Below are 54,823 nucleotides of genomic sequence, written 5' to 3'. Positions count from 1 at the left end.
GCCCGTCCAAAAAGGACGGGCGGGACGCCCATCCCACAATAACAATTAAAATTGTAAGTTATTTAATTCGCGATCCTAAGTCCTGACCGAAAGCATCCAGGATACAAGCCTCCGCATTCATCCGTGGGGTCAATGCTTCAATTCTAAAATCTAAAATCTAAAATCTAAAATCTAAAATCGATTGACTCAGCCAGTGAGGGATCAAGGGTTCAGCGGGAAACAACCGACTCGAACTAAATTCCTTCCTTCAAAACTTGCACCACAAATCCGCTCAACCAGGCATATATTTGGTTAAGGTGGTTATTGTACGCCTAAAGTGAGATTTGTGGCGCAGATCCCGCCAATAATTAAAAACTTATGCTGGAAAACGCATTAACCGCCCATAGGCTGAATCTAGGGGCCATTTTGTCCTGGTTCGAGTCATTGTGTTTGATAAAATCAGAAGTTATCCTTGCTTTAGCTGAATAATTAATTAGATAGGGGGATATATAATGACAAGCAGCAAAATTATTTTGAGTTACTTAGGCCCGCGAGAAATTGAGGTCAATAGGGCCGCTGTGTTACTTGGCACTTTTGACACAAATCTAGTGGCAGCGATTTCAGCAACAGAAGGCTCAAATGCCCTGAATGTCGGGAGAAATCTCTCTAGAGGCATTTGGAACATCAGTTTAGATAAAGGATTCCCTAGCGCAGGAACTCGCACATTGCTGGTGAGGGCAAGTGATAAGACGGGCCAAGTTATCGGTCAACAAACAATTAACATCAAAGTTAATCCTGCTTCTGGATCACCCGCTCAATTTTTGACGTTAATTACTCTCAGAGATACCGCATTCAAAGTCGGAACACTGCCCGCCAGCAATCTTAACAACCTGCAAAAAGCGGAAATACCAGCAGGTAAAATTTATCAAATTAGGGACTACGAGTTAGAAGATGGACATCTGAATGTTCAACTAAATAATCCAATTACTCCGGTGGGAACCTCTGGCTTTTTCTACGAAAAACACGTATTTATAACCAAAGGCGCAAAAATTCTCATATTCGATCGCGCTGAGTTGCCGACCCCGCCGCGTGGAATGCAGTTACTGTGGGTGATCAAAAAGACCTGGTTAAAGTTAACCCCCGCAGATTCTGCAACTTTAGGAGCAACTCAGAAATTACAATTGAACGCAGGAGAAACTTTCAATCTTCTTGGCTACGCTTGCGTGGAAAACCATTTCCGAGTCGCTTTTGAGCGGGCAGTTCCTAACTTAGGAACTTCGGGATTTGTGTACTGGCTGCACGTCCAAATTTTGCGAGACGGGAGGGGAATTGAGTATGATAGAAATGCAGTTACGATGACAATCATCAAAACGACTGTGTTTAAAAAGCGCCCGATAGATGCGGCTAGCCTGCCACCCCAAGAAAAAATTACCTTGCCGGCGGGAATGATTTACGGAATTGCCGGATTCTCGATCGAACAAAGCCACATTAAAGTCTCGCTGACCGAGAATTTGCCGCAATTTGGCAATACGGGTTTCATTTATCCCGATTTTGTGCAATTCAGTCGCGGTGGCAAATCTTTCAATCCCGCTCCGAATTTAACTTATCAAGGGCCGTCAGAAGTTTTGGTAAATCAGCCGATCGTCCTTCGGGGTACTTTTGACCGAGAAAAAACAGCAAAAATTGAGGTGATAGCTGAGGATACATTTCCCCTAAGCGTCACGCTAAACCAAGAGACCAGCACTTGGCAAGTTAATTTGTCTAAAGGATTTAGCGTAGCCGGAGCTCGGTGGCTCAGGTTGCGGGCAACTGACAGCAAAGGCAACGTTACTGGCAGCCAAATAATTTACATTGCCGTAACTTCCGATCCGCTAACTGTCGGACGAGGTTTGACCTTAAAGATAGTTTCTGACACTTTGTTTAAGGTAGCTCCCCTTGATTCTTCCCGGCTCAACAATCAGCAAAAAGTTTTTGTCAAAGCAGGCCAGACTTTGGCGGTTAGCAAATACGGATTTATTGACGGGCATCTCAAGGTGGTTGTGGATTCAGCAATTTCACCGATCGGCAGTTTTGGCTATTTTTACGAACCCGATGTTCAGCTTGCCAAAGGTACTCAAATCCTAAGATTTGACCTGGCTGACGTACCGAATAGCAACGTCAGCGCTCAACTTTTGGTAACTCAAACAACTCAGATTAAAGCTAAACCCGAAGATTCATCGAAACTGCAGCCGGATCAAATGGCTGACCTACTTTTAGGCACTACCTATGCCATTACTGGTTATGCCTGCATTTTGGGGCATTTCCGAGTAACTCTCGCCGAATCTATTCCCGGTTTCGGCAATATCGGATTTATTTATTGGCAAGACGTAAAAATTAAAAAAGACGGCAAAGAAGTTCCCTTTGACCCCGATGCTTTGACGATGACAATCCTGCAAGCAACAGTCTTTAAAAAACGACCAGTAGATTCTGCTAGCCTGAGCAGTACCGAGAAAACTACGCTGCCTTTAGGTCGAGTTTACGGCGTGAACAGCTACGGTGCGGAAGGATCTCATCTGAAAGTTTCCCTGACTGAAGAACTGCCGAATTTTGGCAATACAGGTTATGTTTTTCCTAGTTTTGTTCAGTTTAAGCGGGGAGATAAAATTTTCGATCCGGTTCCGAACAATGTGGAATTGAACGTGCCGTATTTTTCGCAGCGGGACAATCCGCGTTTTGACTGGTCTACTTGCAACGTAACTTCGATCGCGATGGTATTTTATTACTACGGCGTTCGTTCTGAGTGGGGCGGACAGTTGGAGGATGAGTTGTTGCAGTGGTGTTTCGACTATGCCGGCCAGGGTTCTCAAACCGATCACAGCGTGCTTTCGGCGCTGATTCAGGCTTACGGGTTTAAGACGAGTTTTAGTACGACTCGCACGTGGGCCCAGGTGCGATCGGAATTGCTGAATCGGCGGCCGGTAGTTTTAGCGGGAGATTTTACTGCAGCCGGTCACATTCTCACTTTAATTGGCTACAATTCTCAGGGTTATATCGTGCAAGATCCTTGGGGAGATGCCCTCACTGGTTACAGCGATACTGAGGGGAGAAAGTTAATGTATCCCTACAATTACGTCAATCAAGTTGCTGGGCCAGATGGGAATGTTTGGGCGCATTTTATCTCTTAATAATCTTTTGAGGTGCGATCGAGATTGCGACAGTCGATCCGGCTAGGGTTGGCAGTGCATTTGTGTCAATTTACAGCAGATTGCAGGTTTATAGGTACTATCAATATCCCCGTAGGGACACGGCATTGCCGTGTCCCTACTTCTATTAGATATATGGTTTGTATCGCAGTCTCGCTCGCCCACAAGATTACTTAATAATTTTAACTATTTTCATTGCGTTACGCCTTGTCCCATCTGCACAAAAACCTAATTATGGGAGAGGTCTAATCAAAAGTCGATGAGAAGTCAATGAGAACTCACTCAAGTTCTCAAATAGCCACCTGATTTAATAAAAATACGGTAGAAAGTGCGATCGACCTGATTTGCATATCCCCCCATTCTTTGTAGGCAATCCCCCCGCGGTTGCCCTCGTGGGCGGGGGGGGAGGCACTCTTGGCACTCCCAAGGTCGATCGAGGGACTATTTATTTATCAATACATCTTTATCAAATCTTTACAGAGTTTTAGGCAATCAAGCCTTATGGTTGATACAACAAATTTTCAGTCTTTTTTAAACCAGGAATAGGTGGTGTGATGCCAAATTTTAATTGTCAAGTTTCAAGAAGTGCGATCGCCTTTATCGATTCTCAAGTTGAAGATTATCAAAGTTTGATTGCCGGAGTAACACCGGGTACGGAAGTAGTGGTTTTGGATGGGAACAGGGATGCGATCGACCAAATTACTGAAATTTTGGACGATCGCAGCAATATAGATAGCATTCACATCATTTCTCACGGAGCTCCCGGCAGCTTGCAACTGGGCAAAACCAGATTGTGTTCTGACAATCTGGAAACTTATTCCAAGCAATTTCAGCAGTGGCGAAGCGCTTTAAATCGGGGTGCGGACATTCTGATTTACGGTTGCAATGTCGCATTGACATCCTTCACCTTCATCCAGCGCATCGCCCAACTCACAAATACCAACGTTGCCGCCTCCAAAAACCTCACCGGAAGTGCAGCAAAAGGCGGCGACTGGGAACTGGAAGTCACAACCGGGAAAATAGCAGCCTCTTTAGCATTTCGGCCTGAAGTTCTAGCAGCATACAGCCACGTCCTCTCCACCTTCAGTGAGGCCAGAAACTATAGTGTCGGCAGGATTCCTATTGACATGGGTACGGGCGACTTGAACGGCGACGGTTTCCTAGACTTAGCCGTGGTCAACGGCGGGTCCCGGAATATTTCCATATTGTTGGGGACGGGTACTACGGGCAGCTTTGGTACTGCTACCACCTTATTGGACCCAGGTAACGAGAATCCCCATTCCATTGTAGTGCGCGACTTTAATGGAGACGGCAAACTCGATTTAGCTGTAGCGCATCCTTTATTTCCCCATAGAGGCGGTTTCGTTTCCATCCGGCTGGGGACAGGTACTGGCAGTTTTGGCAATCCTACCAACTTCTCTTCTTCCAAAGATCCACAGGATAAGCCGCTAGATCCTAGATCGATCGCAGCCGGCGACTTTAATGGAGATGGCGAGTTAGATTTAGCCACAACCCCTCGGGTGGGAAACTACATTTCAATACTTTCCGGATTGGGTACTGGTAGCTTTGCTAATCCCGTTCATATTAATACACAAAGCTCCAAATCTACTGTTGCCACAGCCGACTTTAACGGCGACGGCAAACTCGATTTAGTCACCACATCACATCAGCTAAGCACTGATAACATTTCCGTTTTCTTAGGAGATGGTAAGGGCAACTTTAACTCCCCCGTTAACCTTACCGCCGAAGGAGGGGCTCTCCTTGTCGTCACAGGCGACTTTAATGGCGACGGCAAACTCGACCTTGCTACCAATAGTTACAATCCAGTCACTTCACATGTCTCAGTTTTTTTGGGAGATGGTACGGGTAATTTTAGTATTGCTACCAAATTTGCTGTCAGTGAAGGTCCTCAATCTGTGGTTGCAGGCGACTTTAGCGGCGACGGCAAACTCGATTTAGCCACGGTTACCGAGGGGAGCAACGTTTCATTCTTGTTGGGGGATGGCACTGGTAAATTTGGTAATCTCACCAACTTTAGTATCGGGAATGCGGGAGGTGGGGCTGCTATGATTCCGGCAGATTTTAATGTTGACGGCAAGTTGGATTTAGCTACTACGAACCGCGGTTCTTACGATGTGTCGGTTCTGCTGAATACATCCAATACAGTTAATTTCGGTGCGGCTACTTACAGCGTTACCGAAGGAACAACAGACAAAGTAGTTAATATTCCCGTCAAGATCAGCGGTGGCACTCCCTTCAGCGATGTAGTTGTGCCAATTGTCCTCGACCCCAGTAGCACAGCCACCGAAAATTCAGACTACACCTTTTCCCCTACTTCGATTACATTCCCCGCAGGTTCAACAGGTGCCGCCCTCACCAAAAATATTGCAGTTACTATCAAGCCTGACAGTATCTCTGAAAACCCGGAAACCGCTATTTTCAACTTGGGCACAATTACCAATGGCATTGCGGGTTTCACAAAAACAACAACTCTAACTATTTCAGACCAGGTTTCTGTTGCTTATGCCATTGCCGCCGGTACTGCCAGCATTGACGAAGGCAATAGCGGCAAAAAACCTCTAACTTTCACTGTTACTCGCAGCAACGACACTAGCGGGGCAAGTAGCGTCAAATATGCAATAGCAGGAACAGCTACCAACGGCAGCGATTATAACAATATCGGCGGCACTTCTGGGGCAAAAACTGCTACTGGCACGATTAATTTTGTGACAGGTGAAACATCAAAAACCATCAGTCTAGATGTGTTAGGCGACACCACGGTTGAACCCGATGAAACTATTACCGTCACCCTGTCAAATCCCACAGGCGTCCCAGGGGTAACACCAATAATTACCGCTGATACTGCTACCACAACTATTATTAACCACACTGCACCGACACCGGCGCCACCCCCGACGCCGACACCGCCGCCACCAACACCGACTCCGACACCGCCGCCACCCCCGACTCCGACACCGACGCCACCCCCGACTCCGACACCAACGCCACCCCCAACTCCGACACCAACGCCACCCCCAACACTAGAACAGCCGACACTAGAACCGCCGACTCCGACGCCGACGCCAACTCCGACGCCGACACCGCCGGCACCCCCGACTCCGACGCCGACGCCACCCCCGACTCCGACACCGCCGACACCGCCAACTCCGACGCCGACACCACCAACACCGACTCCGACACCGACGCCACCCCCGACTCCGACACCGCCGGCACCCCCGACTCCGACGCCGACGCCACTCCCGACTCCGACACCGCCGGCACCCCCAACTCCGACACCGACGCCACCCCCGACGCCGACACCAACGCCCATACCACCAACGCAAACACCAACGCCCACACCACCAACGCCGACGCCAACGCCGCCGCCAACGGATAGCAACCGCCCGCCATTGGTAAATCGTTCTGTCTTGTCGCAAGGAAGTTCTAAAACTGCCAATGAGTTGACCTTCGCTGCAAATACCGATACTGACCCCGATCCGGGCGATCGCATTAACTATACGATCTGTCTGGCAGATTACAATACTTTGAATCGGTCTGCGTACCGTTCGGAAACCGATCTCAACGGCAGTCGCTATAATAAACTAATCGATAAGTCAAGTTTTCCTGAAATTCCTCTCCCTTCATGGTTAACTTTCAATCCCGAAACTCGCACTATTAAGATAGGCGAAACTCGCCCGAAGAAATTTAACTACTGGATGAAGATCACAGGAACGGATGCGTCTGGTGCCAGTGTTAGCGAGATCATCCCGTTCAAGAGTTACAATTTCGGCGGTTTTGTGATTGACGGTTACATTGCTGGTTCTACTATCTTCTTAGATGCGAACAAAAACGGCATACTCGATCCTAATGAACCGTCTGCCATCACTGGCCCTAATGGTGAATTCGATCTGAGTCTCGCCTCGGACATTTTCGACAAAAATCAAAATGGGGAAATCGATTCAGAAGAAGGCAATTTAGTTGCCACAGGAGGCACTGACACCGCCACAGGTTTACCTCTAGAAACACCAGTCACCGCACCACCAGATGCTACTGTTGTTACCCTCTTAACCACCTTAGTTGCCGACTTGATCGACAAAGGAGTTAGACCAGCAGAAGCACAATTTTTAGTCAAAACTGCCCTTTCCATCCCCACTAATATTGACCTGACTAGCTTAGACCCGATCGACGCCACCAACAACAACCAACCGGGCGGTATCGCAACTTTATCCGCAATGGTGAAAGTCCAAAACTTCATCACTCAAACTGCTGCTTTGATTGACGGTGCTTCCAGTGCAGCAACTAAGGATATTGTCAAGGCTGTTGTCAGTTCAATTACGAGTCAAGTTCAATCCGGTACAGCTTTAAACCTCAGCAATGCAACAGATTTAGAACCAATAATTCAGCAATCTGCCGCTAAAATCAAGCAAATTGACCCCAGTTTCAACAGTCAAAAATTCACTCAAATTACCTCGCAAGCCGCGACAGTAATGGCAACAGCCAATCAACGCATTGATGCCGCTGTCTCCAGTACAACAACATCAATTCCTGAAGCAGTCGCCCGTGTTCAAAAAGTAACTTTGGGCGCAACTACTCAAGACTTAAAGGAAGTAACTGCGGGAACTAAGACAATTTCCCTGGTAGTTACTGAGAATACTGGTGCTGCTTTAGATACCAAAATTCAAGCTGTGACATTACCTGGTGGGATTGCGACTCCTGTTGTCATCGGTGATGCGGATTTGGGCAGCAATTCCCCCGATCGCATTCTCGGTACAAACGGCGACGATATCCTGACTGGTGGCAGCGGGAATGATGCTTTGATGGGCATGAGGGGCAATGATTACCTCGATGGTACTCTCGGAAAAGACTCTCTTTTCGGCGGCAAAGGTAATGATATTATGCTGGGAGGTAGCGGTGATGATGCCTTGTTTGGCAGCCGCGGTGCTGACGTTTTGAATGGTGGGGAGGGTAATGATATTCTGCTGGGAGGTAAGGGTGATGATTTGCTGATTGGCGGTTTGGGAAGTGATGTTTTGACGGGAGGTGATGGCAATGATAAATTCTTGCTATCTGCTAATTCTGGCATCGATACTATCTTGGATTTTGAGGATGGCAAAGATTTGCTAATACTCGCCAACAATCTCACTTTCTCCCAACTGTCAATTACTCAAGAAAACAGTTCAACTTTCATCCGTTTGTCCGCAACAGGTGAAATTTTAGCCTCTCTGAATGGGGTGTCTGCCAGCCTGATTAATGCTGCCAATTTCAATCTAGCTTAGAGGAGTTTATGAAGTGCAGGACACGGCATTGCCGTGTCCCTACGGGGAGCGATCTAAAATCCATTTCAGCTAATCTTGTGCTGAATTTTGCGTTTTGCTGCGCCAATGCCTAGAATCCCAAATCCGGCTAAAGTACCGAAGATAGTAGCAGGTTCTGGTACTGGTTCAGCAGAACCTTGTTCAAAAGAGCCTGTAATGGCGATCGCATCGTTAGCGCACTCGGCAAAAAAGTTAGCAATATAGTTCCCCGAAGGCATTGATGATTTATTGAAACTGAATCCAATGGTTTGAGAACCTACGGCATTAAACTGAGCGAAATCAAGACCGAGGACGCTCAAAGTTGCTGGTGTTAAAAAATTGATTTCTCCTACTTTTGTACCCGTAGCTATTGAGTTGAGAATAGTCCAGTTTCCGGTTTGTTCAAAATAGGGGTCTGTGGCAGCTAAATCGCCCATTGATGGGGTTCCGCCTTGAGATGCCACTACCGTATTGAATTGATTTAAATTGGTAAAGCCAGAGTTAGTTTGGGTAACGCTTTTAGCGGTAACATCCTTGTAAACGCCTGTTGTCGCCACGCCGGAGTCATTTCCTTCGGCAAAGCGGATACCAAGCAAGCTGCCGTTGGCGTTAGCTGTATTGAAGTTTTGACCGGAAAAATTGAAGAATAAATCGCCGTAGTTGATGTTGCCTCTTTGAGCTAGTGGGTCGGCATATCCTGCTAAACTTAGATTAGAATTGATGGCGATGAAAGCTGTATCTGATGTTTCTTTGATGGCGATGCCGTAAAATTCAAATTCCCCGCCGCCGATTTGGGGCCCTGTCACGCCGTCGTTGAAGGAATCGATCGCATAATTCCAGCCATGAGATAGCGTTGCTGCTGTAGCTTTTTGTTGCTGTAGTGCGAAAAGGGCACAGAAAATAGCCAGTGAGTAAGTCCAGTGGATGCTGTTTTTAGCAATGGATTTCATAAAATGCTCCCTGGGAATCATTGTTAAATAGTCAAGTCTGCTCGCTCGACTGTTTTAAATTTTCAGTCAATCATATATTTCGCCTGAAAATATTAAAATATTGCTAAAAATTTGGTCGGGCGATCGCATTATATCAACTATATTGGTTAAAAAAACTAACCAATGGCAGTAACTAAATACAAGATTTATGCAGGCACAGTATAAAGTAGGGCTGCATAAGTCTTGTATAGGTGAAAATACACTGACTACCGGGTTTAGGCGGTTGAGTCCAGCCATAAACTGTCTGCAAGTCAATGTCCAGACTTGACGGGCCCCTACAAGATATTATTGTTTTTCTGGCAGATCGACTTAATTGATTTTTTATCAATTACCAATTAATTTTGACAAGAGGGGGCGTGATGTTGTAGAGGCCGAGGCCACATTCTATTAATAATTCGATTGTTTGATTAATAATTTTCATACATTGTCTTTCATCGCCAGCCCTGTTCAATATACCTCTCCAATAATTATTGTGGAACAGGCATCCTGCCTGTTCAAGACAGGCTTTGCTGGAGATGTCTAATAATTATAATTACGTTGGTTGGGATGACTTCATTCCTCCAACTCCTCAAATGCCGATCGCGCACAACAATTTTACTAAATTTACCATAAGCGTTCAACCCAACAGGCTCTCAATTGAGCGTCAAAACTGTGAATCAGCACTTTTTCTTTAAGTGCCGCACAAAGCGAGAATTGGAGAATCCAAAAAAATCATACGGCAAGAACGATCGCACGTTTTTAGAACACCCAAGCAACTTCCGGCCCTACATCCGCTGCAGGCATCGTGGCTTCCTTCTAACTCGGCCGGTGGTTTCTGCACTCTTATGCGCTGCATAAATCAATCAAATTTTTAAATCCTGTTAATATATCGCCGACAGTTCGTTGACTACCTTGACTCTTCCCTTGATCACAGAACGCAGCAGGCGGTTGATCGAATGTCTGTATTCATCGTCGAGAGAGTCGTCCAAAACAGCGGCCATCAAGCCGTAGCGATCGGCTAAAGTCAAACAACCCGTCTCCGTAACAGAGGCAAGCATTTCGGAAATAGCGCCGGGGATAAGTTGAACTAAAAACATGAGACGTTCCCTGAATTCGATACTTATATAATCTCTCGTTCTTGGAAAATCAAGAGTGACGCTGGCATAGCACACAATGTGATGTTTTGAGGCAAACTGTGTGACAGCGACCGCTCTAATGTTGTGACGATCTCGTTTTAAGTCTGCGATCGCAGTCACAAAATTAATCTTAGATATTCCAATATCCCCCTCTCCCCTCCTAAATCTAAAGATTTAGAGAGATTTTTCGGTGTTGGGGGTCTCTTTACCCATTCCCCATGTATAAAACGCATCGGCAGTATGCGAAATATTCATAAAACTCAATATTTTGTAAAAATAGCTACGAATATTTACAATCGGGGGCTTTACATTAGCTCATAACAAAGGTGCATCGAAACAGAGCGATCGACCGAATCATCGGTAGCAACTATAACCATAAATAGTTTTGCCACGTTCGAGCCAGCGCCCAGTCAAGCTCAAGTTTACAGAAGACCAACCATGCTTAAAAGAAATTCCATCTAGTAACTAAATATACAGTTTTAAATCCATACAGTCACTAAGGTTAGCAGGAAAGACACACTTTATGCTCCAAGTCAAGACCTCCCCACACAAGCCAGCAGCGAGGGTAAACCGATGACCCAAACAGTAGAACCCAAAGCCCAAGCGAGCCTGAACAAGTTTGAAAAACTCAAAGCCGAAAAAGATGGCTTAGCATTAAAAGGCGAACTCGACCACTTCGCCGAAATCGGCTGGGAAGCAATGAACGAAACAGATCGCGAGCACCGCCTCAAATGGCTCGGCATCTTCTTTCGGCCAGTAACTCCCGGCAAATTCATGATGCGGCTGCGCTTGCCCAACGGCATCATTACTAGCAATCAAACCAGAACGCTAGCAGAAATCGTCCAACGCTACGGCGACGACGGCAGCGCCGACATCACCACCAGACAAAACCTGCAATTGCGCGGAATTCGCATCGAAGACGTACCCGACATCTTCCGCCGCCTCAAAGAAGCGGGCATGACCAGCATCCAGTCTGGCATGGACAACGTGCGTAACATCACGGGTTCCCCAGTCGCAGGGCTCGACGCCGACGAACTGATTGATACGCGGGAACTGGCGAACGAAGTCCAAGACATGATTACGAACAGCGGCGAAGGCAACCCCGCGTTTTCAAATTTGCCGAGAAAGTTTAATATTGCGATCGCAGGCTGCCGCGACAACTCAGTCCACGCAGAAATCAACGACATCGCCTTCGTACCCGCTTACAAAGACGGCAACATCGGCTTTAACGTTTTAGTCGGCGGTTTCTTCTCCGCCAAACGCTGCGAAGCTGCAATTCCTCTCAACGCATGGGCAAGTCCCAGCGACGTTGTAGATTTGTGCAAAGCAATTTTAACTGTGTTTCGCGATCAAGGCCCAAGAGCAAACCGCCAAAAATCGCGGCTGATGTGGCTGATTGACGAACTCGGAATCGCACAATTCCGAGCCGAAGTCGAACAAGAATTAGGGCGCACTTTGCCCGCCGCCGCGCCCAAAGATGAAATCACCTGGGACAAACGCGACCACATCGGCATCTACCCCCAAAAACAATCAGGACTCAACTATGTAGGGCTGCACGTTCCCGTCGGACGGCTGCAGGCATCGGATTTGTTCGATTTGGCCAGAATTGCCGAGGTTTACGGCAGCGGCGAGCTCAGGCTCACTGTGGAAGAAAACGTGATTATTCCCAACGTTCCCGACTCGCGGATTGAATCGCTGGTCAAAGAACCGCTGTTGCAGCGTTTTTCCATCGAGCCCGCACCGCTGATGCGAGCCTTGGTTTCCTGCACCGGCGCCAAGTTTTGCAACTTCGCCCTCATCGAAACCAAAAGCCGCGCCGTGGCAATGATTGAGGAACTCGATGTCGAACTGTCACTTCCCAAACCGATCAGAATTCACTGGACAGGTTGCCCCAATTCCTGCGGTCAACCCCAGGTAGCAGACATTGGTTTGATGGGAACAAAAGTTCGCAAGAACGGCAAAACCCTCGAAGGTGTAGACATTTACATGGGAGGCACAGTTGGCAAAGACGCTCATTTGGGTGCTTGCGTCCAAAAAGGCATCGCTTGCGAAGACCTCAAACCGCTGCTGTATCAACTGTTAGTCGAGCAGTTTGGGGCAGCTCCCAAAGAGATCACAGGGGATGTAGCTGTGCTGCAGCGGCAACTGCAATTGACGGTTGAGGAGGGCGAAGCGGCAGCCCAAGCACCCAAACCTCAGACATCTACTGTCATTTTCGCTCGATCGGGCAAAGAAGTTGCTTGCAGCGAAGATGAGTACATTCTCGATGTTGCCGAACGGGCGGGAGTCGAACTTGACAGCGATTGCCGAAAGGGAGTTTGTGGCACTTGCAAGCAGAAACTCCTAGAAGGTAATATTGCCGCCTACGACAGCCACCCCGAAGCGGCCGCAGGCTTAGAACCAGGGTTCATTTTAACTTGCAGCGCACGGGCGATCGGCAGAGTGACGATCGACGCCTAATCTCATAATGTGAGATGCGATGCGAAGGTCGCGAATCAATCTCACATCTCACATTTCCACCATCTCAAAGTACAACAACAATTCAAGACAAATGAGCAACCTTTCCAGAAGAAAATTCATCATCACCGCTGGAGCAACAGCAGCCGGCACCCTCCTAGCCCACGGTTGCAGTTCCGGCCCCACCACATCTAACGCCACTCCCGGCGGCGCTTCGCCCACCGCCGCTCCAGCAGTCAACATCAACCCTGCCGACGCCCCAGAAGTTACCGCAGCCAAACTCGGATTCATCGCCCTCACCGACGCAGCACCCTTAATCATCGCCCAAGAAAAAGGGTTATTTGCCAAGTACGGCATGAAAGATGTACAAGTTACCAAACAAGCATCTTGGCCAGTTACTCGCGACAACTTAGAACTCGGTTCCGACAAAGGCGGCATTGACGGGGCTCACATTTTATCCCCGATGCCTTACCACATGACATTAGGCACTATTACCAAAGGCAATCAGCCAGTGCCGATGAACCTTGTGGCGCGGTTAAATACTAACGGTCAGGCAATTTCGCTCAGCAAAAAATACCTAGATTTAAAAGTAGGTACAGACAGCGCACCCCTGAAAGCAGCTTTTGGCCAAAACCTTCCTGTTGCTATAACTTTTCCCGGTGGCACCCACGACTTGTGGATGCGCTACTGGCTAGCAGCCGGCGGCATCAATCCAGATACAGATGTTTCCGTGATTCCCATACCGCCGCCCCAAATGGTAGCGAACATGAAATCTGGCAGCATGGAAGCCTTTTGCGTCGGCGAACCTTGGAATGCTCAGCTAGTTACTCAAAAGGTAGGATACACCGCCTTAGTAACCGGAGAACTTTGGAAAGACCACCCAGAAAAAGCTTTAGCTTTAAGAGGAGATTGGGTTGAGAAAAACCCCAAAGCTGCTAAAGCAATAACAATGGCTGTACTGGAAGCCCAGCAGTGGTGCGACAAGGCAGAAAATCAGGATGAGATGTGCCAAATCATCTCTCAAGATAAGTGGTTAAAAGTTCCAGTAGCAGATATTATCAGTCGCTCTAAAGGTCAAATTGACTACGGTACCGGCCGCATTGAAGCTGCCAGCCCAGTGGCGATGAAATTCTGGGCGGATAATGCTTCTTATCCCTACAAGAGTCACGATGCTTGGTTCTTAACTGAAAATATTCGCTGGGGTTATATCCCGGCAACTACCGACATCAAAGCGACTGTTGATAAAGTTAACCGCGAAGATATTTGGAAAGCAGCAGCGACAGCACTTGGCGTTCCCGCAGCCCAAATTCCTACTACCACTTCTCGCGGTGTCGAAACCTTCTTTGACGGCGTGAAGTTTGACCCAGAAAAACCAGAAGAATATCTCAAGGGTCTGGCAATCAAAAAAGCATAATTAGTTTGTTGACTGTTGACTGTTGACTGTTAACAGTTGACTGCTGACAGTTGACAAACCCCTAAAAGTGATGGTGTTGGACAGAGTGAAACGGAGGGTGCGATCGACGGGTCAAAACTGGTGAACTCTGTTCAAAGTATCTACAAATAATCGATTATTCACAATACTGCAAAAAGAAAAATGGCAACAAACCTCGCTGTTACTAAAAGCAAAAATCCAGTAAATTTCGTTCTGGATCATGTTCAAAAAAACCGCCGAAAAATCATCCGCCCGCTGGTAGCAATTACAGTTCTGCTCATAATCTGGCAAATCCTCTGCAACAGTCCAGAGTCCAGCTTGCCGGGGCCAATCAAAGCTGTCCAAGAAAGCTGGAATCTGATTATTAATCCTTTCTTCGACAACGGCGGTACAGACAAAGGCTTGTTCTGGCAAATTTTGGCTAGCTTGCAGCGGGTGGCGATCGGCTTTACTTTGGCAGCAGTTCTCGGCATCAGTTTGGGAATCCTGATCGGCACAAACTCCCTAATGTTCGATGCTTTAGATCCGCTGTTTCAAGTATTCAGAACTATCCCGCCCCTGGCTTGGCTGCCGATCGCCCTGGCTGTATTTCAACAGTTCAATCCCTTTGAAGGCATGGGGGTGAAAGCTAACGAAGTTTCTGCACTTTTCGTAATCTTAATTACAGCAATTTGGCCGATTTTAATTAACACCACAGTAGGCGTTCAACAAATACCCCAAGACTACAGAAACGTCGCCCGCGTATTGCGCCTACCCAACCAAAAATACTTCTGGAAAATCCTGCTCCCCTCTTCAGTTCCTTACATCTTCACTGGCTTGAGAATTGGCATCGGTTTGTCTTGGCTGGCGATCGTAGCTGCGGAAATGTTAGTCGGCGGCGTCGGTATCGGCTTCTTCATCTGGGACGCTTACAACAGTTCTCGACTCAGTGCAGTGATTCTAGCAGTGCTTTATGTAGGAATCGTCGGTTTGATTTTAGACAGAATCGTTGGTTTCATCGCTTCCAAAGTGGTTCCCGAAGAACAGAAATAGGATTTGGGAATGGGGCATCGGGCATCGGGCATCGGGCATGGCGAATGGGGAATGGTTGCCAGCTACAAACTGCTAGAAATTAGTTGTAAATTAATGCCCAATGCCCAATGCCCTGGGCGGGCAAATGCCCAATGCCCAATGCCCAATGCCCAATGCCCAATGCCCAATGCCCAATGCCCAATGCCCAATTTCCCCTTAATAATTAGCATCTAGAAATTACCAACTAACCTAAAAGAGCCATGTCAGTATTTGTTGAAGTAGACCACGTTGATCGCGTATTTAACTTGCCCAACGGAGAGCAATACATTGCTCTTAAAAATATCGAACTGAAAATTAAAAAAGGAGAATTCATCACCTTAATTGGACACTCTGGCTGTGGCAAATCTACACTGCTAAATATCATCGCCGGCCTCGACAAAGCAAGTCAGGGCGGGATTACTTTAGAAGGACGCGAAGTCCGCGATCCAGGCCCGGACAGAATGGTGGTGTTTCAAAATTACTCGCTGCTACCTTGGCTGACGGTGCGCGAAAATATTGCCCTAGCAGTAAATGAAATTTACAGCGGTAACTCTCAAGAAGATCGCGAGTTGGTGATCGAACACCACATTAAATTGGTCGGACTCGGACACGCCGCCGACAAACGCCCAGGCGAAATTTCTGGGGGGATGAAACAAAGAGTTGCGATCGCCCGCGCCCTAGCAATTCGCCCGAAATTGCTACTGCTAGACGAACCCTTCGGCGCCCTCGATGCCTTAACTCGCGGCGGTTTGCAAGACCAGTTGATGAAAATTTGCGAAGAAAGTAAAGTCACCAGCGTGATGGTAACTCACGACGTGGACGAAGCTTTATTACTGAGCGATCGCATTGTGATGCTCACCAACGGCCCGGAAGCGCAAATCGGGCAAATCCTCGAAGTCAACATTCCCCGCCCCCGCAAACGCATGGAAGTTGTCAACCATCCGAGTTACTACGCACTGCGTAACGAAATGGTTTACTTCCTCAACCAGCAAAAGCGGGTCAAACAGCGCAGGGCCAAACAACAACCCGCTGTCATAGCCCGCAACGGCTTGGAAAAAATCAACCTCGACATCGGCTTTATTCCCCTCACCGACTGCGCGCCCTTAGTTGTAGCCAAAGAAAAAGGCTTCTTCAAAGCGCACGGCTTGGAAGAAGTCACTCTCAGCCGCGAACCTAGCTGGAAAGCGATCGCCAAAGGAGTCGCCGAAGGACGGCTGGACGCGGCGCAAATGGTCGCAGGAATGCCGATCGGTATGCTGTTGGGGCTCGACGGTGAAGCCCCTGTACCCGTCTGTAGCGCCCTCACGCTGTCTCGCAACGGCAATTCGATTGTTTTCAGCAAAGACCTTTACAGACAAGGCATTCGGACATTACAGGATTTCAAAGCTGCGCTCGCCAAGAGTCCCGATAAAGTTCACACCTTGGGCATGGTACACTCCGCCTCCATGCACAATCTGCTGTTCCGCTACTGGCTGGCCGCTGGGGGCATTGACCCCGACCTCGACGTGGGCTTGACCGTGATTCCGCCCCCGCAGATGGTATCGAATTTAAAAGCAGGCAACATTGACGGTTACTGTTCAGGCGACCCCTGGAACTCCCACGCAGTCAACAGCGGTACGGGTTTTGTCATGGCCCGTTCCCTCGATATTCTGCCCGGACACATCGAAAAAGTTCTCGGTGTTACCGAAGATTGGGCTCAGAAATATCCTCAAACCCACCTCGCCCTCGTCAAAGCGCTTTTGGAAGCCTGCGAATACTGCGACGACCGCCGCAACCGCGAAGAAGTCCTAGGATTGATTAGCCAAGAACAATACATCGGCGCCGATCCGAAAGACATCCGTCCAGGGTTCATCGATCCGTACAACTCCGGTACGGAGGCAGAACCCGAAATGCTCTACAACTTCAATCAGTTCTATGTTGACAAAGCCAATTTTCCAGACCGCCTAGAAATGGTGTGGGTGATGGCGCAGATGGCTCGCTGGGGACTTATCCCGTTCCCGAAAAACTGGGTGGAAGTGGTCGATCGAGTTTTGCGGCCCGATGTTTTTGGTCAAGCAGTGCGTGAATTGGGTTTGCCGGATATTGCCAGAGATCGCCGGACGATCGAGCTATTTGACGGCACGGTGTTTAATCTCGACGACCCGATCCACTATCTTCAGAATGTCAAAATCAAACGCGGCGTCCGCATTGAAGAGATTTTAATTGAACAAATAGGCAGTCAGTGTTCCATCAAACTGCTAGCATAGCCAGCAAATAGGAAGAGGGAATGAGGAGCAAGAAATCAGGAAACAAGACTCCACATTTCCCCCTTCCTAACTCCATAATTTCAAATTATCAATCGAAAGCTGTCATGTCTAATTCCTCAACCCAAAATCCCAATCCTGAAAATATGCAAACTCTAAAAACCCCCCAAACAACCAAAATTCAAACGCCCAAGCAAGACTTTCTTACTATTAAAGACGTATCGAAAGTCTACGAAACTCCTAAAGGCCCTTACGTGGTTCTAGACGGTGTAAACCTGACTATTAATGAAGGCGAATTTATTTGTTTGATCGGTCACTCGGGCTGCGGCAAATCAACTTTGCTGAATATGATTGCGGGATTCAACGGGCCGACAAACGGAGAAGTAGCCCTGGAAGGTTCGCAGATTACTGAACCAGGCCCCGATCGCATGGTGGTATTTCAAAACTACTCGCTGCTACCGTGGCTGACTGCTACAGAAAATATTCACCTCGGCGTTGAAAATGTTTACCCGGAAAAGTCCGCAGACGAACACAATACCATCGTCAAGGAACACTTGGAATTAGTGGGGCTGACCGAAGCTTGTAACAAAAGACCGGGCCAATTGTCCGGGGGGATGAAACAGCGGGTGGCGATCGCCAGAGCTCTGGCAACTCGTCCCAAACTGTTGATTTTGGACGAACCTTTCGGAGCTCTAGACCCGATTACCCGCGAAGAGTTGCAGGAAGAATTGCTGAAAATTTGGCGGAAGGAAAAAATTACCGTCATTATGATTACTCACGATATTGATGAGGCTTTGTTTTTGGCCGATCGCATCGTGATGATGACCAACGGGCCTGCAGCTTCCATCGGCGAAGATATGCACATTCCGTTCAGCCGTCCCCGCAACCGGGCGCGGATTATGGAAGACCCCAAATACTACGAACTGCGTAACTTTGCTTTGGAGTTCCTGTTTTCTCGCTACGCCCACCACGAAGAAGGTGAAGAAACGGACTCGGAGACAGAAGCCGTCGCGCTACCGATGCCATTACCTGCTAGCAAAAAGCCTGCGGTTGCGGAGAATGCTAACAGGCCGATCGCCCCTGCGCCCTTTGTGCATCACGCAGCCGTTGCCCCTGAAGCTTCGCCGATCAAACGCGGCATCCTGGGGGCCTCGTGGTTCGTAGCAATGGTTACTTTAGCTGCCGTCAATATGTCTGCTATTTCCAGCCAGCTAAAGCAAGCGAAACTAGAAGAAACTGCACCGCAGGCGACGACTGCGGCGGCGGTTGTGAGTTCTCCCCCCAGCCCGCAAATCGCAGCAAGTTCGATCGCACCCAATGCTAGCCCTGCACCCATCGCTGCTGCTAGCCCAGCACCCATTGCTGCTGCTAGCCCAGCACCCATTGCTGCTGCTAGCCCAGCACCCATTGCTGCTGCTAACAGCGCAGGCGCGCCCAATGCAGCCACCAGTGCCACATCAGAGATTTCTGACCAAACCGAACTGGATGCGATCGGAAAGCAGTTGTATGCACAAATCGACCAAACATGGAAAACAACTCCGACATTTACCGAAAGCTTGACTTATCGGGTCAAAGTCAAAGAAAACGGCGATATCCTACAGTTCGATCCCACAAATAAAGCAGCTAAAGATTTCGTCAAAGAAACTCCTCTGCCGGTTTTGCAAACTCCTGCCGGTGCCGCAGCAGGCGCTGAAAAAACTGCTGAGTTCCAAGTAACTTTTAGCCCCACCAACGGTGGCGTATTTGAAGTAAAATCAGGGAAATAGGCGACATAATACTCCCGCACTAAATCTCACCTTGCTATCAACAACTATGCCAAAAGTAGTACCGACGCGCTGTTTGAGCTATGCAAAAATTCCTCCTAGCCCCCATCCTTGGGGGTGACAAGAGTTAGGTGGAATTTCCTCTGTTTGAGGAACCTTTAGTAGCAGCCCGAAGCTGGCTACAAGCCAGAGCAAGGGCGATTTTTAGTAAGATAGCGGGTAATTTTAAATCAGGGTATTGTCGATTTCTGAGAAGCATATATGCGGAAACTAAGTAATTATTCTCACGTTATTTGCAGGAACCCTCAGTTCCGACTATAATAACGAATTACCAATTACGCATTAGCTTTCAAAAATTAGCATCTAAAATCACCAGATGGAAACTATAAAAACTCTTTGCCCATACTGCGGTGTAGGTTGCGGTCTAGAAGTTGTTCCCGACAAAAAACAAAGTTGGAAAGTGCGGGGCGATCGCAATCACCCATCGAGTCAGGGCATGGTTTGTATTAAGGGAGCAACCGTAGCAGAGTCCATTCGGAGCGATCGGCTACTGTATCCAATGATGCGAGATACTCTCGACCAACCGTTCCGCCGCGCTAGCTGGGACGAAGCTCTCGATGCAATTGTTAATCGCATCCAAACAATTCGCAGCACCAGCGGCCCCGATGCTTTGTGCGTTTACGGTTCGGGTCAATTCGCAACAGAAGATTATTATATTGCCCAGAAACTAATGAAAGGTTGTCTGGGTACTAATAATTTTGATGCTAATTCTCGCTTGTGTATGTCTTCAGCAGTCTCTGGATACGTTCAAAGCTTTGGCTCGGACGGGCCGCCTTGCTGTTACGACGATTTAGAATTAACAGATTGCGCTTTTATTATCGGTAGCAATACAGCAGAATGCCATCCGATCGTATTCAATCGATTAGCTAAATACCACAAAAAGCATCCCCATGTCAAGATGATTGTGGTAGATCCAAGGCGGACTCCGACTGCTGAAGCGGCGGATTTGCACTTAGCAATTAAACCGGGTACGGATATAGATTTGCTTAACGGAATTGCATATTTGCTGTTACGCAGGCAAGCAATAGATCCTGAGTTTATTGAAGAATGCACGGCGAATTTTTCAGCTTTTGCTGAGGTTATTAGCAGCTACACGCCGGAGTTTGTAGCCTCGCGCTGCGGCATTACTGTCAGCGAGTTAGAAACGGCGGCCAACTACTGGGAACAGTCGCAGCGCGTTTTGTCTCTGTGGTCGATGGGAATAAACCAGTCGTCGGAAGGCACGGCAAAGGTGCGATCGCTGATTAATTTGCACTTGATGACAGGTAAAATCGGCAAACCGGGAAGCGGCCCGTTTTCCCTCACCGGCCAGCCAAACGCGATGGGAGGGCGGGAAGCCGGAGGACTGTCTCACTTGCTCCCAGGCTACCGTTTTGTGAAAAATGCCGAACACAGAACCCAAGTCGAGGAGTTTTGGGGAATCGCACCGGGAAGCATTTCCCCGAATCCGGGCCGCACAGCTTGGGATATGATCACCGGTTTGGAAAGTGGCGAAGTCGAGTTGCTGTGGATTGCAGCTACTAATCCGGTGGTGAGTATGCCGGATTTGGAACGCACTAAAGCCGCTTTGCTGCGATCGCCCTTTACTATTTATCAAGAAGCTTACTATCCCACGGAAACCTCCGCCTACGCTCACATCCTGCTGCCGGCAACGCAGTGGAGCGAAAAAACCGGAGTAATGACGAATTCCGAACGCCGCGTTACCTTTTGTCCCGGTTTCGACACTCCCTCCGGGGAAGCCCGCGACGACTGGAGCATTTTCGCTGAAGTCGGCCGCCGGTTGGGTTTTGCCGAACACTTTGCTTTCGAGAACAGTGCGGATGTTTTTACAGAGTACGCACAGTTGACGCGGGGGCAGCCTTGCGATATGACCGGCCTCAGCCACGAATACATCCGCCAAGAAGGGCCGCAGCAGTGGCCTTGCCGGGAAAACGAGCCTGTGCATCCAGCGAACGAAGCGAAACGGCTGTATACTGACAGGCGTTTTCACACTCCTGACGCGCGGGCGAGATTTTCGGCCTATCACTCGCGGGGACTGGCAGAACCTCCCGATCCAAATTATCCGTTTGTGTTGACGACAGGGAGACTTTACGGACACTGGCACACGATGACGCGGACGGGTAGAACAGAGAAAATTAATCAATTGCACCCCGATCCGTTTTTGGAAATTCACCCCCGCGATGCTGCCACATTGCAGATTAAGGAGGGGGATTTGCTGGAAGTTCGATCGCGCCGCGGCAAGGCGCAGTTTCCGGCAAAAGTCACAAAGGCGATCGCCCCAGGTACGCTATTTGTACCGATGCACTGGGGTTCTCTGTGGGCCGAAGGCGCTGAAGCCAATGCCATGACTCATGCTGCAAGCTGTCCAGATTCCAAACAGCCTGAGTTAAAAGCTTGTGCGGTGCAGTTGGTGCTGGTTGGGGCAGAAACTGCGGCGGAAGTTGGATCAGAAGTTACCGCAGAAGTTGGGGAATTTAATTGGCCAAAATCCCCCCTCGCCGCCACTTCTTGATCTGCTGTCTAACTATGGGATGTTACACATCACCGCAGAACGATCGGGAAGCCGCGGGCGATCGACATGGGGGGGGTTTTCCTTCGGGAGAATGTCTTCTGGCGAAGGCCTTCTGCGTTCTTTTTAATTAATCGAGTCAGACAATTGCCGTTTGCACCTCAAGGTGCTATAATCGTTTTACAAGGCTTTATTTTCGGCAGTGCAGTTCGTTCGATCGGCGTTCCTCCGGATTTAAATCTCTACACACTCTGATTCTGGAGAATGTTCAATGTCAATCTATGTCGGCAATTTATCCTACGAAGTAACGCAGGAGCACCTCAACCAAACTTTTGGAGAGTACGGAACAGTAAAGCGCGTTCAGTTGCCTGCTGACCGGGAAACAGGTCGGATGCGGGGCTTCGCTTTTGTAGAAATGTCTACTGAAGCCGAAGAAGCCGCAGCCATTGAGGCTCTTGACGGTGCTGAGTGGATGGGTCGCGACCTCAAAGTCAACAAAGCAAAACCCCGTGAAGAACGTGGTTCCAATTCTGGTGGTGGTAACTGGGGCAACAACGATCGCGGTGGCAATTCTCGTCGCTACTAAACCACCCGAGCTAAATTTTTAGCTATCTTCTATATGGCGTCGGGGCAAGCTGGGAGCCAACAATCATTCTCTGTTGAGAAGAGATAGTTAGTTCAGTGGTCGCACCGCGCCTTAAAAGCCTCAAAATATTGCTAGACAATAGTTTGAGGTTTTTTTATGGCAAAAATTTATTAAGCAGGAGTTGATCGCGTGCGATCGATTCCTCGCTGACAGGAAAAAGTATAAAATATAACAGGCAGAGAGAGTCGCCTTCCCCAGTGCCCGGTTGCCGTTGTGAAACTACACACTCGCAGAGTTTTACGCTTGCAAAGTGTACCGAACAATGACAAAATCATTAATTAAGAATTAAGACTAAATCACTGGTATGCTGAAAAAAATATTTAGGCAAATTTCCAAGTCAAGCAGTGATGAAAATTTTCTGCATTTTACAGAAAGTGTAGAAGTAGTAATATCTAAAATTTTATCACTGGCGATGATTTGGGTAATTCTCCTCAGCGTTTGCGATTTGCTGATTTTTTTAGCAAAAGAATTGGTAAACCACACTGATAATTTGTTAAAAGACACGTTGTTTGTGATATTTGGGTTATTTTTAAATGTTTTAATTGCTCTGGAAATCTTGGAAAATATTACAGCTTATCTGAAAAAGCACGTAATTCAAGTAGAGCTAGTTATTGTAACTTCTTTGATAGCAGTATCTCGAAAAATCATCATTCTTGACCTGGAAAAGAAAACCGCAGCCGACTTGATTGGTTTGGCGACGGCAATTTTCGCGCTTTCCATCAGTTACTTGATAGTGCGGTCTACAAATAGAGGAAAGGATTAATATTGGGAATTGGGGATGGCGAATTGTTAATAACTAATATCATATCCGGTCGCTCGACCGGACATGATATTATTCCAACAAACCAGGAGGAGGCACAATTTCAATTCGGCCTTGTTCTAAGTCAACAATTGGCACAATCTCTTCCACAAAAGGAATCAATATTTTTGTGGATTTAGGCTCTTTAACGCGAATTTTCCGTGGTTTGCGGGTATTTCTGGGGTCAGCGTTTGCTTGGGGAGTTTCAGGCTGTTTTGGCTTTTCTAATTCTGCGGCGACAGTTTCCGGCGCAGTTAGATTCGTTTCTACTTCTAAAAGGTCGTTACCTGCGGGAATAATATCACTTACCTTGCCTAAGATTTCCCCGGTTAACTGGTTAAAAACTTCCATACCGATCAAATCTTGGACGTAAAACTCATCAGATTCGAGGTAAGGTCGATCGGTCTTTTCAACAAACAACTTACAGCCCCGCAGCGCCTCAGCACTATCGCGGTCTTCCACACCCTCTACCTCTACAGCATACAGCCCTTTGCCGGGAATGTAGCGACCGCCCAAAAACTCGATCGGTTCCGGTTCACTTTTGTTAGGGCGCAAAATCCACCGCTTCCCCGGTTCGATAAACCTTTCCGGGAAATCCGAATCGGGATAGACTCGCACTTCCCCGTCCAAACCTTGAGCTGCTACAATTTTACCGATTTCTATCCACTCAGACATAAACTTTTTGGGAATTAGGAATTGGGAATTGGGAATTGGGCATGGGGCATGGGGCATGGGGCATGGGGCATGGGGCATGGGGCATTGGTAGCAAACAACAAATAACTACTGACTACTGACTAATGACTACTGACTACTGACTTCTTTACACCAATCCCGTTCTCAGCGCTACAACTGCGGCTTGCACGCGGTCATCCACTGCCAACTTATTCATAATACCGCGAACGTGAGTTTTAATAGTATTTGGACTCAAGTAAAGCGCCGCTGCTATCTCTGGATTGCTGTTACCTTCCACCATTAATTTTAACACCTCCAATTCCCGCTGCGACAACTGGCCAAAAGTAGTTGTAGAGGCAGGTATCGGCGGTTTCAGGTGTTCGATGACAGTCCGGGCAATTTGAGGGTCAAGATATGTAGCGCCCTCTGCTGCGGCTGCAATCGCTGCTAACAGCCTGTCTACGGAAGCACCTTTAATGCAATAAGCATCAGCCCCGCTAGAAAGGGCAGCAATAATTTCAGTTTCTGCCGTGTGAGAAGTTAACATTACTACTCGAACTTCTGGCAGTTGCGCTTTAATTTGCTGCGTCGCTGCTATGCCGTCCAGCCGTGGCAAACCGATATCCATTACAATAATATCAGGTTTGAGTTTCAGTGCGGCTGCTACGCCTAAATAGCCGTCTTCTGCTTGTCCTACTATTTCTATTTCTGGGGAATCGGCTAAAACTTGCTCTAATCCCAGTTGCATCATCGGATCGTCTTCAACAATTAAAATTCTCATAATACGAAGGAAGTTCGGCAACGGATTGTGTAACGGATGTAACGGATGTAACGGATGTAACGGATGTCAGTCCGATGGAAGTTCGGCAACGGATTGTGTAACGGATGTAACGGATGTAACGGATGTCAGTCCGATGGAAGTCCGAAGAAGGAAGATTACTTAGTTGTTAATATTTTACATGAACTTATACCGAACCAATAACACATAACCAATAACAACTAACTAATGACTAACTTTTAAAACTTCCACGAATTCGCCCGGTACAATCCAGGTGTCCCCTGGTGGCAAAAGTGCTAAACCACTCGTATTGGCGAGGTTAATTAAATTCGCTGAATTTTGGCTGCCGCTAGCAGGTTCAAATTCCCAGACTCCGGCAACTAAATGTAGTTTACCCCAAACATAAGTTTCGCGCCGACCTGGCGATCGCAATTCAGCATTACACCTAGCTTTGAGAAACTCCGGCCCCCAAGCATCCGGGCCAAGCCCAGACATCTTTCTCAAAGCAGGTACAACAAACCGCCAACAGCAGACTAAAGCCGAAACCGGATTTCCCGGCAAACCAAAATAGAGACAATCCGAATTTTTTTCACCTCCTTTAAACCCAGCAACCGTTAAAGGTTTCCCCGGCTTAATAGCCACAGAACTAATGTGAACTTTTCCTCCCAAATCTGCCAAAATTTTCTCGACATAATCGTAGTCTCCTACCGAGACGCCGCCCGTAGAAAGCACCACATCCGCCGTCGCCACAGCCCCGGCTATCGCCTTCTTTAACGCCTCTTCATTATCAGGAACTATGCCCAATCGAATCGGTTCAAATCCCATTTGTGCCAACAAAACTGTCAAAGCATACTGATTCGAGTCTACCAGTTTCCCCGGTGCCAAAGGTTCGTCAGGCGATACCAATTCGTCACCAGTAGAAAAAATTGCCACCCGCAGCCGCCGATAAACGGGAACTTGAATGCACTGGGCAGTTGCTAACACCGCCATTTCTGGGGCGTTGATAACTGTACCGGGAGTTAGCAAAGTTGTTCCTGCTTGATAAAAAGCGCCTTTGTGTCTGACAAATGCTTGCGGTTTTTCAGGAGAAACTAAGATAAAAATACGATCGCCCTCACGCCTTGTTTCTTCCTGCATTACCACCGTATCAGCACCCGCTGGCATTATAGCACCTGTAAAAATTCGCGCCGCTTGCCCCGATTGCACCGTACTTTGAGGTCGATATCCCGCTGGAATTTCCTCAACTACTTCGAGTACCGCTGGTTTTTCGGTGCTACAGTTTTCCACATCCGCAAACCGCACCGCGTACCCATCCATTGCTGAATTATCCCAATAAGGAAAATCCAGGGAACCAGTGACGGGTGCAGCCAAAATGCGCCCCGATGCTGCCAGTAAGTCTACAGTTTCTACATCCCGCTGACTGTCGAGGGGTTGCGCCAAATTTAGAACGATCGATTCTGCTTCTTTCACTGACAGCATGACTGTCTCCTTGTTTTGATAACACTCATGATTAAGTTTAGCAAAATATCCAGAGATATTGGTGATATAATTTTTTTGGCTTTTGGCAGTAAACCTAATTTTGGGGATTAATTGCTTATGACTATTTCTCGCTTTGTTGTTCGCCTCAATTGTTTCTCCTTATTATTGGTGGCGATACTGATATTTTTCACTCAACTTTCCGGGTTAAAAGTCAGCGATTTATTCTTGCCGCCTTATTCTTATCCCCATCCCAATGTCGCTTTGTTAACTCGGACTTTCCAAATTTTATGTTCTGTACCCGTCATTGTTTGTACTTTCACCTATAAATTAGCTCGAAGTATTCAACCGCGCACTTCAGAAAATCGATTTATTCTGTTTTCGGCTTTATTAACAGGTGGATTTTTACTAAATGAAATTTACAGAATTCATATATATATGGTAGCCGGGGGAATTCCTAAGCTCGGAGTAAGTCTTTTATACGCCGTGGTTTTGTCATCCTACGGATGGTTTTTTCGGCGAGAACTACAGTTAACTCCCTACCAAATATTGTTAGCGGGTGTAGGCTTGTTGTTTTTTGCGATCGGCGTTGATTCCCTGCATATAAAAAACAAGATATTCTCCAGTTTACTAGAGGGAATACCTAAATTGCTTAGCGAAATCAACATTGCATTTTATTATTGGTATGTCTGTAAGTGTTTCCTCCAAAAAGCATTTGATAAAACTATTAATAGCTAGTTATAAGGATGTGATATAATGAGCCAAAGTGCATAAAAAGATATCCATTAAATCCTCTTAACCATTAATAATATTTACAGCATCTGCATCGCTCGGCATTGAGCCGCCTTCATATACATAATCTGGCTTAAAAGTCCCAACGCATCCTGATAAAATACCATGATAGCAGTTACCATCAACTTCAACTCGATCGCCAAAATAACCGACGACCAATTTTATCAACTGTGTCGCGAAAACCCCGATGTCAAATTTGAACGCAACGCCAAAGGAGAAATAATCGTCATGCCACCCACAGGAGGAGAAACCGGAAATTACAATTTTGAAATAGCTACTGATTTTGGAATTTGGAACAGACAAACTCAACTGGGAATTTGTTTCGATTCTTCAACTTGCTTCAAACTGCCCAGCGGTGCAAACCGTTCTCCCGATGTCTCTTGGATTGAAAAATCAAGATGGGATGCACTCACTCCCGAACAAAAACAAAAATTTCCTCCCATTGCCCCGGATTTTGTCTTAGAGTTAATGTCGCCAACGGACAGTTTAAAAGATACTCAAGACAAAATGCAAGAATACATGAATAACCAAGTAAAATTAGGCTGGTTAATCAACCGCAAAACCCGGAGAGTCGAAATCTATCGCCAAGGACAAGAAATAGAAGTTTTGGAATGTCCAACAGAACTATCGGGAGAAGATGTTTTGCCCGGTTTCGTGCTAAACTTGAAAACACTGTGGCAATAACTAGACATCCTGCATCTGTCAGCGTTTATTTGCGTTCATCTGCGGTTAAAAAAAATCTCATGGAAACCAATACAGAAACTACTGCACCCACTGGCTTAACAGCCGAACAACACAAACAGAAAATGCAGCGACGCCAAGAAGTGCAATCACAGCGAATCGCTAACTCCTCCAAAGAAAAAGGTTTAATTATAGTCAATACGGGTAACGGTAAAGGCAAAACCACGGCTGCCTTGGGAATGGTTGTGCGATCGCTCGGTCACGGATACCGCGTCGCCATAGTACAATTTATCAAAGGAGCTTGGGAACCCGCAGAAAAAGCCGTTTTTCAACTCTGGGAAAAACAGCTAGAATTTCACGCAATGGGAGAAGGCTTTACCTGGGACACGCAAGACCGCGATCGAGATATCGAAACAGCTCAAAAAGCCTGGGAAAAATCCCTAACTTTTATCTGCAATCCCGAATTTAAATTAGTTCTTCTAGATGAAGTCAATATAGCATTAAAACTAGGTTATTTGCAAGTCGAGCAAGTGCTTTCCGGGTTAGACCACAAACCCGAAGAAACCCACATTATTTTAACCGGCAGAGGCGCCCCGCCAGCACTAATCGAACGGGCAGACTTGGTGACAGAAATGACTTTAGTTAAGCATCCATTCCGAGAACAAGGGATTAAAGCTCAAGCAGGTATTGAGTATTAAAGTTGTTGGTCTTCAAAAGTTTAGTCCTAATTAGCTAAAAGCTGATTGGGAGTTGACTGAAGCCTGACTACAAACCGTATTTATGTTGTTTCTAGTCAGGACTTTTTACCCAATCTAACATCTAACATCTAACATCTATAGCAATCCTAAATCATTCTCATAATTATTGTAGGGGCAATCCGACCCCTACTCCCCGTGGTTGCCCGATAGATAGGGGGTAGGCACGGGGAGTAGGGGTAGCACTACCCCTACAAATTTATCTGAATCATTTAGGATTGCTATAACATCTAAAATCGAGCTATGCTGGCAACATCAGAGTAAAAGTTGACCCCTTGCCAAACTCGCTACTCACAGTAATTTCTCCCCCCAGCATATGAGAGTATTTCTGCGCTATTGACAAACCCAAACCCGTACCTCCGTACTTGCGGGTAGTCGAAGCATCAGCTTGCGTAAAAGGTTGAAATAACTTTTGTAGCTGTTCAGGAGTAATCCCAATCCCCGTATCAGTACACTTAATAATTAACTGTTCCGAATTCCAACGATTCTCGTCATTTTTAATTCTTTCAACGCTGAGTGTAATTGTCCCTTTATGAGTAAACTTAGCTGCATTACTGAGCAAATTAAACAAAATTTGAGTAAACTTAATTTGATCGGAATACAATTCGCCAATATTATTAGGACATTCCACATTCAGGCGATTAGTGTTCCGCAAAAATAGCGGTTCAACAGTTCGGACTACATCTTGAACTGCCTCCGACACGTCAAAAGTTTCTAATTCAAGTTCCGCGTGACCGGCTTCAATCTTCGACAGGTCCAGAATATCATTAATTAAGGAAAGTAAAAGCTGGCCTGAATTGTGAATTCTCTCCAAATCCAACACAAAATTTTCCTCGCCCAAATCTAAAGCCTCTTCTTGCAGAATCTCGCTGTAACCGATAATCGCATTCAGAGGAGTTCGCAGTTCGTGGCTCATGTTAGCCAAAAACTGGCTTTTAGCCAAATTAGCTGCTTCTGCAGCTTCCTTTGCCTTGTAGAGTTCTGCCTCGGCTTGCAAGCGGTCGGTTACGTCGTGAGCCAGCACTAATTCAGCATTTCTACTATCAAATACCAGAGCATAAGAAGTAATTTCTACATCAATAATTGTTCCGTCTTTTTTCTGGTGCTGCCACACACCTGCAAACTCAATACCGGCATCTACTGGAGAGATATTTTCTATCAATCTCGGCATCTCTTGGGGGGGACGAATGTCCGCAACGGTCATCTTGAGAAATTCGTCGCGAGTGTAGCCGTAATGTTCGACGGCTGCCTGATTGACGGCTATAAATTCCAGAGTTTCTAAATCGTAAACCCACATCGGATGGGGGTTATTTTTAAACAAAAGTCTGTACCGTTCTTCCGAGGCTCGCAGTTCGGCTTCGGCTTGTTTGCGCTCGGTAATGTCGCGGACAACCGTGCAAATAATCTCGCGGCCGCCGTAGGAAATCACGCTCCCGCTCACTTCTACATCCACGCAGGAACCGTCTCGGCGGCGGTAGAGAACTTCGCCAATTCTGAATTGTTTGTCCGTCAGCAGCAACTCGATATTGTTGTCAATTAGGTCTTTAGAGTAAGCGATGATATCGTAAATAGTCAGTTGCGAAATCACATCAAGACTGTAATCGAGCAAGTCTCTAAACGCTGTATTGGCTTCCAAAAGACGTTTGGTTTGAGCGTCCCACAGGAAAATGCAATCTGTAGCTTGCTCGACTACGGCTCTGTAGCGGGCTTTTTCCTCAAGTTGTTCGCTGTCGGCTTGGGCGATCGCACTCAACATTCCGTTGATAGTATGGGCAAGGTCGGACAACTCGTCTTCACCCGTCACCGGTAGTCGCACCGAGAGGTCTTGGCTGCTACTGACGCGCTTCACTGCTTTCGCCAAACTGCTCAACCGAGACAGTACAAGACGCTCTAGCAGTAGTAGAGTGCAGCCGACTAACCCAACTCCTACTAACGCTACAGACCCCAGCAGGTACAGCAAACTAATCTGACCTTGCCGGTATATTTCTCTGGGGATATCCACCCGCAATAGCAGCGCAGGTTGGTTGTAAATATCCCTGATCAAAGCGTAACCCGCGATCGACTCTTCGCTTAAAGGACGCACCAAAATCGGTTTTTTTTCCGACAGTTTCTCCCGCACTTGCTGAAAGTCTGCAGGCAACCTAGCCTCATTCACGCTGTGTACGATTAGCGGCAAGCGAGTAATTTTAGAAACCTTTGCAATGCCCGTAGCATCCAAATTGCGCCCGAATATCAGCGTACCTCGGATCGGGCCAGTGCTTTTAGTCGTGAGAATAGGCCGGGAAGTAATCAGTATTGGCCCTGACGGTAGCAGCATGATACCAGCGAGGCTGCTTTTGGCGTTGGGGTGGTGCAACAGCGGGTCGCTGAGAGAAATGCGCCGTTTTAATGCTTCTGGAACAGGCGTTAGTTTCAGCTTTTCGCTGTCTAAACCCGTACCGTAAACTATTTTGCCCGAAGTATTGACAAATACGGCTATATTAACTCTTATATTAGCGAGCCCTTCTGGAATTAAATTGGAGTCAATGAATTCTGAGTTGCGGTTTTGGATAAAATTGTAGGTGTCGTCCCAGGACGACCAATCGGCAAAGCGCGAGTTAAAGTCATCTGCGGTTTGCCCGAACACATTGAGCACTCCCTTGACAACCTGTGTGGCTTCTTGTTCCTCTGCTTTGATCAGGCTGCCCAAGAGGATGCTTGAGGAGGCGACATACAGAATGCTAGTCAGTCCAGCGATGGTAATGCCAATGATCGATAGTGTTTTTCGACGCAGTTTCATCTTTATTCCCCCTTGGAGACTCCCACTGTACCTGTAGTCAGGTCAGTGGCGAGAGGAAAAGGGGGGCAAGGTTTAGGCCGCATATGAATAACCATCCTTTCTATGAACAAGTGAACAATATTTCTGACTAATTCCTGACACCAATTCCGAGGCGGAAATATTGAATGAACCACTGGTTCTTACGGCAACACGTCCAACGTATATACCAACCTTTTTACCAGAAGTTACAACCGCCTTGACGATATCTCCCGTTTGAAAACCTTTAACAAACTTAAACCTGGGAACATAGCGGGACGGGAAACCCAATTTGTCGGTACGACACATTTGGCGTGTCCCATGTCCAGTCGCTTTAATTAACAAGGGCTTGTTTATTAAAACTTTCAACGATTCAATTCTGCCGACACAAGCTGCATCTAGCCAGTGAGTTTTAGCTAAATTTAAGCGAGTGCGATTGAACTTTGTTAAACCGCCACTGCCAGTAGAAACTGGTAAGCCAGTCATACAGAGTCGGTTAAATAACGCCCAACGAGTAGAATTAACCGCTGTTGCATCTTTCAAAGGACGTTTTGCTTGAGACAGAATCCGTTTCAAAACCTCTGGTTTTTTCGAGAGAAACTGCTCAATATTCTGAGTTCCTTTCTTGATATTGCATTTTTCGCAAGCAAGGCAAAGATTAGAAATACGATCAGATCCGCCCTTGGCTTTGGGATGAATGTGCTCTACTTGTAGAGGTGTATCAACAACTCCACAATACGCGCACTTTCTCTCCCATTTATGGAGTAAATATTCGCGGATCTCGTAGCCACATAAAACACCTTGCTGATACTCCACTCCGCTAATTTCCGGGTTTTCTATTTGCTGGAGGTCGAACCGGACAAGTTCTTGAACAACAGAAGAAATTGGCGCAACTTTTATCAATCTAGTTACCCATGTTAGGGTTGTTTCGACACGATGTTGTAAGCTTGGAGTCAGCCACTCTTTCGGGCGAGTTCTATTTAAAAATCTAGCTTTTCGGTAGCGGGTATGGCGATTTCTTCTGCCTCTACGCAATGAACGGCGCGACTCCAGACTGGCTTTGATAGCTTGCCCCCTGTGGGTTAGTTCTGCGCCAAAGATTACGTTTTCTCCTTGGACTAATGCGATTCCCGTGGTTTTGGAGCCAGGATCTAATTTAAGAGTGATTGGTTTTTGGGGTACTGTTACCTCTACTTTGAGAATTATCGTGAATGGATACCTCCTGAAAACAGCAGCTTTGCCAGTGGTTAGCAATTTGCGAGCCAATCCTGGGCGGATTGGATTGAGCGGTCGTTTTTGAGTATCACGTACAAAAACAAAATTAGACATTAAATGTCCTCCATTTCTGGGTAATGTTTGCTTCGTCAATGTTTAAGGTCGGTAACTATTTCAAAAGCACTGGCTTAACCCTTACACCTGTTTAACTTTTGAATTCTAGAGCAGAAAACTAGCACGCATTTTCTGGTAGGTACTTGAACGCTTACCTTAAACGTAGTGGGCGAACCACTTAGACTGGTCAACTCGGCTTTTTCAAGCCCACACCGTATCGGTACTCCGTAGCTTGCGGGTCGCGTAGCGACATCGGTGTCGGGTGATTGACGTGTGTGGTGTCCGTCCGAAATTCTCAACTCAGGAGCAATTTTACTACTGTTTCCTGAACCCTGACCGAAAGCAATTTGGTCCGGGGGCGCCCGATGTATCAGTGGGGTTGCTTTCTTCAATTCTAAAATCTAAAATCTAAAATCTAAAATCTAAAATCTATTGACTGGTGGCGCAGCGCGTGTTTCCTACTTTTCCCACACTTGCTCTTTGTGAGATTCCGTGCAAAGACCCAAGATGCGATGATCGTTGTCGCTGATGATGGAAATTGGGTAATACTGTTGCAGGTTTACGGAGTAGGGAGAGCGACTGCCGTCGTAAGTGTCCACTACTGTTAAATTTAACTGAGTTCGATCGCCCGTGCCGTAAAAACAGTAAAAAGCAGACCGAGGCAGGTAAAAAGCGCCGACTACCTTACTCTGCCGCATTTCAAATACAAAATATTCCTGTTTAATTTCCTCTGGCTTGCTCGACTGACCGTAGAGGTAAATGCCATCGGCTAAACCTGTGCTAGCTGTATCTGGCGGAGGATTTGGCGGGGATTGCGAGCTTAAAACGCCGGATTTGATGTCCGAGTCGTGTGCCCGCCGTGCGGGGAATGCGATGCTGAAGTTACCGGGCGAGAGAGCAAGCACGATCGCGATCGCTTCTAAACTTCCTGTCAATATCAAATAAGTCAAAACCACTCCAGACCCCAAAATTTAAAATAGCTGGTTCCAAGCGCCTCTTGTACCATTTTCACAAAGATCGTAGAGAAACCGGGTATTTGGCTTAATGTTGGCTATAAACTTGAAGGAACGATCGCCCGCCCGATGGCTGAACTTAAATCTAAGATTAGTTTTGACCAATTTTGCGTCCGCCCCGATCGGGCGATCGACCCGTCAAATAATACCATTTTAGATTTTAAATTTTAGATTAAAGAATTGAATAATTTGGCGTGACCTATTCCATAAGGGTTTAGAGCACGGGCCTACATTTCCCTTCTTTTTTTTTACTGGTATAAAACTATCCTTCCCAGCCGCGCCCACACGAAAAAAAAGTTGAGATTTTGGGAAAAATCTCAACTTTTTTAGTGACTAACTAGCCAAGTATTCTCGGACTTGAGATTGGCGGCGACGCAGGTGGGCGAGGGCTTGATGTTCTAGCTGCCGCACCCGTTCCCGGCTGAGATTTAACCGTTCTCCGACTTTCGCCAGAGACATTTCGGTGCCGTCTTCCAAACCGAAGCGCAGAATTATTACATCTCGCTGCTGGGGGGTAAGTTCTGATATCAAAGTATCGAGGTCTTGCCGCAGCAATTCCGAGGTAATGTAGTTTTCTGGAGATGCCGTTTCGTCTTCTAAGAGTTCTTGCAGTTCGGTATCTTGGTTGTCTCCTACCCGCAAGTCCAAAGAAACTGGATGTCTTGCCATCAGCAGGTATTCCCGAATCTGGGAAGGGTGCAGTTCGAGGGCGGTGGCAATTTCGCCAGGGGAGGGAGACCTGCCCAACTGCTGCGTGAGTTCCCGCTGCACTTTTTTGATTTTGTTGAGTTTTTCGGTGATGTGAATTGGCAATCGAATTGTGCGGGCGTGTTGGGCGATCGCGCGGGTAATTGCTTGCCGAATCCACCAGTAGGCATAGGTAGAAAATTTGTATCCCCGCATCGGGTCAAATTTTTCGACTCCTCGTTCTAAACCAAGAGTACCTTCTTGAATTAAATCCAAGAATTCCATATTGCGTTTCTGGTATTTTTTGGCGATCGCCACTACTAGCCGCAAATTCGCTTCAATCATCTTTTGCTTAGCCCGCCGCCCTATGTGTAAGATGCGGCTAAGTTCAGGTTCGGTCAACTCCATTTCGGCAGCCCACTCTTGATCTGTCAGATCCCGCTGCCATTCTTTAGCAAGTGCTTGTTTTGCTTCGATTAATTTCATCATTTGCTGCACTTGCTTCCCGAAAACAATTTCTTCTTCTCGGGTTAGCAGGGGTACGCGACCGATCTCGTGCAGATAGGCACGAACCGTATCCGTTGAGGAGTATGGCCGGCTGCCCATGCGATCGGCTTTCACTGTTTTGTTTTTGGGGGTTGTGGTGGACATGGGTGAGTATTGCACTCCTTGTAACAACAGATAAAAAGTTGGTGATACCCTGTCCCACTTTTGCAAGTGGGATAAAGACTGCGACAAAGGGGATGTTTCCCCTCTTGTTTATCGGTGACGATCGGTAGAAGCTTTTTGTTTGGGATTACTTTTGTGCTTGATTTCCAGTAATCGCCGTCGATTTTCGGTAGTTCGCTAGCTTTAACGGCTAGTTCAAGGCGAAGTGGAGCAAGAGTTTAGTTTTCTCAATATTATTCCCAATTTTGAGGATCGTAAAGAGTAAAAACCTCTGTCTTAAGGTCAAGATTCTACATTTTTCCTTAAGGTTTTCAATTCCCTGCTAGTTTTAACTGCAACTCAACTTCACAATACTCATGCAGACTCATGCAATTCGAGGGCTGTGTTTTGCTCTCTGTTCCATCATCGCTTGAAATTTGGGCGCTGGCTAGATGCTGCGATGCGAGATAACCGAACCCGATCGCCGTAGTAGTGGCTGTGCATCGCTCATCGTTTCTTGGTTGGGGAGAGGAGTAGGGCGAGAAAAAGAGAATGGGTGAGTGGGAGAGGGGAAGAATGAGAGAAGGGGAGAATGGGTGAGAATAAGAATAAATAGAGCTACTTAAAGCCATAAAACAACTGGCTGTGCCGCTTTTTAAGTTCAATATAATGAGTCCGAGCTACTTAACAATACTTAACTCGATCCAAAATTTATAGATGAGAGGGTTGGGGGGTTAGGGGTGAGGGATGAGGGGATGAGGGGTTGTTACCTATTTTACCTGTTTTTCACGGCTACCATACCTGCTTCGCGGGCTTCATTTTTCCTAAATAGCTGATGGTGCAAGCGACTGATTAATTATTATTTCCAACCGGTTGCAACATGAACTTATTCTGCAAAACGACTGAAAAATTCACTACTCAATATCCGCTATTTAAGCGCCCAGTTAAGCTAATTCTCCAGTACAGTAAACTCAGAGCAGCCCCATTCGCCCCAGTTGACCTATGCCGCGCCACTTCAATACCGCAGGCCCGTGCCGCGCCGACATCCACTATATGTTACCAGCAACGCGTCGCCTCCCGAATTTAGAGCGACTGATTGCCCAGGAAAACTATTTCGTCATCCACGCACCCCGACAAATTGGTAAAACCACGGCGATGCTGGCTTTAGCCAAGCAACTGGTCGATAGCGGGCGCTACACTTCGATCGTGGTTTCGGTAGAATTGGGTTCGCCCTTTAATGACGATCCGCAAAGAGCCCAAGCAGCAATCTTAAGTTCTTGGCGAAGTGAGGCGCGAGTCTATCTGCCACCGGAACTCCAGCCGCCCGCCCAGCAAGAGATGGAGGTAGGACAAGGAATTGAAGAAACACTGCGACAATGGGCTCAAACTTCACCTCGCCCTTTAGCAATCTTCATTGATGAAATTGATTCGCTCCAAAATGAAGTATTGCTGTCAGTTTTGCGTCAGTTACGCAATGGTTATCCCTCTCGCCCGAAAGCGTTTCCGCAATCGGTTGGCTTAATCGGTTTGCGGGATGTCCGCGATTACAAAGTGGCTGTGGGTGGGAGCGATCGACTCAACACATCCAGTCCGTTTAATATTAAAGTGCGATCGATTACTCTCAGAGATTTTAATGCAGGAGAAGTCGCCGAACTCTACGCGCAACATACCCAAGATACCGGACAAGTTTTTACACCTGAAGCCGTAGCCTTAGCGTTTGAACTGACTCAGGGACAACCTTGGTTGGTGAATGCTTTAGCTAAGGAAATAGTCGAAGAATTAGTGACAGATGAATCTAGAGAAATTACGCCCGAACATATTTTAACAGCTAAAGAAATTCTCATCAAACGACAAGATACGCATTTAGATAGTTTAGCAGAACGGCTTAGAGAAAACCGAGTCAAAGCAATTATCGAGCCGATGTTGGCTGGTTTGGAACTTGGTAATATTCCCAATGATGATATTCAATTTTTAATCGATTTGGGTTTGTGTAAGATGGATGTTCAGGGTGGATTGACGATCGCCAACCCAATTTACCGAGAAGTGTTGCCCCGCGTCCTCACCGTAACGCCAATGGCTTCTCTGCCGCAAATTGCACCGAGTTGGTTGACTGAAGTCGGCAAATTAGACACGCAAGCGCTACTCAAAACTTTTCTGGAATTTTGGCTGCAACATGGCGAACCGTTACTCAAAAGCGCGTCTTACCCCGAAATTGCCCCGCATTTGGTGCTGATGGCGTTTCTGCATCGGGTGATTAATGGTGGCGGAACTTTGGAGAGGGAATATGCGATCGGGCGCGACAGAATGGATTTATGCTTGCGCTACGGTGAGGTGACATTGGGAATTGAACTGAAGGTTTGGCGGACTCGGAAAGTCGATCCGTTGAGTAAAGGTTTAGAGCAGTTAGATGGATATTTGGCTCGATTGGGACAAGATTCGGGTTGGTTGGTGATATTCGATCGCAGAGATAATGCACCGGAATTAGAAGAACGGTTGAATACTGAAATTCATACGACGAGTATGGGAAGAATAATTACAGTCATTCGAGCGTGAGGAAGTTGCGGTGAATGTCTCGATATTTTCCGATCGCCAATCCCAACTAAAACCCCAGATCCATTTTAGCAGCTTCAGCTTCTGCAAATACTTGTTCATCGGGCATTTCTTGCCAGTCAATATCCCCAATTTCTCTGTAGAATTGCTCGTCATAGGCGCGAGTTTGCACGACGACGGGCATCGGTACGGCGTGTCCCAAAACTAATGCTTGCTGTTTGGAGTCGAGTTTTGCCAAAACTGAACGCAAACTCTGCCCTCCAGAAACGCCGGTAAAAATAGCATCGATGTCTTTATCATCATTTAGCAAAGCTGTGATCCGCGTTCCGACTTGCGACATGACTTCGCCGTCGATGCCGGAGGGACGCTGGTCTACAATCAGCAGGGTTACGAAGTATTTTCGCATTTCTCTGGCGATCGTACCGAAAATAGTCGATCGCACGATCGCCGGATCGAGAAAGCGGTGAGCTTCCTCTATGGTAATCACCAATGGCTGCGGGCGATCGCACGGATTTTTGCTCTGCAAAAACTTCTCCGCCTTCCGCACGTAAGATCCGTGAATGCGACGAGTAATTACGTTTGCTGCTAACATATAGGACAGCAAATCCGAGTGCGAACCGAACTCAATTACTACATTCTTCCCCCCATCCAAACACTGCAAAACTTCACTCACATAATTTTTCGGACAGCGTTTCCGAATATATTTCAAATCGTTTAAACGCTCTAATTTTCGCTGCAAAGCCATAATCGAAGATTTATTTCCCCGCTTCTCTTCGCAAAAGATTGAAATATCTTCATTGCTCATTTCCAGCAACTTATTGATCCAACTGCTGCCCAATTCGTTTCGCAAAATTATTGCATTTTCGATACTAGCTTCCGACAAATTTAACTCGCGTTGTACCAGCGCGATGTCTTCCACTTCTATTTCATCGAAACTCAAAAATAATTCTTGAGCGTCGCGGACTCCCCGGCGTTTTGTCGATTCTGGATCTAGGGTATAAATCTGAATTTTATCGGGAAACAACTGCCGCAAACCTTTAACAGTGCTGAACTGTTTCCCTTCCGAAACCGCTTCCCACCCGTACTCCGAGTGCATATCAAAAATTAAATTAACAGCAGCCTGCTTGCGAATAATTCCCGACAATAGCAAGCGCGTCAGAAAAGATTTTCCCGTTCCCGACTTGCCAAAAACTCCGTTGCTGCGTTCCACAAACCGATCTAAATCCAAGCACACAGCAACGTCCATGTCAATCGGTTTGCCGATCGCAAAATTGCGGCGATACGGGTCATCTTCCCAGCCAAAAACTGCCCGAAAATCACTTTCTTTGGCATCAAACACCTGCGAAAAGTGGCTGGGAATAGTTTTGACCGGCAGCAATTCAATATCCGCACCGCTTTGTGACTCAAAAGAAGCCAAATTTCCTAACGCCAGCTTATTCTCGCGAACTGGGCCGTTTTTCCTCGGGTCGAAAATTGCCTGCTGTTTTTCTCGTTCAGCAGTCAACATCAACATCGGCGACAGTTCGATCGTACCGTAGGTGCTGCTACCAGCTAGCACTGCGAGCAGAAAATCGTCGTCGGGATTGGGAGGATTCGATAAAATGCGGGCGCTAGAAGTTCCGAGAGACACGTCGGTGAGCATACAGAAAAAGTGCGATCGCACCCCCCGCACTACTAGAAATTTCCCCACCCTCATATCTTCCACCGAAACATCGGCGTGCAGTCGCACTTCTAATCCCTTGCTGAGGGAACCTTGAATAACAGAGCCTAACGGTCGATCCATTTTAGATTTTAGATTTTAGATTTTCGATTGTTCAGATAGATTTTAGATTTTAGATTGTTCAGATAAATGACTGCTTTCCTGTCAAATGTCAACTGGCCGCTGTCAAATGTCAACTGCCAACTGCCAACTGCCAAATGACTAATTACCATTCCGATTCTAGCGGCAATTCAAAAAAACTCGGACTCAGATCTATATCGGTCAAATCCGTTTCGCTCAAATAAGCGTCGGTCAAAAATACCCCTTTTAAACTTGCGCCTTTGAGGTTAGTACCTTTCAGGTTAGCACCTCTGAGATTAACTCGGAATAAATGAGCATCGCTCAAATCGGCCTCAGTTAAATCTGCTCCCTCCAAATTTACTCTCATCAAATCTGCTTTTCGGAGATCAGCTTCGTTTAACTTCGCGCCGCTGAGGTCAGCTTTTGTCAAGTCTACACCTCTCAAGTCGGCCCCGCTCAAGTTAGCGAACAGCAAAGTAGCTCCGGTGAAATCTGTCTCCCTCAAATCGGCATCCCTTAAATTAGCGCCGCTGAGGTCAGCCCTTGTTAAGTCTACACCCCGGAGGTCAGCAGAACTCAAGTTTACTTGGTGTAAAATTGCGCCGCTTAAATCGGCTCCTCTCAAATCTGTTCCCTCCAAGTTTGCACCTTTGAGGTAAGCTTTTTTTAAGCTAGCTCTGCTGAGGTCTACATTTTTGAGATTGACCGAAGTTAAGTTAGAAGCGCTCAAATTAGCTCCGCTTAAATCTGACCCGTTTAAGTCGGCTCCGGTTAAATTTACCCCTTGCAGCGATACATTGGGAGCAATTAAATAAGCTCCGCCCAGACTGGGGTCAATGCCTTCTGAAAACAAAGTCTTGTTGCTGTAAACAGCTTTCTCCAAAATCGTGCCACTCAAACTGGCTTCCCTCAAGTCCGCTCCGCTGAGGTTGGCTCCTGCTAAGTTTGCCCGATCGAGTTTGGCGCCAAATAAAATAGCTTTGTATAAGTTTGTCCGCCGCAAATCGGCTCCTTTTAAATCCGCTTCGGTCAAATCTACCATAGCCAGATTTAAGCCAGGGAGCGAAGCATTGGGAGCTAGCAAAAATGCTCCCATTGCACCCGGATCAATATCTTCGGGAAAGATAGTCCGGTTGTTGTATACGGCCTTGTCTAAAATAGCGCCGCTCAACTGAGAACCGCGCAAATCGGCCCCGCTAAGGTTGGCTCTGGTTAAGTTGGCTTCGTGGAGATTTGCTCCAACTAAATTAGCCTTGATCAAACTTGCTTGTTTGAGGTTGGCGCCCGTGAATTCGGCTCCTACCAGATTAGCTTCTCGGAGGACAGCACCAGTCAAATCAGCTCTAGTGAGGTTAGCTAAATTAAGAAATGATTCAGCTAAATCCGCCCCGCTGAGATTAGCGCCGCTGAGGTCGGCTTCCATCAGGTCTGCATACCTGAGCATAGCGCCGCTGAGGTTGGTTTCTCGGAGATCCGTGCCTCGGAGGTTGGCTCCCCGGAGTTCCGCACCGCCAAGGTTGGTGCCTTTAAGTGCTTGTCCTCTGAGGTCGAGTCGGTGCAGAAAGTCACCAACGTTCATTTCCATGTCAAATTCACCCTCTCTATTCCGATACTTTTTTCCTAACCTTTGAAATCAAGTTAGATATTCTGAAAGTACCTTGGCTGAGTTCTGGTCAAAACCATTGTAATCATCAATAGCCACAACTGGCGCATCTGGCGGATAGTGTTCTGGAATATCGTCAATGGCTACCCAAGGTGAGTTTTCTGCTTGATTTTGTCGAAGATACTCAAGAACTTCCTGGTGTCGTAAATATTTGTGTTGATGAATATTTTTGGGGTTGAGAAAAGGGGTGAATCCGATAATACGGAGAGCGATATCTGGTGAAAATAATGGCGGGATTACCTCGAAGGGGAATATTTCACGCCAGGATGATGAAATTACTACTCGCGCATTAGGATAGGAACGAAGGACATTTTCAAAGTGATTAAGGCAAACTGAATTAAATTTCATTATATCTGTTTGCAAACTCGAGCCATTTCTTCTGTCAGGAATAAGTACACCATCAATGTCTAAAAAAATTAACATTAACTAAAAGTCCTAGTGAATAATTTAATGAGTATTAATACTGCTTAATAATATAAATGTGCAGCGACGATTCTCTCTCAAGTGTTCGCTACATCGACTTGTTAGACTGCAATCAACATTGTTATTCACTGTTTTTATTGGTAGGTGCTTTCTGACGAAAGGAAGATGCTGGTATCAACAAGTATTATTCTGAAATTCACAGTTTTTCTTGGCTTCTGCCTTCCCCCCTGCTGGGGTAGGGGGGTTGGCTTCTACCTTCTGCCTTCAGGCAAGAGGAGCAAAACTGTAGATTTTTTGAGGTTCGAGCCGATCGCAAATTCCGGTTAATTCCGACAAAAGGAATGTCTCGCGATCGAGCTGGACTTGCAGGGTTTTGAGCGGATCTCCACCGGAGGAAACCATGAATTCTAATGTTTGCAAATTCGGCTCAGTGCTGATTTCGCCCAAAATTTGACCGATCGCCTTGACGTAAGGATGGTTTACATCCAAGTACCAGTCGGGGGCTGCGAGTCCGGCTTGATCGAAGCCCAGGTGAACGATGAGGGAGCCTTCTCCGAAAAGGGCTATGCCCACCGGCCGCGCTTCTTCTTGCAGCAGCAAGTGCTGGTTAGCCGTCAAATGCCGCAGTTTTTCGAGGTGTTCGTACCGATTTTGAATGGCAGAATCTTCCTCTTTTCCCTCTGCTTTTTCGTTCCACTGAATCGCCACTGTTACTAAATAAGTTTGCAGTAGCATATGACCGAGTTTTTCGGCTTTTGTTGCCAGATAGATCGAGTTGTAATCTGTGGCTTCAATTAGTAAGGGGACGCGATCGGCTACTTCAATGCCGTAACCTTTCAAACCTGCTATTTTGCGAGGGTTGTTGGTAATCAACCGAATTTTTTGAACTCCCAAATCGTTGAGCATTTGTGCTCCGACGCCGTAGTTCCGCAAGTCGGCGGGAAATCCCAACCGTTCGTTGGCTTCGACTGTATCGAATCCCAAATCTTGCAGCGAGTAAGCTTTTAGTTTATTTACCAATCCAATGCCCCGACCTTCTTGGCGCAAGTAAACGATGACGCCAGCACCGACATTTTCGATCATTTTCAGTGCCGCTTGCAGTTGCATCCGGCAGTCGCAGCGCAGGGAACCCAAAGCATCGCCGGTCAGGCATTCGGAATGCACCCGCACCATCACTGGTTTGTCTTTAAATTCTGCCGGGTCGCCCTTGACAATAGCAACGTGTTCTGAATTATCTTGGGTGTCGCGGTAGGCGTAAATCATAAAATCGCCGAATTGAGTGGGCAATTTGGCGACGGTTTCGCGGCGGACAAATCGATCGTGCTTGAGTCGGTAGCTAATTAAGTCGGCAATACTGATTATTTTGAGGTTGTGGAGTTTGGCGTACTCGATTAATTCGGGCAACCTCGCCATCGAACCATCGGGGTTTTGAATTTCGCAGATCACGCCGCTGGGATACAGCCCTGCGAGTCTGGCGAGGTCAACCGAGGCCTCGGTGTGGCCGGCGCGTTTGAGGACGCCACCGTCGATCGCCCGCAGGGGAAAAATGTGACCGGGACGGCGCAAGTCTTGAGGTTTGGTGTCCGGGTGGATGGCTACTTGGATGGTGCGTGCCCGGTCTTCGGCGGAGATGCCGGTACTGACGCCGTTGACTGCATCGATGCTGACGGTGAAGGCGGTTTGGTTGTTGTCGGTGTTTTTGCTGACCATCAGGGGCAGTTCCAGGCGATCGAGCCTTTCGCCGCTCAATGCCAGACAAATCAAACCCCGCGCGTTCACGGCCATAAAATTGATGTTGTCGGGGGTGGCGAATTGGGCGGCACAAATCACATCGCCTTCGTTTTCGCGATTTTCGTCATCGACTACTACCAGGGGGCGACCTGCTTTGAGGTCTGCGAGGGCGCTGTCGATCGAGTCAAATTGAAAGGATTGTGTTGAGGTGTTGTTATTGGGCACTGAGGAGTTCAATCTATAAACAGTAATGTTATGGAAATAGAATCTATTTGTGATTGTAACCTTTTGTTTCCGGCAGGGCGATCGGCCAATCCAGATGAGTTTGACAATATTTCTAAAGTCACTTACTATAATTATTGCATCTTGTCAACAAAATCTCTCCCCAATATTTCATGAGCTTGACTGAGATCGCGAATATTTTAGGTAAACCGTACTTCCCAGCTCCTAATTGCGTAATTTACAACCTGGATTGTTTGGAGGCAATGAAGTTGCTACCCGATCAATTTGTAGATTTAACCGTTACCAGCCCGCCTTATAACATCGGCAAAGAGTAGGAAAAATCCTTGGTGTTAGATGAGTATTTAAACTGGTGCGAGCAGTGGATAGCGGAGGTTTACCGGGTAACGATCGATCGAGGAGCGTTTTGGCTGAATTTAGGTTATTTGTCAATTCGCGATCGGGCAAAAGCAATTCCGATATCCTATCTGCTTTGGGACAAAGTGCCTTTTTATCTGATTCAAGAAGTTGTCTGGAACTACGGCGCGGGAGTTGCGGGCAGCAAGTTCTTTTCATTCCCAATGAAAAGTTTCTCTGGTAGGTAAAAAATCCTGATAAGTATACATTTAATTTGGATAAAGAGCTATTCTGGATTTGTGGTGGAAACGGTAGTCTCGCTCACGCAGGCTTTCCGGGCTGTACCACGGGAAGTTTTATTTTTATTATCACCTAAAACTCAGGAGAGCCGTCTAGCTTGTTGAAAAATTATCCTATCATTCCTTTGTCTTATGAGTAACAATGCCCGCGTCAAAACAATTCTGATTCTGGCAGCTAATCCCAAAAATACGGCTCCCTTGCGATTGGATCAAGAAATCCGGGAAATTGACGAAGGATTGCGAAGGGCAAATAAACGAGAACTGTATAAATTAGAACAAAAATGGGCGGTGCGTTCCCGTGACTTTTACCGGGCTATCTTAGATTATCAACCGAATATTGTTCACTTTTGCGGACATGGTGCGGGAGAAGATGGAATTGTCCTAGAAGATGATACTGGAAAAATGGCGCTAGTGCAGACAAATGCCCTCGCCAGTATGTTTAAATTATTTGCTAAAAAAGGGGTAGAGTGCGTAATTCTCAATGCTTGTTATTCGGAAGTACAAGCTGATGCAATTAGCCAATACGTTAATTATGTCGTTGGCATGAATAGATCCGTGGGAGATAAAGCAGCCGTCGCCTTTGCGGTGGCATTTTATGATGGGATTGCCGCAGGATATGAAATTGAAGAAGCCTACGATTTAGGGCGTTCGCAGATGATGAGTTTCCTAGAGCATGAAACTCCGGTTTTTAAGAAAAAGAACTTAATAGATGCTCCGATTGATGACGGTATAATTGCTTTTGAAGATGTGATTCCGCCTAACCCTTACCAAGGATTGTCTGCATTTAAAGAAGAAGATGCAGACTTCTTTTTTGGACAAGAAAAGTTTGTAAATAAGTTAGTAGAAGTCACTCATACACAACCCTTAGTAGCTGTCGTTGGGCCAAGTGGAAGTGGTAAATCTTCTGTGGTGTATGCCGGCTTAATTCCCAAATTGCGAAAAGAAGGAATTTGGTTAATTGAATCATTTCGTCCCGGAAAAGAACCGTTTTTGCCTTTGGCTTCTGCCTTAGTGCGGCAATTAGAACCAGAAGCGGGTGAAACTCAACAATTGCGGGAAGCGGTAGGATTAGCCGGCGATTTCCAAAATGGGAGAATCACTTTACAGCAAGTTGTATCTCGCATTTTAGAGCGTAACCCAGGTAAACGGTTGTTGTTAGTTGCCGACCAATTTGAGGAACTGTACACCCTTTGTCAAGTAAAGGAAGAACAGGAACGTTTTGCTAATGAGTTGCTAACGGCGATTGCTCAAAAAAATATTACATTAGTTTTGACGTTACGCGCTGACTTTTACGGTTATGTGCTTTCCTATCGTCCGTTTCGGGATGCCCTGCAAGAATATACACCGCAGTTACTCAGTTCCATGAAGCGGGAAGAATTACAGGCAGCTATTGAATTACCTGCTCAAAAATTGGAAGTACAGTTAGAACCGCAATTAACCCAGCGCATTCTCGATGATGTGGGGCAAGAACCTGGGAATTTGCCCTTATTAGAATTTGCTCTAACTCGTTTGTGGGAAAAGCAAATCAACCGAGAGTTAACTCACCAAGCTTATGAAAAAATTGGCGGGGTGAAAAAAGCCATTGCCAATCATGCCGAACAAGTTTACCAACAACTGAGCGAAACCGAGAAAAAACAGGCACAACGTATCTTTGTGCAATTAGTGCGTCCGGGGGAAGGAACAGAAGACACCAGGCGCGTTGCTACCCGTGCGGAAGTGGGGGAAGATAACTGGAATTTGGTCAGTTATTTAGCGGGATATCAAGCAAGATTGGTAGTGACGGGACGGCAAGAACAGGAAGATACGGTAGAGGTAGTGCATGAAGCGCTGATTCGAGAATGGGGCACTCTGCGCGAGTGGATGAATGCTAACCGTCAGTTTCGGACTTGGCAAGAACGACTGAAGATGGGGTTACGGGAGTGGAAAAATAACAACCATGACTCTGGAGGTTTGTTGCGGGGGACATCGTTGACTGTGGCAGAAGATTGGTTGCGTCAACGTGCAGATGAAATGACGCAGGAGGAACGAGATTTTATTCAGGTTAGCGTTAAAGAACGGGATAGAGAAAGACAAAAAAAGCAACGCAGGCGGCAACTGACAATTATCGGGCTTAGTGGCTTTTCGGTGATAGCTTTGGGTTTAGCAGGATTAGCGGGTGTTGGTTGGTGGAATGCTGCTATCAATCAAATTAATTCTCTGGCTCAATATTCCGATGCGCTTTTAAATTTAGACCAGTCACAAGCTGTCAAAACAAGTTTAAAAGCGGTTGTGCAAATGCAACGTACACCCTGGGTAGATGCTGATACTCGTACCCAAGTAGAACTGTCATTATTAAATACAGTTTCCAAGGTTGCCGCGCCCAACACCTTGGGCGGACACGCGAACAGGGTTAATGCTGTCAGTTTCAGCCCCAATGGCAAGCTGCTGGCCACTAGCAGTGATGACAAAACCGTGAAACTGTGGGATACCACCACCGGCAAACAAATTAACACCCTCACTGGGCATACAAACAGGGTTTTAGCTGTCAGTTTCAGCCCCAATGGCAAGCTGCTGGCCACTAGCAGTGATGACAAAACCGTGAAACTGTGGAATACCACCACCGGCAAACAAATTAAAACCCTCACTGGGCATACAAACAGGGTTTTAGCTGTCAGTTTCAGCCCCGATGGCAAGCGGCTGGCTACTGGCAGTGCTGACAACACCGTGAAACTGTGGGATACCACCGGCAAGGAAATTAACACCCTCACTGGGCATACAGACTGGGTTTGGGCGGTCAGTTTCAGCCCCAATGGCAAGCTGCTGGTCACTGGCAGTGAGGACAACACCGTGAAACTGTGGGATACCACCATCGGCAAGCAAATTAAAACCTTCACTGGGCATACAGATGCGGTTTTAGCTGTCAGTTTCAGCCCCAATGGCAAGCTACTGGCCACTGGCAGTCGTGACAACACCGTGAAACTGTGGGATACCACCATCGGCAAGGAAATTAAAACCCTCACTGGGCATACAAACTGGGTTTTAGCTGTCAGTTTCAGCCCCAATGGCAAGCTGCTGGCTACTGGCAGTGCTGACAAAACCGTGAAACTGTGGGATACCACCGGCAAGCAAATTAAAACCCTCACTGGGCATACAAACGCGGTTAATGCTGTCAGTTTCAGCCCCGATGGCAAGCTGCTGGCCACTGGCAGTGGTGACAAAACCGTGAAACTGTGGGATACCACCGGCAAGCAAATTAACACCCTCACTGGGCATACAAACGCCGTTAGGGCTGTCAGTTTCAGCCCCAATGGCAAGCTGCTGGCCACTGGCAGTGGTGACAACACCGTGAAACTGTGGGATACCACCACAGGCAAACAAATTAAAACCCTCACTGGGCATACAAACGCGGTTAGGGCTGTCAGTTTCAGCCCCAATGGCAAGCTGCTGGCTACTGGCAGTGAGGACAAAACCGTGAAACTGTGGGATACCACCATCGGCAAGGAAATTAACACCCTCACTGGGCATACAGATGGGGTTTTAGCTGTCAGTTTCAGCCCCAATGGCAAGCGGCTGGCCACTGGCAGTCGTGACAACACCGTGAAACTGTGGGATACCACCACCGGCAAGCAAATTAAAACCTTCACTGGGCATACAGACTCGGTTTGGGCGGTCAGTTTCAGCCCCAATGGCAAGTGGCTGGCCACTGGCAGTGGTGACAACACCGTGAAACTGTGGGATACCACCACCTGCAAGCAAATTAACACCCTCACTGGGCATACACACGCGGTTAGGGCTGTCAGTTTCAGCCCCAATGGCAAGCGGCTGGCTACTGGCAGTGGTGACAAAACCGTGAAACTGTGGGATACCACCACCGACAAGGAAATTAAAACCCTCTCAGGGCATACAGACTCGGTTTGGGCTGTCAGTTTTAGCCCCAATGGCAAGCTGCTGGCCACTGGCAGTGGTGACAACACCGTGAAACTGTGGCGGTGGGATGTTCATTATTTACTTAAGGAAGGATGCAATTTTATAGATAATTACCTCAAGCCTAATCCTAATGATGAAGAAGCCCTGGAAATTGACAGAGACTTATGCAAGAAGCTTTGATAGTTTTAGAGGGAAAACTGCATAAAAACCCCCAGTTTACTCCTATATAAAAATCAAACCTTTCCCAAACCCCTTACCCACCATCAACCATGACCAACCAAACCCCCAACTTCTACGCCCTCCTCATCGGTATCAATTTCTATTTCCCCCATCGCTTACCAGAAGGTAACTACTACAAAAACCTGCGGGGATGTGTTCAAGATATCAACCACGTCGAAACTTATTTAAAAGATACCTTCAACCTCACCCCCGACCAAATTATTAAACTCACGGCAACTGCTTCCGAGAATCCCAATCAACCCCAAGAACCCCCGGAACTTTTACCCACTTATGAAAATATCGTCGCCAAATTCAAGGAACTAACAGCCAAAGCCCAACCGCAAGATCAAGTCTATATTCACTACTCTGGTCACGGGGGACGCGCGAAAACGATTTTTGAAAGCCTCAAGGGTTTTGGTGCTTTAGATGAAGCCTTAGTTCCGACAGATATCGGTCAACCTAATTCCCGCTATTTGCGCGATATAGAATTTGCTAAATTGCTGGAAGACATGGTGGAAAAAGAGTTGGTTGTCACCCTCGTACTCGATAGCTGTCATTCCGGTGGTGCAACCAGAGAAATGAGCGGAGATGACCAGATTCGCGGGGAAGGGTTTATTGACACCACTCCTCGACCTACGGATAGTTTAGTCGCCCCGCTTCAGGAATTAGCCCAAAATTGGCAAACTGCAACAGAAAATAGCCGCAATATTACTGTTGTTAATGGTTTGTTACCCGAACCAAAAGGTTATACATTAATCGCTGCTTGTCGGGATCATGAATTTGCTTATGAAAAGGTTTTTGAAGGGACGGAACGCAACGGCGCTTTGACTTATTTTTTATTAAAAGCTTTGCGGCAATACGGCACAGAAATTTCTGTAGAGGCTCTGTTCAATCAAATTTCTAATCAAGTTCACAAGGAATTTGAACGACAAACACCAATGTTGATGGGAGAGACTGAACGCACTTTTTTGGGTGGTCAATCTGTTGGTGCTAGCCGTAAGGTGCCGGTGATGAAAGTAGATATTAAGACAAACCGAGTTCAGCTACAAATGGGACAAGCGAGCGGGATTACAAAAGGGGATGAATTTGAGATTTATACATTCAGAACGATAGATTTTCAGAACAGCGAAAACCGCATCATGAGAGTTAAAGTTGTAGAATTGGGAGCATCAGACTGTTGGGCAGAAGTAATAGAAATACCTGGTCTTAGAAGCCTCCATCCTAAGTTAGTAGAAGTAGCAGAAGGAACGATTGAAATTGGTTCTCCTGCTGTTTATGTATCGCCAGGGTTAAAGCAAATTCGCAAAGTTAGAGTTATTCGGCCTGACCCGTTACCACCATTTCCGGGTGTCAATATTGCATTACTTCCTACAATTCTTGAACAGGTGAAAACACAAGTTGAAGGTCATCGTTGGATAGAATTCTGCTCGGACGAAGAAAAAAATGAAAATGTGGATTATTTTGTTTCCCTTACTTCAGATGGCGAATATATAATTTTAGATGAGAATAAGGAGCTAATCAAAAATCTTCTTTTTTCGATTAAAGTCGATGAACCAGAAGCATCTAAAAAGCTAATTAATCGATTAATCCATGTTGCTAGATATGAGACTATTTTAGATTTGGATAACGAGGATGCTTTTGCTCGCTTAAATGGTAAACTTAAGGTTGAAGTGGTTAAATCAGTTAAACGGCAAACTGTAGTTTTGAATGCTGATGGTAAAGTTCCTGTATTGGAAGAACAGGAAAAAGGTGTTGACTTAATAATTCGTAATGAATCTAATCGAACTTTAAATATTACTGCCTTGAACCTTGATGCGGATTTTAGTATTTCAAAATTCTATCCCGACGGTGTTCCTTATGAGGTGGTAGAACCCGGACAAAATATAAGAAGAAAACTCAACCTATCATTACCACAAAATTATGAGGAAGCGGCAAATATTATTAAAGTATTTGCGACGGTGGATGGTACGAATTTTCAGTTTTTGGAATTGCCATCGTTAGACCAATCTCGGAAAGGATTTGGGAAGGAAAGACCGACCAATGCTTTAGAACAATTATTGGCGGCGGTTGTGGATGAAGATAACCCTCAGCGAAAGATTACGGTTGTGATTGATGCGAGTGAGGAATGGACGACGGAAAAGGTGGAAGTGGTGGTGAAAAAGAGTGTGGTTTGATTGAGAGAATTTTTTAAGAATACTGCCAAAGCCTATATCCCTCTGCGGTCATTTGTGTTTATCTGCGGTTGTAAGTCAAAAACTTGTTATTCCTGGAAAAGATTAGCCTAATCCTAATCTCAATCCTTTTTCAACATAAAAAGTTACACAGGACTTATACCAATTTAATGTGAACTTGCACATATCTCGATCCCCCTAAATCCCCCTTAAGAAGGGGAGTAGGGGTTGACTTTGAGAAGAATCTTGTCCCCCCCTTAGTAGGGGCGGTGCCCCCGTGCCCGCCCTCTTGGCTAGGGGGGATCGGATTCTATGCAACCTCATAAAAAATTGGTATTACCTGACATCTTGCAGCAATATCAATAAGAGGATTTTTCGTGGGGTCGGGCGGGTTTATAGAACATATTTGCAAGCTTTAAGGCTGTTGGCGAACCCGCCCCTACGGCTAATTGAGAATGGTGCAATATCTCAGTATTACGCAACTGGCACATGGTGATGAGTCCGATCGCCCGCAGGGGAAAATGTGACCGGGACGGCGCAAGTCTTGAGGTTTGGTGTCCGGGTGGATGGCGACTTGGATGTTGCGGGCGCGGTCTTCGGCCGAGATGCCGGTACGCCGTTGACTGCATCAATGCTTATGGTTGCAGTGGATAGGGGAGGTTTACCGGGTAACGATCGATCGAAGAAGGTTTTGGCTGAATTTAGGTTATTTGTCAATTCGCGATCGGGCAAAAGCAATTCCGAACTAAGGATGAAATTTCTAGTTTTAAGAACTCCTAGACCCGCCAGCGAAGGCTTTTAACTCAATAGCATCGTGACTGCAAAACACGCGCACATCTTTACTATGCTGCACCGATAATTCGTGCAGCCGACCTTGATTGAGCAACCTAGCCTTGCGATCGACCTCCATCATCCATTGGTAGGCGCGCAGACCGGGCGTGCAGCGTCGGTTAGCGGCATCCATCTCGTGTCGGTAGAAATAGGCATCGCCTGCGTGCAGAAGCCAGCCATCGGGTGTATCAATGGCAATGCCAGCATGACCGCGCGTGTGCCCCACCAACGGGATTAGCAAAATTTCCGGCGGCAACCCGTCGAGGTCACGGACTGCTTCAAAACCAAACCAAGGTTCGCCACCCGCCGAATAGTATTTCCACCGTTTGACTTCATCCCACTGCCCCGGACGATAGCGCCTTTTTGTGATGAAACCATGCCGATCCTGTGCGGCATCGATTTCAGCCTGCATGACATGTACCGTTGCTTCCGGGAAATCCTCTAGACCACCGGCATGATCGAAATCGAGGTGGGTTAGCACAATATGGCGCACATCGCTTGGTGAAAATCCGAGCTGTTCAATTTGATGGATTGCTGTGTACTTGCGATCGAACTGGATGTTATTAAAATGAACGAAAAACGGGCTGAGCCGGGAGTAAGGGGATTCTATATCGCGCAATCCGAAGCCGGTATCAATCAGAACCAGTCCCTGATTCGTTTCAACGAGCAAACAGTGGCAGACGAGGTGAGCCGTCAGACCGCGACTAAAGCCATCGAAAAGCGCCCCTCCAATGGGACACATACAGCCACAATTGAGATGATGAATTCGCATAAAAGTCCTGTACTAAATTACTTAGGCGGGAACCATTTATTCCTCAGTTCGCATCCAATGCCGATGCTGCATAATGCCATCGATGAACGCCTGAGAAAACTCTGCTAAATCGCCACTACTGGGAGAAGTAAACACGCTTTTATCGGCTGCAATCTTGCCATTATCTGCGATGTTTACTTTATTTAAATCTGCACATAAGAATAGTTAAGACGGGCGCGAATTATTTGTTAGCAGAACCCGGTTCAGTAAGCTGGCGGTGCATTTCGGCATTAACGGTATCAGGCAAAACTTTGCTGGCGCTGGCCATAATTTTTGTCTTGATTGAACCGGCAATGATGTTGTCCTTACCGGCCATCAAGGCTTCAAATCCCTGTTTAGCAACCTCGGCTGGATCGTCTTTCTTGTCTGCGCCCGCCTTCGTGTCGTCCATTCCCGCCCGATGGAAGAAGTTAGTATCGGTTGGGCCGGGCATGAGCGAGGTGACAGTTACACCTGTATCTTTTAACTCATTGCGGAGTCCTTCGGAAAACGAGTGGATGAAGGCTTTGGATGCTGCATAGACTGCCTCGAATGGGCCCGGCATTAGGGCGGCAATCGACGAAGTGAATAGAATCCGTCCCTGGCCCCGATCGACCATATCCTTAACTACCCGTTTAGCCAAATGCACAGACGAGACAACGTTGAGGTTAATCAGATTTAGTTCGTCCTTTAAGTCTGTCTCGCGGGCAAAGTCGCCACCGACGCCGACACCGGCATTAATTGCGATCGCATCCACTGGCCGATTAGTCGCTTTTATCTGGTTGTAGAGCGTCTCAACACCGTCGTAGGTAGCGAGGTCTGCCTGCACTGTCTCGACTTTGGCACCGAACCCCTCAAAGGCTTGAGCCGCTTCTTTAATGCTCGCTCCGGTGGCGGTGACTAGGAGATCGAATCCGTTTTGAGCGAACTGTTTGGCCAGTTCGTAGCCGATACCGTTAGAGGCACCCGTCACGACAGCCAAGGGCCGGGTCAACGAACTGTTTATAACCATCTAAAATCCTCTGTAACTGCTTCACACTCGTTTGTCTAGGCTTGCTTTTCTCTGTACCAGACAATCTTTGTGGACTGTGGGCTTTCAACTTTTACAATGCTAGGGAGGTAGGAGTGCGATCGCATCTTTCCCAGGACATAAGCTGTTAGGCATTTAAAGACGGTATAACCGAAAACCAACTTCATGTAATTAGTGTAAAAATGCCTGCATAGAATCAACTCAGAGAAAGAGCAAATAGAGAAATTACAGAAAGCCTTAAAAAACGCATAGAATGGGAATTTTATATCAAAAATTATGATTTTCTTACTGACTGATGCAATAAACTATAGCAATCCTAAATTATTTGCATAATTATTTAGGATTGCTATATATAGCGGTTCTCAAGCGTGGTGAGGTATGCCCTATGCCCTATGCCCTATGCCCATGAGTACCTCATATGAGAGCTCGAAAGGCTATATGTAGAAAATGCGCGTAGATATGACTAATAACTCTTTTGATAATTATTGGGGAGCCGCCATTATCGGGCGCTAAATCGGATGCGATGAGAGACGGGAGATGGAAGAGGGGAAATTGACTCGGAAGATTAATCCTGGGCTAAAAACATTTATCTCTGGTGGAACGGGCAGGAGGCTTGCCCAGGGATAACAGTGGCTGATGTCAGGTATAACTGAGATATTGCACCATTCTCAATTAGCCTTTTAGGAACAGGCAAGATGCCTGTTCCACAAGAAAATTTATCTTTTGTGGAACGGGCATCTTGCCCGTTTTTGAGAATGGTGCCTGATGTCAGTTATAACTGAATCTCAGGCACTGTTCTCAATCAGACCCAATCAACCTGGTAACAGCGACGAAAAATCTCAGATACCAGGTCGATCGCGCAGCAAGAAACCAAGTGGATGACGCCAAGAGTGTAAGATGTCAGTTATCACCAATACTTTCTGTTGCCGATTGCCCGCTCGGCACCGAAAATTGAAAATCTATGACAGCCAATTGCTGATTCTGCTGGCTTCATGTTATAGTGGTTTTCCAAGAATTAAATTCGGTTGCGTAGTTTGTTGGTGTTTATTTACAAGCGTCTCTCCGAATCTAAGTCTCTGCACCCTAATGATTCTGGAGATTTTATGTCGATTTACGTGGGTAATCTTTCATATGATGTAACACAAGAGGACCTCAACGATGTATTTGCCGAGTACGGTACTGTAAGCCGCGTCCAAGTGCCAATGGACCGGGAAACAGGCAGGATGCGGGGTTTTGCTTTTGTGGAAATGGCAAGCGAGGCAGAAGAAGCAGCCGCCATCGCAGCTTTAGACGGTGCTGAGTGGATGGGCCGTGACTTGAAAGTCAACAAAGCCAAACCTCGCGAAGACAACAAACGCTCATCGGGTGGCGGCGGCTGGGGCGACAAAGATCGCTCTTCACGCGGACGCTACTAAACTTTGACACTGAAAATTTGAGTTTTGGTAGTTGACGGCAGGTGCGAATGCTGCTTTTTTTTCGGGTTGTTCGATCGACCCATCAAATAAAACTCCCAAACCTCTCGCATCAGTTTTGCCCCCTCCTTGGAGGGGGCTTTGTTTTTGGCGAAAAATCCCGCGAGGTACGTCGGCGGTGCTGTTCCCAGTCTAGTTCGTGATTCGATACCCTCTTAGGAGCGCGAATTAAATAACTTACAATTTTAATTGTTATTGTGGGATGGGCGTCCCGCCCGTCCAAAAAGGACGGGCGGGAC

At 46.9% G+C, this 54,823-nt stretch carries 34 protein-coding genes and 1 pseudogene; 19 read left to right on the top strand and 16 right to left on the bottom strand.

What is annotated here, in order from left to right; genetic code table 11:
- The first annotated feature begins 491 nt into the window (after nt 1-491).
- Nucleotides 492-3,143: a C39 family peptidase gene (locus tag QUA00_RS21810; RefSeq protein WP_333411090.1), complete on the top strand. Its 2,652-nt coding sequence runs from the start codon at nt 492-494 to the stop codon at nt 3,141-3,143.
- Between the two features lie 572 nt (nt 3,144-3,715).
- Nucleotides 3,716-8,437 (top strand): DUF4347 domain-containing protein, encoded by a 4,722-nt coding sequence (locus tag QUA00_RS21805; protein WP_333411093.1) that lies wholly within the window; start codon nt 3,716-3,718, stop codon nt 8,435-8,437.
- Nucleotides 8,438-8,502: 65 nt separating this feature from the next.
- On the opposite strand, the gene QUA00_RS21800 is transcribed toward QUA00_RS21805, so the two are convergent.
- Together QUA00_RS21800 and QUA00_RS21795 are read right to left on the bottom strand one after the other, a co-directional pair.
- Nucleotides 8,503-9,405: a PEP-CTERM sorting domain-containing protein gene (locus tag QUA00_RS21800; protein ID WP_333411089.1), complete on the bottom strand. Its 903-nt coding sequence runs from the start codon at nt 9,403-9,405 to the stop codon at nt 8,503-8,505.
- A gap of 899 nt (nt 9,406-10,304) precedes the next feature.
- Nucleotides 10,305-10,520 carry a hypothetical protein gene (locus QUA00_RS21795; protein WP_333411088.1) on the bottom strand — a complete coding sequence of 72 codons (216 nt, stop codon included), beginning with the start codon at nt 10,518-10,520 and terminating at the stop codon, nt 10,305-10,307.
- A 612-nt stretch (nt 10,521-11,132) separates the two neighbouring features.
- Between QUA00_RS21795 and QUA00_RS21790 the strand changes: the two genes are divergently transcribed.
- From QUA00_RS21790 to QUA00_RS21750, 8 genes are all read left to right on the top strand, one after another.
- Nucleotides 11,133-13,019 carry a ferredoxin--nitrite reductase gene (locus QUA00_RS21790; protein WP_445305756.1) on the top strand — a complete coding sequence of 629 codons (1,887 nt, stop codon included), beginning with the start codon at nt 11,133-11,135 and terminating at the stop codon, nt 13,017-13,019.
- A gap of 91 nt (nt 13,020-13,110) precedes the next feature.
- The gene (locus tag QUA00_RS21780) at nt 13,111-14,430 is read left to right on the top strand and encodes a CmpA/NrtA family ABC transporter substrate-binding protein (protein ID WP_333143943.1); all 1,320 of its coding nucleotides are present in this window, start codon (nt 13,111-13,113) and stop codon (nt 14,428-14,430) included.
- 180 nt (nt 14,431-14,610) lie between these two features.
- Nucleotides 14,611-15,480, top strand: a complete 870-nt coding sequence (gene ntrB / locus QUA00_RS21775) for a nitrate ABC transporter permease (protein ID WP_333289385.1) — start codon at nt 14,611-14,613, stop codon at nt 15,478-15,480.
- Nucleotides 15,481-15,719: 239 nt separating this feature from the next.
- The gene (locus QUA00_RS21770) at nt 15,720-17,744 is read left to right on the top strand and encodes a nitrate ABC transporter ATP-binding protein (protein ID WP_333411087.1); all 2,025 of its coding nucleotides are present in this window, start codon (nt 15,720-15,722) and stop codon (nt 17,742-17,744) included.
- A gap of 104 nt (nt 17,745-17,848) precedes the next feature.
- The gene (locus QUA00_RS21765; RefSeq protein ID WP_333411086.1) at nt 17,849-19,507 is read left to right on the top strand and encodes a nitrate ABC transporter ATP-binding protein; all 1,659 of its coding nucleotides are present in this window, start codon (nt 17,849-17,851) and stop codon (nt 19,505-19,507) included.
- A gap of 373 nt (nt 19,508-19,880) precedes the next feature.
- Nucleotides 19,881-22,076 carry a nitrate reductase gene (locus QUA00_RS21760; protein WP_333411085.1) on the top strand — a complete coding sequence of 732 codons (2,196 nt, stop codon included), beginning with the start codon at nt 19,881-19,883 and terminating at the stop codon, nt 22,074-22,076.
- Nucleotides 22,077-22,344: 268 nt separating this feature from the next.
- Entirely contained in the window at nt 22,345-22,659 is a 315-nt protein-coding gene (locus tag QUA00_RS21755) for an RNA-binding protein (RefSeq protein ID WP_333143949.1), read from the top strand.
- 364 nt (nt 22,660-23,023) lie between these two features.
- Nucleotides 23,024-23,482, top strand: coding sequence for a phosphate-starvation-inducible PsiE family protein (locus QUA00_RS21750; RefSeq protein WP_333411084.1), 459 nt, complete (start codon nt 23,024-23,026; stop codon nt 23,480-23,482).
- A 69-nt stretch (nt 23,483-23,551) separates the two neighbouring features.
- On the opposite strand, the gene rimM is transcribed toward QUA00_RS21750, so the two are convergent.
- From rimM to QUA00_RS21735, 3 genes are all read right to left on the bottom strand, one after another.
- Complete coding sequence (gene rimM / locus QUA00_RS21745) at nt 23,552-24,193, bottom strand: ribosome maturation factor RimM (RefSeq protein ID WP_333138669.1); 642 nt, start codon at nt 24,191-24,193, stop codon at nt 23,552-23,554.
- A gap of 145 nt (nt 24,194-24,338) precedes the next feature.
- Complete coding sequence (locus QUA00_RS21740; RefSeq protein WP_006632834.1) at nt 24,339-24,971, bottom strand: response regulator; 633 nt, start codon at nt 24,969-24,971, stop codon at nt 24,339-24,341.
- 222 nt (nt 24,972-25,193) lie between these two features.
- Nucleotides 25,194-26,447 carry a molybdopterin-binding protein gene (locus tag QUA00_RS21735; protein ID WP_333411083.1) on the bottom strand — a complete coding sequence of 418 codons (1,254 nt, stop codon included), beginning with the start codon at nt 26,445-26,447 and terminating at the stop codon, nt 25,194-25,196.
- 117 nt (nt 26,448-26,564) lie between these two features.
- Here QUA00_RS21735 and QUA00_RS21730 point away from each other — a divergent pair, with 117 nt between their 5' ends.
- The 3 genes from QUA00_RS21730 (at nt 26,565) to cobO (ending at nt 28,615) form a co-directional block, all read left to right on the top strand.
- Complete coding sequence (locus QUA00_RS21730) at nt 26,565-27,182, top strand: hypothetical protein (protein ID WP_333143953.1); 618 nt, start codon at nt 26,565-26,567, stop codon at nt 27,180-27,182.
- A 159-nt stretch (nt 27,183-27,341) separates the two neighbouring features.
- Nucleotides 27,342-27,920: a Uma2 family endonuclease gene (locus tag QUA00_RS21725; protein ID WP_333143954.1), complete on the top strand. Its 579-nt coding sequence runs from the start codon at nt 27,342-27,344 to the stop codon at nt 27,918-27,920.
- A 59-nt stretch (nt 27,921-27,979) separates the two neighbouring features.
- Nucleotides 27,980-28,615, top strand: a complete 636-nt coding sequence (gene cobO, locus QUA00_RS21720) for a cob(I)yrinic acid a,c-diamide adenosyltransferase (protein ID WP_333411082.1) — start codon at nt 27,980-27,982, stop codon at nt 28,613-28,615.
- A 298-nt stretch (nt 28,616-28,913) separates the two neighbouring features.
- Here the strand turns inward: cobO and QUA00_RS21715 are convergent, their stop codons facing one another.
- The 4 genes from QUA00_RS21715 to QUA00_RS21700 all read right to left on the bottom strand — a co-directional run bounded on the left by QUA00_RS21715 (nt 28,914) and on the right by QUA00_RS21700 (nt 35,146).
- A complete protein-coding gene (locus QUA00_RS21715; RefSeq protein WP_333143955.1) occupies nt 28,914-31,451 on the bottom strand; it encodes a CHASE4 domain-containing protein in 2,538 nt (845 codons plus the stop codon).
- A 72-nt stretch (nt 31,452-31,523) separates the two neighbouring features.
- A complete protein-coding gene (gene iscB, locus QUA00_RS21710; protein WP_333411081.1) occupies nt 31,524-32,795 on the bottom strand; it encodes an RNA-guided endonuclease IscB in 1,272 nt (423 codons plus the stop codon).
- Between the two features lie 458 nt (nt 32,796-33,253).
- Nucleotides 33,254-33,751 carry a hypothetical protein gene (locus QUA00_RS21705; RefSeq protein WP_333146355.1) on the bottom strand — a complete coding sequence of 166 codons (498 nt, stop codon included), beginning with the start codon at nt 33,749-33,751 and terminating at the stop codon, nt 33,254-33,256.
- Nucleotides 33,752-34,141: 390 nt separating this feature from the next.
- On the bottom strand, nt 34,142-35,146 hold the full coding sequence (locus QUA00_RS21700) for an RNA polymerase sigma factor, RpoD/SigA family (RefSeq protein WP_333146357.1): 1,005 nt from the start codon (nt 35,144-35,146) through the stop codon (nt 34,142-34,144).
- A 999-nt stretch (nt 35,147-36,145) separates the two neighbouring features.
- On the opposite strand from QUA00_RS21700, the gene QUA00_RS21695 reads away from it, so the two are divergent.
- On the top strand, nt 36,146-37,696 hold the full coding sequence (locus QUA00_RS21695; RefSeq protein WP_333411080.1) for an ATP-binding protein: 1,551 nt from the start codon (nt 36,146-36,148) through the stop codon (nt 37,694-37,696).
- A 46-nt stretch (nt 37,697-37,742) separates the two neighbouring features.
- Here QUA00_RS21695 and QUA00_RS21690 read toward each other — a convergent pair whose 3' ends face one another.
- From QUA00_RS21690 to ribBA, 4 genes are all read right to left on the bottom strand, one after another.
- Entirely contained in the window at nt 37,743-39,476 is a 1,734-nt protein-coding gene (locus QUA00_RS21690) for an ATP-binding protein (RefSeq protein WP_333411079.1), read from the bottom strand.
- Nucleotides 39,477-39,618: 142 nt separating this feature from the next.
- The gene (locus tag QUA00_RS21685) at nt 39,619-41,058 is read right to left on the bottom strand and encodes a pentapeptide repeat-containing protein (RefSeq protein WP_333411078.1); all 1,440 of its coding nucleotides are present in this window, start codon (nt 41,056-41,058) and stop codon (nt 39,619-39,621) included.
- 48 nt (nt 41,059-41,106) lie between these two features.
- The gene (locus QUA00_RS21680; RefSeq protein WP_333411077.1) at nt 41,107-41,559 is read right to left on the bottom strand and encodes an HAD domain-containing protein; all 453 of its coding nucleotides are present in this window, start codon (nt 41,557-41,559) and stop codon (nt 41,107-41,109) included.
- A 264-nt stretch (nt 41,560-41,823) separates the two neighbouring features.
- Nucleotides 41,824-43,515 carry a bifunctional 3,4-dihydroxy-2-butanone-4-phosphate synthase/GTP cyclohydrolase II gene (ribBA, locus tag QUA00_RS21675; RefSeq protein WP_333411076.1) on the bottom strand — a complete coding sequence of 564 codons (1,692 nt, stop codon included), beginning with the start codon at nt 43,513-43,515 and terminating at the stop codon, nt 41,824-41,826.
- A gap of 170 nt (nt 43,516-43,685) precedes the next feature.
- On the opposite strand from ribBA, the gene QUA00_RS21670 reads away from it, so the two are divergent.
- The 4 genes from QUA00_RS21670 to QUA00_RS21655 all read left to right on the top strand — a co-directional run bounded on the left by QUA00_RS21670 (nt 43,686) and on the right by QUA00_RS21655 (nt 50,464).
- Nucleotides 43,686-43,847: a hypothetical protein gene (locus QUA00_RS21670; RefSeq protein WP_333411075.1), complete on the top strand. Its 162-nt coding sequence runs from the start codon at nt 43,686-43,688 to the stop codon at nt 43,845-43,847.
- 12 nt (nt 43,848-43,859) lie between these two features.
- Entirely contained in the window at nt 43,860-44,114 is a 255-nt protein-coding gene (locus QUA00_RS21665) for a DNA methyltransferase (protein ID WP_333411092.1), read from the top strand.
- 183 nt (nt 44,115-44,297) lie between these two features.
- Complete coding sequence (locus QUA00_RS21660; protein ID WP_333411074.1) at nt 44,298-48,251, top strand: WD40 repeat domain-containing protein; 3,954 nt, start codon at nt 44,298-44,300, stop codon at nt 48,249-48,251.
- 89 nt (nt 48,252-48,340) lie between these two features.
- Nucleotides 48,341-50,464: a caspase family protein gene (locus tag QUA00_RS21655; protein ID WP_333411073.1), complete on the top strand. Its 2,124-nt coding sequence runs from the start codon at nt 48,341-48,343 to the stop codon at nt 50,462-50,464.
- A gap of 511 nt (nt 50,465-50,975) precedes the next feature.
- Here QUA00_RS21655 and QUA00_RS36895 read toward each other — a convergent pair.
- The 3 genes and pseudogenes from QUA00_RS36895 to QUA00_RS21635 all read right to left on the bottom strand — a co-directional run.
- Nucleotides 50,976-51,074 (bottom strand): annotated as a pseudogene (locus tag QUA00_RS36895) (3,4-dihydroxy-2-butanone-4-phosphate synthase); the annotation flags it as partial.
- A gap of 153 nt (nt 51,075-51,227) precedes the next feature.
- Nucleotides 51,228-52,064, bottom strand: a complete 837-nt coding sequence (locus QUA00_RS21640) for an MBL fold metallo-hydrolase (protein WP_333411071.1) — start codon at nt 52,062-52,064, stop codon at nt 51,228-51,230.
- A gap of 220 nt (nt 52,065-52,284) precedes the next feature.
- On the bottom strand, nt 52,285-53,094 hold the full coding sequence (locus QUA00_RS21635) for an SDR family NAD(P)-dependent oxidoreductase (RefSeq protein ID WP_333411070.1): 810 nt from the start codon (nt 53,092-53,094) through the stop codon (nt 52,285-52,287).
- 1,121 nt (nt 53,095-54,215) lie between these two features.
- On the opposite strand from QUA00_RS21635, the gene QUA00_RS21630 reads away from it, so the two are divergent.
- Nucleotides 54,216-54,527 carry an RNA-binding protein gene (locus tag QUA00_RS21630; protein ID WP_333146387.1) on the top strand — a complete coding sequence of 104 codons (312 nt, stop codon included), beginning with the start codon at nt 54,216-54,218 and terminating at the stop codon, nt 54,525-54,527.
- Nucleotides 54,528-54,823 lie beyond the last annotated feature (296 nt).

The sequence above is a fragment of the Microcoleus sp. T2B6 genome (genome assembly GCF_036700475.1).
In the GTDB taxonomy this organism is placed as follows: Bacteria; Cyanobacteriota; Cyanobacteriia; order Cyanobacteriales; family Microcoleaceae; genus Microcoleus.
Note: the sequence above shows the minus strand (reverse complement) of the source record. Positions and strands in the feature narration are given on the sequence as shown.

Excerpts from the sequence above, each read along its gene's own strand:
- QUA00_RS21810 (WP_333411090.1), top strand. The coding sequence starts at position 492 with ATGACAAGCAGCAAAATTATTTTGAGTTACTTAGGCCCGCGAGAAATT.
- QUA00_RS21805 (WP_333411093.1), top strand. The coding sequence starts at position 3,716 with ATGCCAAATTTTAATTGTCAAGTTTCAAGAAGTGCGATCGCCTTTATC.
- QUA00_RS21800 (WP_333411089.1), bottom strand. The coding sequence starts at position 9,405 with ATGAAATCCATTGCTAAAAACAGCATCCACTGGACTTACTCACTGGCT.
- QUA00_RS21795 (WP_333411088.1), bottom strand. The coding sequence starts at position 10,520 with ATGTTTTTAGTTCAACTTATCCCCGGCGCTATTTCCGAAATGCTTGCC.
- QUA00_RS21790 (WP_445305756.1), top strand. The coding sequence starts at position 11,133 with ATGACCCAAACAGTAGAACCCAAAGCCCAAGCGAGCCTGAACAAGTTT.
- QUA00_RS21780 (WP_333143943.1), top strand. The coding sequence starts at position 13,111 with ATGAGCAACCTTTCCAGAAGAAAATTCATCATCACCGCTGGAGCAACA.
- ntrB (WP_333289385.1), top strand. The coding sequence starts at position 14,611 with ATGGCAACAAACCTCGCTGTTACTAAAAGCAAAAATCCAGTAAATTTC.
- QUA00_RS21770 (WP_333411087.1), top strand. The coding sequence starts at position 15,720 with ATGTCAGTATTTGTTGAAGTAGACCACGTTGATCGCGTATTTAACTTG.
- QUA00_RS21765 (WP_333411086.1), top strand. The coding sequence starts at position 17,849 with ATGTCTAATTCCTCAACCCAAAATCCCAATCCTGAAAATATGCAAACT.
- QUA00_RS21760 (WP_333411085.1), top strand. The coding sequence starts at position 19,881 with ATGGAAACTATAAAAACTCTTTGCCCATACTGCGGTGTAGGTTGCGGT.
- QUA00_RS21755 (WP_333143949.1), top strand. The coding sequence starts at position 22,345 with ATGTCAATCTATGTCGGCAATTTATCCTACGAAGTAACGCAGGAGCAC.
- QUA00_RS21750 (WP_333411084.1), top strand. The coding sequence starts at position 23,024 with ATGCTGAAAAAAATATTTAGGCAAATTTCCAAGTCAAGCAGTGATGAA.
- rimM (WP_333138669.1), bottom strand. The coding sequence starts at position 24,193 with ATGTCTGAGTGGATAGAAATCGGTAAAATTGTAGCAGCTCAAGGTTTG.
- QUA00_RS21740 (WP_006632834.1), bottom strand. The coding sequence starts at position 24,971 with ATGAGAATTTTAATTGTTGAAGACGATCCGATGATGCAACTGGGATTA.
- QUA00_RS21735 (WP_333411083.1), bottom strand. The coding sequence starts at position 26,447 with ATGCTGTCAGTGAAAGAAGCAGAATCGATCGTTCTAAATTTGGCGCAA.
- QUA00_RS21730 (WP_333143953.1), top strand. The coding sequence starts at position 26,565 with ATGACTATTTCTCGCTTTGTTGTTCGCCTCAATTGTTTCTCCTTATTA.
- QUA00_RS21725 (WP_333143954.1), top strand. The coding sequence starts at position 27,342 with ATGATAGCAGTTACCATCAACTTCAACTCGATCGCCAAAATAACCGAC.
- cobO (WP_333411082.1), top strand. The coding sequence starts at position 27,980 with ATGGAAACCAATACAGAAACTACTGCACCCACTGGCTTAACAGCCGAA.
- QUA00_RS21715 (WP_333143955.1), bottom strand. The coding sequence starts at position 31,451 with ATGAAACTGCGTCGAAAAACACTATCGATCATTGGCATTACCATCGCT.
- iscB (WP_333411081.1), bottom strand. The coding sequence starts at position 32,795 with ATGTCTAATTTTGTTTTTGTACGTGATACTCAAAAACGACCGCTCAAT.
- QUA00_RS21700 (WP_333146357.1), bottom strand. The coding sequence starts at position 35,146 with ATGTCCACCACAACCCCCAAAAACAAAACAGTGAAAGCCGATCGCATG.
- QUA00_RS21695 (WP_333411080.1), top strand. The coding sequence starts at position 36,146 with ATGCCGCGCCACTTCAATACCGCAGGCCCGTGCCGCGCCGACATCCAC.
- QUA00_RS21690 (WP_333411079.1), bottom strand. The coding sequence starts at position 39,476 with ATGGATCGACCGTTAGGCTCTGTTATTCAAGGTTCCCTCAGCAAGGGA.
- QUA00_RS21685 (WP_333411078.1), bottom strand. The coding sequence starts at position 41,058 with ATGGAAATGAACGTTGGTGACTTTCTGCACCGACTCGACCTCAGAGGA.
- QUA00_RS21680 (WP_333411077.1), bottom strand. The coding sequence starts at position 41,559 with ATGTTAATTTTTTTAGACATTGATGGTGTACTTATTCCTGACAGAAGA.
- QUA00_RS21670 (WP_333411075.1), top strand. The coding sequence starts at position 43,686 with ATGAGCTTGACTGAGATCGCGAATATTTTAGGTAAACCGTACTTCCCA.
- QUA00_RS21660 (WP_333411074.1), top strand. The coding sequence starts at position 44,298 with ATGAGTAACAATGCCCGCGTCAAAACAATTCTGATTCTGGCAGCTAAT.
- QUA00_RS21655 (WP_333411073.1), top strand. The coding sequence starts at position 48,341 with ATGACCAACCAAACCCCCAACTTCTACGCCCTCCTCATCGGTATCAAT.
- QUA00_RS21640 (WP_333411071.1), bottom strand. The coding sequence starts at position 52,064 with ATGCGAATTCATCATCTCAATTGTGGCTGTATGTGTCCCATTGGAGGG.
- QUA00_RS21635 (WP_333411070.1), bottom strand. The coding sequence starts at position 53,094 with ATGGTTATAAACAGTTCGTTGACCCGGCCCTTGGCTGTCGTGACGGGT.
- QUA00_RS21630 (WP_333146387.1), top strand. The coding sequence starts at position 54,216 with ATGTCGATTTACGTGGGTAATCTTTCATATGATGTAACACAAGAGGAC.